A 55942-nucleotide genomic window follows, 5' to 3' on the forward strand; every position below is an offset into this window, starting at 1 on the left:
CGGCCGCGGAGGCGACGGCATGAGCGACGAGAGCAACGGCGTGAGCCAGGAGACGGACGACGACATCACCGTCGTCCATGTCATGCGCCACGGCGAGGTCGCCAACCCGGACGGCATCCTCTACGGCCGTCTGCCCGGCTACCACCTCTCCGAGCTGGGCCGGCGCATGGCGGACCGGGTCGCCGAGCACCTCGCGGATCGTGATGTGACCCACGTCGTCGCCTCCCCGCTGGAGCGGGCGCGGGAGACGGCCGAGCCGATCGCCAAGGCGCACGGCCTCGACCTCGCCACCGACGAGCGGCTCATCGAGGCCGACAACATCTTCCAGGGGAAGACGTTCGGCGTCGGGGACGGGGCGCTGCGCAAGCCCGGCAACTGGAAGCACCTGGTCAACCCGCTGAAGCCGTCCTGGGGCGAGCCGTACGTCGACCAGGTCGTCCGCATGATGAGCGCGCTGAGCACGGCGAAGGACCGGGCCCGGGGGCACGAGGCGGTCGTGGTCAGCCATCAGCTGCCGATCTGGATCGTGCGGTCGTACGTGGAGCGGCGGCGGCTGTGGCACGACCCGCGCAAGCGGCAGTGCACGCTCGCCTCGCTGACGACCTTCACGTTCCGGGGCGACCGGATCGTCTCCGTCGGCTACACCGAGCCGGCCCGCGATCTCGTCCCGGCGCATCTCCTGGCGGGTGCCAAGCCGGTGAAGGGGAAGGACAAGGCCTTCGGCGCGTAAGCCCTTTCTGTTCGCTTCTGACTCTCCCGTTACGGAATCTGCAAGATTCTGAGGAACCTCCCCGTTCATCACCTCCTCTGACTGGGTGACCGCCAGAGAACGTTGATGAACGGGGATGCCATGCGCCCTTACTCCCGCAGGGGAATGCTCGGAATCGGCGCGGGTGCCGCGGCCGCCGTCTCGCTCGCCGGATGCGGCGGCCTCACGGGGTCAGATGGGTCGAGTCACGCCGACGGTTCCGGAGATTCCGCGCAAGGCGGCTCCAAGCCCAAGCCGAAGCCCACCGCCCGCCCCCTCGGCGACGGCTCCACCGCCTACACCGGCAAGCAGCCCCACCAGCCCGGCAAGCCCGAGCCGCTGGAGCCCGGCCAGGCCCCGCCGCAGTTCGTCGTGTTCTCCTGGGACGGCGCCGGCGAGGTCGGCAACGGGCTCTTCCCGCGCTTCCTGGACCTGGCCAAGGAGCACGGCGCGAGCATGACCTTCTTCCTGTCCGGGCTGTATCTCCTGCCCGAGTCGAAGAAGCGCCTCTACGACCCGCCGAACAACCCGCGTGGCGCCTCCGACATCGGCTACCTCACCGACGGCCACGTCAAGGACACCCTGAAGAACGTCCGCCGGGCCTGGCTGGAGGGTCACGAGATCGGCACCCACTTCAACGGGCACTTCTGCGGCGAGACCCACGGCTCGGTCAAGAACTGGACGCCGCAGCAGTGGCGCAGCGAGATCGACCAGGCGAAGTCCTTCGTCAAGGAGTGGCGCACCAACACCGGCTGGACCGATCTGCCGTCGCTGCCCTTCGACTACGACAAGGAGCTCGTCGGCGGCCGTACGCCCTGTCTGCTCGGCCAGGACAACCTGCTGCCCACCGCCCGCGAGCTCGGCTGGCGCTACGACGCCTCCTCGCCCGGCGGCCGCCAGGTCTGGCCCGTGAAGCGGCAGGGGATCTGGGACCTGCCCCTGCAGCAGATACCGTTCCCCGGCCGGGGCTTCGAGGTCCTCTCCATGGACTACAACATGCTGGCAAATCAGTCCATAAGCACCACAAAGGCGCCCGCGCACAACTACCCGGGCTGGCGGGAGCAGTCGGCCCAGGCGTACATCCAGGGCTTCCGGCGGGCCTACGAGTCCAATCGCGCGCCCCTCTTCATCGGCAACCACTTCGAGCAGTGGAACGGCGGCATCTACATGGACGCCGTGGAGGAGGCCTTCAAGCACATCGCGCGCGAGAAGGACAAGGGCGCGGATGTGCGCCTCGTCTCCTTCCGGCAGTTCACCGACTGGCTGGACGTGCAGAAGCCCGAGGTGCTCGCGGGGCTCCGTACGCTCGAGGTCGGGCAGCAACCGGCCGGTGGCTGGAAGGGGTTCGTCGAGAAGGACGCGCAGGGGACCGTGGCGCCCTCGCGAAACGCTGCCTGAAATGCGGTTTTCCGCCCGCAAGGGGGGTGCGCGAGAGCCTCGGAACGGGCATGCGAAACTTTTCACATGAGTGCCGCCAGCCGCGCCCCCCTGGGCTCGAACAGCTCGCCCCGCACGACCCGGACCACCCGGTCACCCCGGGTCCGTCGCCGCGCCGCCCTGACCGCCGGTGCCGCCGCGGCCGCCCTGCTCGTCTCCGCGTGCGGCTCGGGCGGCACCTCCGGCGGGGGCGGCAACACCAACTTCGTCACCGGCTCCGACGGCACCGCCACGGTCACCAAGGGCGAGCGCACCCCCGCCCCCGACCTGTCCGGCAAGACCATCGCCGGCAAGACGCTCGACGTCTCCGACTTCAAGGGCAAGGTCGTCGTCCTCAACGTGTGGGGCTCCTGGTGCAACCCCTGCCGCGCCGAGGCCAAGTACTTCGCGAAGGTGTCCAAGGCGTACGAGGACAAGGGCGTGCAGTTCGTCGGCATCAACACCCGCGACACCTCCACCGGCGCCGCCCTCGCCTTCGAGAAGGACTGGGACATCACCTACCCCAGCCTCTACGACCCGACCGGCAAGCTGCTGCTGCGCTTCGACAAGGGCACGCTCAACCCGCAGGCGATCCCCTCCACCCTCGTCCTCGACCGGGACGGGAAGATCGCGGCCCGCTCGCTGTCCGCGCTCAGCGAGGAACGGCTGCTGAAGATGCTCAAGCCCGTCGTCGCGGAGAAGTGACGTGAGCGCAGCGATGCTCGCCGCCGCCACCGACCCCAACCAGACCGTCCTCAACGGCGCTCTGCTGGCGGCCCTCCCGCTCGCCCTGCTCGGCGGACTGGTCTCCTTCTTCTCGCCGTGCGTCCTGCCCCTGGTCCCCGGCTACCTCTCCTACGTCACCGGCGTCAGCGGCACCGACCTGGCCGAGGCCCGGCGCGGCCGGATGGTCGCCGGAGCCTCGCTGTTCGTGCTGGGCTTCACCGCCGTGTTCGTCTCCACCGGGGCCTTCTTCGGATTCTTCGGGCAGACGCTCCAGGAGCACAAGGACGTCCTGTCCAAGGTGCTCGGCGTGCTCATGATCCTCCTGGGTGTCTTCTTCATGGGCCTCATGCCCTGGCTCACCCAGCGAGAGTTCCGCTTCCACCGCAAGCCGGTGGCCGGGCTGATCGGCGCTCCCCTGCTCGGAGCGCTGTTCGGGATCGGCTGGACCCCGTGCATCGGCCCCACCCTCGCCTCCGTGCTGGTCCTCTCCTCCGACCAGGGCAGCGCCGGACGCGGCGCCCTCCTGACCGTCGCGTACTGTCTGGGGCTGGGCGTGCCGTTCGTGCTCGCCGCGGTCGCCTTCCGCAAGGCCCTCGGAGCCTTCGGCTGGATCAAGCGCCACTACGTCTGGGTGATGCGGGTCGGCGGCACCATGATGATCGTGACCGGTCTGCTGCTGCTGACCGGCGCGTGGGACCGCATCGTGCAGGAGATGCAGGTCTGGTCCGACGGCTTCACTGTGGGGATCTGATCGATGAGCAAGACCACCGCCCCCGACCCGGCCCCGCCCGCCGGTGAGGACCAGGACCTGGGCGCCGCCGGCTCCCAGCTGTCCACCGCCCCCAGGGAAGACCTGCCCAACCTGCCCGCCCTCGGCGTCATCGGCTGGGCCCGCTGGTTCTGGCGCCAGCTGACCTCCATGCGGGTCGCCCTGCTGCTGCTCCTGCTGCTCTCCCTCGGCGCGATCCCCGGCTCGCTCATCCCGCAGTCCGGCCAGGACGAGACGAAGGTCGCCGACTTCCGCGAGAAGCACGAGACGCTCGGCGAGATCTACGACAAGCTCGGCCTGTTCCACGTCTACGGCTCGGTGTGGTTCTCCGCGATCTACATCCTGCTGTTCATCTCCCTCATCGGCTGCATCGTGCCCCGCACCTGGCAGTTCGTGGGCCAGCTGCGCGGCCGCCCGCCGGGCGCGCCCAAGCGGCTGAACCGGCTGCCCGCCCACACCACCTGGCGCACCACGGCCGAACCCGAGCAGGTCCACCAGGCCGCCCTGGCCCTGCTGAAGAAGCGCCGCTTCCGCGCCCACCTCGCCGGTGACGCCGTCGCCGCCGAGAAGGGCTACGTGCGCGAACTGGGCAACCTCGTCTTCCACATCGCCCTCATCGTGATGCTGGTCGCCTTCGCCTGGGGCCAGCTCTACAAGTCCGAGGGCAACAAGCTGGTCGTCGAGGGCGCCGGCTTCTCCAACACGCTCACGCAGTACGACGACTTCAAGTCCGGCAACCTCTTCTCGTCGGACGACCTGGTGCCGTTCAGCTTCAACCTGAAGAAGTTCACCGGCACCTACGAGCGCACCGGCCCCAACAAGGGCACCCCGCGTATCTACAAGGCCGACCTCACCTACAGCGCGGGCCCCTACGGCAAGGACCGGAACACCACCGTCGAGGTGAACCACCCCCTGGAGATCGGCGACTCCAAGGTCTACCTCGTCAGCCACGGCTACGCCCCCGTCATCACCGTCCGGGACGCCCAGGGCAAGGTCGTCTACGACGACGCCGTGCCGCTGCTGCCGCTGGACGCCGACGTCACCTCCTCCGGAGTCGTCAAGGTCCTCGACGGCTACCGCAACGCCCAGGGCAAGAAGGAACAGCTCGGCTTCAACGCGTTCCTCGTGCCGACCTACGGCGGCCACGCCAGCGGCACGATGCTGTCGCAGTTCCCCGCGCTGGACTCTCCGCTGCTCGCGCTGTCCGCCTACCACGGCGACCTCGGGGCCGACTCGGGCATCCCGCAGAGCGTGTACCAGATGGACAAGACCAACATGAAGGAGTTCAAGGACTCCAAGGGCAAGCTGTTCAAGAGGCTGCTGCGGCCCGGCGACTCCATGACGCTCCCGAACGGCGCCGGTTCGGTCACCTTCGGCAAGACCGTCAAGGAGTGGGCCGGCTTCCAGGTCGTCCAGGAGCCCGGCGGCGGCTGGGCCCTCACCGGGGCGATCGCCGCGATCGGCGGCCTCGCGGCCTCCCTGTTCATCCAGCGCCGCCGTGTCTGGGTGCGCGCGGTCCGAGGCGCCGACGGCGTCACCGTCGTCGAGATGGCCGGCCTCGGCCGCAGCGAGTCCGCCAAGGTCCCGGAGGAACTGGGCGAACTCGCCGGGATCCTCTACGACCGGGCCCCGGGCGCGCCCGACCCCGACGACCCCGCAGATTCCCCCGTACCTGCCGAAGGGGCTGAGAAATGACTCTCGCCGCCGCAACCGATCTGGCCGCCGCCGCCAACGAGAACCTCGCGAGCATCAGCAATGTGCTGATCTACTCGTCGATGGCCGTCTACACCCTGGCCTTCTTCGCGCACATCGCCGAATGGCTCTTCGGCAGCCGCAGCAAGGTGGCCCGCACCGCCGCCGCGCTCACCGGGCAGGGCGAGAAGAAGGCGGCCCCGGCCGTCACCGTGAACAAGGCCGGCGGCACCGCCGTCCTGGAGCGGCCGAAGGTCACCGTGCGGGCCGCGTCGGGCCAGCGGGACGTGCCGGACGGGCCGGGCGCCGCGGGCGGGGACGAGCAGGGCGACCTGTACGGCCGGATCGCCGTCTCCCTCACCGTGCTCGCGTTCCTGATCGAGTTCGGCGGTGTCCTCACCCGCGCCCTGTCGGTGGAGCGGGCGCCGTGGGGCAACATGTACGAGTTCAACATCACGTTCTCCACGGTCGCCGTCGGTGTGTACCTCGGGCTGCTCGCCCTGAAGAAGAACGTCGGATGGCTCGGCCTGCCCCTGATCACCACGGTCCTGCTCGACCTGGGTCTCGCCGTCACGGTGCTGTACACGGCCAGCGACCAGCTGGTCCCGGCCCTCCACTCGTACTGGCTGTACATCCACGTCTCGACCGCGATCTTCTGCGGCGCGGTCTTCTACGTCGGCGCGATGGCGACGATCCTGTACCTCTTCAAGGACTCCTACGAGAACAAGCTCGCGACCGGCGGCACGCCCGGCACCTTCGCGACCTCGGTCCTGGAGCGGCTGCCGTCCTCCGCCTCGCTCGACAAGTTCGCCTACCGCGTCAACGCCGCCGTCTTCCCGCTGTGGACGTTCACGATCATCGCGGGCGCGATCTGGGCCGGCGACGCCTGGGGCCGCTACTGGGGCTGGGACCCCAAGGAGACCTGGTCCTTCATCACCTGGGTCGCCTACGCCTGCTACCTGCACGCCCGCGCCACCGCCGGCTGGAAGGGCCGCAAGGCCGCCTACCTGGCCCTCCTCGCCTTCGGCTGCTGGCTGTTCAACTACTACGGCGTGAACATCTTCGTCTCCGGCAAGCACTCCTACGCGGGCGTGTAGGCCCGGGCGACGCACGAAGGCCGGTCTCCGCGACTCCACGTCACGGGAACCGGCCTTCGCCGTCTCCGGACACCTCTCCTAGGACCGGCCGACGGTGCTCGTGACGATGTCCCGCAACCGCTCCGCGTACAGCCGCAGGTTCTTGTGGGCGATGTCCGTGTCGGGGTAGCGGCTGGCGAACCACAGGCCCTCGTGGAGCCGGGTGATCCAGGCGCAGACCTGGTCGCCGTAGGACACCCGGAGCAGGCCGTACGCGTTCTGGTCCGTCCAGTCGGCGGAGCCGGGGATGGCGCGGGTGTCCACGAAGGAGACGATCGAGTACAGGTCGGGGGAGGTGGGGCGGAAGTCGGCGCCGAGCAGGTGCAGGACCCGGGCGAGGGGGATGCGGGCCAGCCGTCGGTTGGCCTGGAGAGCGGCGCGTACGGTGCGCAGGGCGCTCGGGAAGTCGGGTGCCTCGGACATGGGGATCTCGATCGGGGCGCCGCCCACGTACCAGCCGACCGACTGCGACCACTGGGACTTCACCCGGGTGTGGAACGGCACGACCGTGCGGTAGACCGGCTCGCCGCCGATCTCGTGCACGATCAGGGCGCTGGCCGCGAGAACCCCGACCAGGCTCCCGCCGTACGGGCGGCAGTACGCCTCGAACGCGGCGGCGGCGTCCGCGTCCACCAGCATCTCGCGCATGAACTTCTGCGTGGGCAGCCCGCCCTCGGGATCCAGGCCGAGGTCGATCGGGAAGCTCGGCAGCCGTCCGTCGCAGCGCTGGATGAACTCCCGCCAGCGGGCGACGGTGTCGTGGTCCGCGTCGATGCGGTCGGCGTCCGCGCGCTCGGCCTCGCAGAAGTCGACGTAGCTGCCCACCGGTTCCGGCTCCGGTGCCGCCGCCACCTCACCGCCCGCGCGGGCCGCCTCGTACAGCTCGTGGATCTCGGCGGGGATGCGGTGGATGGAGTAGGCGTCGACGTTGCTGTGGTCGAACGCCATGTAGACGCTGGTGGAGTCGTCCCGGACGACCGCCGTGTAGATGAGGTTGGGCCAGCGCAGGGCGTCCGCGGTGGTGTCGAAGCGGTCCTGGAGGTGCTGGGCGAGGGCCGCCGGGTCGGTGAAGTCGCCGGCCTCCTCGCGGTGCAGGGACACCGAGGAGGCGTCGAGCGTGAAGCGGCGGATGGAGTCGCCGGGACCGCCCGCCCAGCGGAAGCCGCTGCGCAGGGTCTCGTGCCGCAGGGTCCAGCCGCGCAGCGCCTCGCCCAGCGCGTCCAGGTCGGCCCGCCCCGGGATGTCGAACGCCGCGCCCAGCCAGGTCGGCACGAACAGCCCGTCCTCGCGCACGGACCGCGCCGTCCGGAGGTGCGACTCCTGGATGTACGCCGGCGGCCTGGAGTCCTCCGGCAGCGCCTTCGCCGTCGCGACGGTCGCAGGACTGAGTGTCCATTCGACGAGTCGCCCAGGTCGCACCTCGCAACGCTGGATGTCAGTCATTCGCACAGGGCGTCTCCGTTCGCAGGTGGGATAGACCCGACCAAAGGAATGCCGAACGGGCCCTCGGCGACACCGGCTTTCGCCACATTTCAATGGAACGGATGGCATCTCGAACGGCGATGCGAGCCCTGAACGGTGCGTTCAGTTGACGCCGATGTCCTCGTTCCACAGCGCCGGGTTGACGGCGATGAAGTCCCGCATCAGACCGGCGCACTCCGCGTCGTCCAACAGCACGATCTCCACACCGTGTTCGGAGAGCCAGTCGTGGCCGCCGTGGAAGGTGGCCGCCTCGCCGATCACCACCCGGGAGATGCCGAACTGCCGGACCAGGCCGGAGCAGTACCAGCAGGGGGACAGGGTCGTCACCATCGTCGTGCCCCGGTAGGAGCGCTGCCGCCCGGCCGCGCGGAAGGCGGCCGTCTCCGCGTGCAGGCTGGGGTCGCCGTCCTGCACGCGCCGGTTGCGGCCCCGGCCCAGCAGGGTGCCGTCGGCGCCGTAGAGGGCGGCGCCGATCGGGATACCGCCCTCGGCGAGCCCGGCGCGGGCCTCCTCGACGGCGGTGGCGAGCCATGCGCGCGCCTGTGCCTGGCCCAAGACGTCGTTCGTGACCTCGTTCATGACCTCATCCATGACCTGAACAGGACGCTCTGTAACCTGGCCCGATCATTGCCGCGCGGGCGGCAGTTGAGTCCCCGGGTGTGGAGGAACGGTCATGGGCGCTGCGCCGGTTCTGGAGGAACTGCGGGAGGTCTGCCAGCCGCACGCGAAGCTGGCGAGCCGCAACGGCGAGCACTGGGCGGGCCGGCTCTACATGCGGCGGATCTCCCTGCACACGACCCGGCAGCTGGTACGCACGCCCGTCACCCCGGACCAGCTCACCTGGACCATGGTGGTGTGCGGTGTCGCCTCCGGCGCCGCGCTGATGATCCCGGGCCTGACGGGTGCGGTCCTGGCCGTCGTCCTGATGCAGCTCTTCCTCCTCTTCGACTGCGTGGACGGCGAAGTGGCCCGCTGGAAGGGGCAGAACAGCGCGGCCGGCATCTACGTCGACCGGCTCGGCGCCTATCTCGCGGACGCGGCGCTCATGGCGGGAGCGGGCTACCGGGCGGCCGAGTCGGGCGTCGGCGGCTGGCTGTCGATCGGCATCACCACCGCCCTCGGCGTCGTCCTCCTCAAGGCCTCCACCGACCTCGTGGACGTCGCCCGGGCCCGGCGCGGGCTGATGGTCGTCGACGACGAGGCGACCCGCCCCCGCTCGCAGGGCGTGGCCACGGTCCGCCGGGTCGCCGCCGCCTTCAAGATCCACCGTGTGACCAACGGCATCGAGGCGTCCCTGGTCCTGCTCGTCGCGGCCGTCGCCGACCTGGTGACCGGCGGCATCGAGCCGACCCGCTGGGCGCTGGGCGCGCTGGCCGTCATCACCTGGCTGATGGTCCCGGCCCACCTGCTGTCGATCCTGTCGTCGTCCCGGCTCCGGTGAGCCGGTCGAGGTAGGAGTGGAGGGCCCCGGAGCCCTCGATCATGGCCCTGGTCCGAGCGGTCAGGGCCTCCCCACGCGCCGCGACGGCCGCGCGCAGCGCCTCACTGCTGCCCTCCCTTCGCAGCCCCTCCAGCACCGGCCGGATCTGGTCGAACAGATAGTGACTGCGGCGCAGGGTGTGCACGAGCCGGGCGTCACGCACATCGGCCGGTGCGTAGACCCGGTACCCCGTGCCGCGCTCGCGCCGGGGTGCGAGCAGCCCGGCCGCCTCCCACACCCGTAGCGCGGACGTCCGTACGCCCAGCAGCGCGGCCACCTCCCCGATGCGGAGCCCGCCGGACCGGGGGAGGGGCGCGGGAGGCCCGGCCGCCAGCAGCTCCAGGGCCTCGCTCGCCGCCCGCAGGGAGACGCGCTCCTCGTGCAGGGCGGCATGCGCCGCGTCGACCAGCGCGAGCCCGCCCGCGACATCACCCTCGTGCAGGGTCCGCATGATCCGCGTCGCCGCGACCGGCCCGTACCCGCGCATCAGGGTCCGGTACGCCAGCAGCGCACCGCGGTGCACCTCGGTGAAGGCGCGGTAGCCGGACGCGGTCCGGTCGGCCGGCGGGAGCACCCCGGCGTCCTCGTAGTTGCGGATCTGCTGCGTCGAGACACCGGCCGACCGGGCGAGGTCGACGGGCCGCAGGCGGCGTGCGTTCGTCATCGATTTGAAGGTTACGGCAGCAGCCATCACGCCGTATCGCGCAAAAGTCTCAACACCGCATTTCAATGGAAGACTTGAAGGAATGGACTCCTTCATCCGCGTGACCGGCGCCCGGCTCCACAACCTCAGGAACGTCTCCCTCTCCCTCCCGAAGAACAAGCTGGTCGTCCTGACCGGCCTGTCCGGCTCCGGCAAGTCCACCCTCGCCTTCGACACCCTCCACCGGGAGGGCCAGCGGCAGTACATGGAGTCGCTGGGCATGGTCACCGGCCTCGTCAGCAAGCCCGCCGTCGACTCGATCACCGGCCTGTCCCCGTCCATCAGCGTCGACCAGCACCTCACCAACCGCAGCCCGCGCTCCACGGTCGGCACGGTCACCGAGGTGTACACGTATCTGCGGCTGCTGTGGTCGCGCGTCGGCGTACGGCCGTGCCCCGGCTGCGGGAAGGACATCCCGCCGTCGTACGCCGAGAGCGCCGAGAGCGACGATGACGCCGAGGCCGGGCAGGCACCCTGCCCGCACTGCGGCACACTCGTGCCCGAGCTGGTGATGGGCTCCTTCTCCTTCAACAAACCCGCGGGCGCGTGCCCGGCCTGCACCGGCCTCGGCGAGGTGATCCGGCCCGATGTACGGCGCCTGGTCGACGGCGGGAAGTCGGTCGCCCAGGGCGCGGTGAACGGCTGGAACGCGAAGTACACCGACTGGAGCCTCCCCGTGCTGCGGGCCGCCGCCGCCCACTACGGCTTCACCTTCGACGCGCACGCACCCGTCGACGAACTGGGCGACATCCCGAGGGCCCTTCTGCTCCACGGCGTCGAAAGCCCCGAGTTCCGACGGCACTTCCCGGACACCGATCCACCGGCGACCGTGTCGGGAGGCCGCTTCGAAGGGGTCGCCACCGCGCTGCTGCGCCGCTACAACGAGCGTGCCGACGACCCCGAGTACCGCGAACGAGCCGAAAAACAGGGCCTGTCGAAACAGCCCTGCGGGGAATGCGCCGGAACCCGGCTGCGACCGGAGAGCCGGGCGGTGACCGTCCACGGACACACCATCGTCGAGGCCGCCCGGCTTCCCCTGACCGACCTCGACACCTGGCTGGCCGGGCTGCGGGAGCGGTCGGACGGGGACGAGTGGCTCCTCGTCCAACCGGTCGTCGCCGACCTGGAGGAGCGGGTGCGTCGCCTGGTGGACGTCGGAGTCGGCTACCTCACCCTCGGCCAGGCCACGCCCAGCCTCTCCGCCGGAGAGACCCAGCGGCTACGGCTGGCCGCCCTGCTCGGCTCCGGCCTGACCGGTGTCCTCTACGTCCTCGACGAGCCGACGATCGGACTGCACCCGTCCGACACCGAACGACTGGTCCGTGTCCTGCGCCGGCTGCGCGACCTGGGCAACACGGTGCTGGTCATCGAACACGACCTGGACGTGCTGCGGGCGGCGGACCACGTCGTGGACGTCGGCCCGGGGGCGGGACGCGACGGCGGCCGGATCGTCGCCGAGGGCACGCCGGAGGAGGTCGCAGGGGCGGAGGGATCACCGACCGGGGCGTATCTGTCGGGCCGGGTGGCAGCGCCGGTGTCCCGCGAGCGGGGTGGTGGCGATGGTGAGGCGGCCCTGGTCATCCGGGGTGCCCGCGCCCACAACCTCAAGGACCTGACCGTACGGATCCCACTCGGCCGGCTGGTCACGGTCACCGGCCCGTCCGGGTCGGGCAAGTCCACGCTGCTGCTCGACATCCTGGACCGGGCCGCCCGCCGCCGCTTCCACGGGGCGGGGGAGCAGCCTGGCGAGCACGACGGCATCGACGGCTGGGAACACCTGGGCAAGATCGTCACGGTCGACCAGGAGCCGGTCAGCCGCCTGCCGAGGTCCAACGCGGCGACGTACTCCGAGGTCTTCACCCCCATAAGGGAGGTGTTCGCCGCCCGGTCGATGGGGGCGCTCACACCAGGACACTTCTCCTTCAACACCGCCGGTGGCCGATGCGAGCGCTGTGAGGGGGCCGGGGTGCTGTCGGTGCACATGCACTTCCTGCCCGCCGTGGAGGTACGGTGCCGCGCGTGCCGGGGGCGGCGGTTCCGGCCCGAGGTGCTCGGGGTCCGGTACGAGGGGCACGACATCGCCGAGGTGCTGGAGGCGACGGTGGACGAGGCGCTCGGGGTGTTCCAGGACGTTCCCGCCGTGGCCGGCCGGTTGCGCCGCATGGCGGATGTCGGGCTGGGCTACCTCCCGCTGGGCCAGCCCGCGCCCACCCTGTCCGGGGGTGAGGCCCAACGCCTGAAACTGGCGAAGGAGTTGGGGCGCAGGTCCGCCGGCCGTACGCTCTACGTCCTCGACGAGCCGACAACGGGTTTGCACGCGGCGGACACCGCTCGTCTCCTCGGTGTGCTGCAGCGACTGGTGGACGCGGGCCACTCGGTCATCACCATCGAGCACAACGTCGATGTGATGCGGGCGTCCGACTGGCTGATCGACCTGGGGCCGGAGGGCGGGGCCGGAGGAGGCCGGGTGGTAGCGGAGGGGACTCCCCGGGAGGTGGCAGTGGCAGGGGCGTCGAGGACGGGCGGGTTTCTGCCCGGGTGACTTGGGGGGAACTCTCGGGCCGCCCGCTTCTTTGCAGTGTCGTGCCTCCACGGCCTGCGTCAAGGGCGCTTCGCGTCGCCTTCGGCGATGACCCTTCGGGTCACCCTTGACCCAGGCCGTTCCAGCACGGGAGAGAAGCGAGCGAGCGGCCCGGAAACGCGGGTGGCCGAGCGGCGTCTGCGATCTTCGCCCCGTTGCATCGCCACCCGGCGTTGACGGGCGCACCCGCGCCTCGCCTGCACGCCGGGTTTGCTTAGCGGCGACCGCCCGGTGGGGTGGGTGGGGGGAGTGGGGAGGGGCCGTCGGTGGGCGGACCGGGACCGGTTACGGAGGGCGCGTTATTGCTGCTTTGGGAGCGGATGGGCCAAGAGGGAGGGGGAAGTTGCTGGCCGAGGAGGGGGCGGCTGGCCCGACCGCTCCACTCACCACCTTCAGCCCCCACCCATCCACCCACCGATGGCTTCCCCCCTCCCTCCCCACCACCGTTCGCCGCTAAGCGGCCCGGCGTGCAGGCGAGGCGCGAGCGCGCTGCCCTCTCGCCAGTGGTCAGGTAGCTGGCCGAAGGGGCGGCGGGCCTGGCCACCCGCGTTTCGGGCCGCTCGCTCGCTTCTCTCCCGTGCTGGAGCGAGGTGAGTCAAGGGTGGCCCGGAGGGCCATCGCCGAAGGCGACGCGGAGCGCCCTTTACTCGGCTCGTGGAGGCACGACACTGACAAGAAGCGGGCGGCCCCGACAGTTGCTCTCGGTCGGCCTTGTCAGCCGTGCCGTTCCAGTACCGCGTAATCCGCGAAGCTGCGGCGGTAGCGCAGGTGCCTGGTCTCCTGGGTGTGCCTGCGCTGCCACTCCTCGACCTCGCCGGGGGCCGAGCAGGGCCCTGAACTCGCCCCGCAGTCCGTCTCCTCCCCGGAGACGCAGTGCGCCTGGTACTCGGGCAGGGCGGAGTCGTCCTGGACGATCGTGTACGGGACGTACCGGAAGAGCCTGCGCCCTGTCGATTCCCCGCCGTGCTCCCTGCCCTGGTGCTGGCGCAGCAGTACGTTCGCGTCCGTCACTGCACTTCCGTCGAACGCCGCCCGGGCCTTGTCCCGCTGGGCGGCGAGTTCCTCGCAGGTCGTGCAGCCGGGCACCGGGACGGGGGGTCGGGTCGGGTCGAAGGTGATGCCCTCCCTGGAACGGTCGTTGGCAGCCCGGACGCCCGCGCTGATCCGTTCCTCCGGGGTGGCCGGCCTGATCCGATCCAGGTCGGCCTGCCATTCCCGGCCGCCGCCGACCGGGCGCAGCATCACGTACGGCCCGGTCTTGTCCTGGTACTCGCCGACCTTGTGCGTGTGGGGGTCGTAGACGAGCGATCCCGGTTCCATTTCGTGCTCCTCCGTAACTCTGGGTGTATCGAGCGTTGCGCAGGGGAATGGGCCGGATCAATGTTTCGGGCGTGCGGGTGGTGCACTGTCACGGAGGGGGAGCCGTGAGTCGACGGAATGGCAGCGCGGGGTCGGGGGTGAGCACGGCGGCGGTGTTCGGGGAGGTGCTCAAGCATTTCCGCGAGGCGGCGTTGCTCACGCAGGAGGGGTTGGCGGGGCGAATCCCCTGCGACCGTTCGCATGTGGCTCGGGTGGAGGCGGGGACGAGGGTTCCGACGGACGGTTTCGCCAAGAGCTGTGATGAACTTCTGGCTACGGGTGGGGTGTTGATGCGGTTGTGGGGCCGGATCGACTGGTACCCGCAGGTGGAGCATCCCGATTGGTTCCGGCGGCGGGCCGAGATGGATGAGGTGGCTGTGGCGTTGCGGGAGTACCAGGAGCGGGTGATCCCAGGTCTGTTGCAGACAGCGGACTACGCACGGTCGCTGTTCTCCCGCCTTGTGAGCGGCACAGAGCTGGAAGAACGAGTTCGAGCCCGACTGAGTCGGCAGCAACGCTTCCTCGCGAAGGGCGGCCCGCTCTACCTCGTGGTCCTCGACGAAAGCTGCCTGGGCAACGTGGTCGGCAGTCCCGCCCTCATGAGGGAGCAGTGCGCGCACCTGCTCAGCGTCGGGCGACTGCCCAACGTCCGCATCCAAGTCGCCCCTGCCGGTCGCCTTGGTCTGGCCCGGCCAAGCGGTTCCATGTCGCTGATCAAGTTGCCCGACGGGCACGAGTGGGTCTACTCGGAGTCGCTGGATCGCGGACATTTCAGCGACGATCCGGCCCTCTTCGCACTCCATAGCCAGACCTATGATGTGCTCAGGGCGGACGCCCCCTCAGCTCCTGAGTCCGCCGCTCTGATTAGCGACGCGATGGAGAGGTACGAGCATGAACAGGGCCGAACTCAGCGCGGCGACGTGGATCAAGAGCACCTACAGCGACGCCAACGGCGGCAACTGCATAGAAATAGCCCCCGGTTTCCCCGAAACCGTCCCCGTCCGCGACAGCAAGAACCCTGACGGACCGGTCCTGGTCGTCACCCGGTCCGCCTGGTCCGCGTTCCTCTCGGCCGTCCGCTGACCTACTGCCCGCTCAGCATCTGCAGGACCCGGTTCGCGGCCTCCGCCACCGGCTGCCCCACGGCCCCGACGGCCGCGGCGATCGCGGCGACAGCCATCAGCGCACGGTGTCGCTCCTGCGGCGGCGCAGCGTCCGCGGCCAGCACCGGCAGGGACTCGTCGATGAGCTGTGCGCTGGGCTGCGGGAGCTGTTCACGCAGCTCCCGTACCCCCTGGAGGAGTTCGGCGAGGGCCAGCCGCAGGGCGGGGTCCACGTCGCCGGTGGCCCCGTTCTTCACGATGCCCGTGTTGCCGCTGCCGCCGTGCATGCTGACGTTGTCGCCGTAGTAGTAGTTGTTGCCGCTCATGCCGCGATCCCCACGTTCCCGTTGCCGCCGTACATGTTGACGTTGTCGCCGAAGTAGTAGTTCGTGGGCGAGCTGATCGTGAGCCGCTCGACCGTCACCTGGAACTCGGTGTCGGGGTTCTCCAGCGCGCCGGCGACGTAGCCCACGAGCCGGTCGAGGTGCTGCGGGTCCCGGCTGGTCACCATCGCGGTGGACGGGCCGGCCGTCTCGACGGCGAGGACGTAGTGCGACTGCGCCGTGAGGACGGAGAGCATGTCCACGACGAAGTAGAGCAGCGCTCCGCCCGAACCGAGCCAGACGAACGTGAGAAGTCCGCTGCCGGTGGACTCGCTGGCGAGGAACGTCACGCTGCCGATGATCGTGAGGCCGAGCGCCACGGCCAGGGTGATCGCGGTGCGGGCCAGGAAGCGGACGACCGCCTCCTTGCGCTTCGGATGGAGGGTGAACGTGTACACCCGGGCGATGTTCTGGAGGGGGTAGGCCGCTCCGCCGACCCATAACAGGCGCTTGCTGACGCGTAGTTCGACGTCAGTCATGGTCCGGGGCGGAGTGGCGGGCGGGGGCGGGACGTCCCACTGCCCCGGTGGCTGCTGTGTCTCCATGGAGTCCTTCTGAAGGCCGGTGAGCACGCGGTGACTGCCGTCACCGTGTGAACACCATTGACGACCATGCGTTTCCGGAGATCAAGCCGTTTCACACAAGCCCCGCAGCCTCGACGGGAACGTCGGCGGCCGCTTCAGGGCTCGTCGCGCTTGGGGTCGTCCGGGTCGACGCCCCTGTCCTGGTTCTTGTCCTCGTCGAGGGACTTCAGGAAGTCGGGGTTGTCGTCCGGCGCGACCCACTGCCGGGAGCGGCCGCCCCGGGCGCCGGACCAGCCCTCCGCGGCCGGGCGGCGCTTCTTGCCGGCGATCAGCCAGGAGATCGAACCGACGAGCGGGAAGACCAGCACGAGGAGGGCCCAAAGCGGCTTGGGCATGTGACGGATGTCGTCGTCCTTCGTGCTGATGCAGTCGATGAACGCGTACACGCTCAGCGCCAGCGGCACGAGGAACATAAGTACCCGGAGCATGCGGCCTCTCAGCGAAAGCGGGTGGGCGGTTCAGGGCCAGGGTAGCCGCTCGGGGATACTGGACCGCATGGCTTACGACGATCTTCGCTCCCTGCTCAGGGCGCTGGAGCGCGAGGGCGACCTCAAGCGCATCAAGGCCGAGGTGGACCCGTATCTGGAGATCGGGGAGATCGTCGACCGGGTGCAGAAGGCCGGCGGCCCCGCGCTGCTCTTCGAGAACGTGCGCGGGTCGGGCATGCCGCTCGCGATGAACGTGTTCGGCACGGACCGGCGGCTGCTGAAGGCGCTGGAGCTGAAGTCGTACGGCGAGATCTCCGAGCGGATCGGCGGGCTGCTGAAGCCCGAGCTGCCGCACGGGTTCGTCGGCGTGCGCGAGGCCTTCGGGAAGCTCGGCTCGATGACCCACGTCCCGCCGAAGAAGGTCAAGGACGGACCGGTGCAGGAAGTCGTCCTGACCGGGGACGATGTCGACCTCGACCAGCTCCCGGCGCTGTTCACCTGGCCGAAGGACGGCGGCTCCTTCTTCAACCTGGGGCTCACCCACACCAAGGACCCGGAGAGCGGTGTCCGCAATCTCGGGCTGTATCGCCTGCAGCGCCACGACAAGCGCACCATCGGCATGCACTGGCAGATCCACAAGGACAGCCGCAACCACTACCAGGTGGCGGCGAGGAGGGGTGAGCGGCTGCCCGTCGCGATCGCCTTCGGGTGTCCGCCCGCCGTGACGTACGCGTCCACGGCCCCGCTGCCCGGGGACATCGACGAGTACCTGTTCGCCGGGTTCCTCGCGGGCAAGCGGATCGAGATGGTCGACTGCAAGACCGTGCCGCTGCAGGTGCCGGCGCAGGCGGAGGTCGTCATCGAGGGCTGGCTCGAGCCGGGCGAGATGCTGCCCGAGGGCCCCTTCGGAGACCACACCGGCTTCTACACGCCGCAGGAGCCCTTCCCCGCGCTGAAGATCGACTGCGTGACGATGCGGAAGCGGCCGCTGCTCCAGTCGATCGTGGTGGGTCGCCCTCCGACGGAGGACGGGCCGCTGGGCCGTGCGACGGAACGCTTCTTCCTGCCGCTGCTGAAGATCATCATCCCGGACATCGTGGACTACCACCTGCCGGAGGCGGGCGGCTTCCACAACTGCGCGATCGTCTCGATCGACAAGAAGTACCCGAAGCACGCGCAGAAGGTCATGCACGCGATCTGGGGCGCGCACATGATGTCGCTGACCAAGCTGATCGTGGTCGTCGACTCCGACTGCGACGTCCACGATCTGCACGAGGTCGCCTGGCGGGCCCTCGGCAACACGGACTACGCCCGGGATCTGAGCATCGTCGAAGGGCCCGTCGACCACCTCGACCACGCCTCCTACCAGCAGTTCTGGGGCGGCAAGGCAGGTATCGACGCGACGAAGAAGTGGCCCGAGGAGGGCTACACCCGCGACGGCGGCTGGCCCGACATGGTGGAGTCCGACCCGGAGACGGCGGCGAAGGTCGACCGTCGCTGGAAGGAGTACGGCCTGTGAGCTCCGCATCCGCCGCGATCCCGCAGCCGGGCCGTACGAAGGCGTTCCTGCGCCTGGTGATGATCGAGCACTCGGTCTTCGCGCTGCCCTTCGCCTACATCGCCGCGCTCTCCGCGATGTTCCAGGTGGACCGGAACATCCACTGGGGCCGGCTGCTGCTGGTCACCGTCTGCATGGTGGGGCTGCGTACCTTCGCCATGGCGGTCAACCGGATCATCGACCGGGAGATCGACGCCCGTAACCCGCGGACGGCGAAGCGGGAACTGGTGACCGGCGCGATGTCGGTACGCCACGCCTGGACCGGGGCGCTCATCGCCCTGGTCGTCTTCCTCGGCGCGGCGGCCCTGCTCAACCCTCTGTGCCTGGCCCTGGCCCCCATCGCGGTGATCCCGATGGTGGTCTACCCCTATGGCAAGCGGTTCACGAACTTCCCCCAGGCCATCCTCGGCCTCGCCCAGGCCATGGGCCCGGTCGGCGGCTGGCTCGCCATCACCGGCACCTGGTCCTGGGACGCGGTCATCCTCGGCCTCGCCGTCGGCATCTGGATCGGCGGCTTCGACCTGATCTACGCCTGCCAGGACGTCGAGACCGACCGCGAGATCGGCGTCATGTCCGTCCCGGCCCGCTTCGGCATCCCGGCGGCGGTCTGGGGCGCACGGGTCTGCCACGCCCTGACGACGGCCCTCTTCGTCTGGTACGCCCTCGCCACCGACGCCGGCGCCTTCTTCTGGCTGGGCCTGCTGATCGTCGCCGGCGCGTTCCTGTACGAACACTCGATCGTCCGCCCGCACGACCTCTCCCGCGTGAACAGGGCGTTCTTCAGCGTCAACGGCTTCATCGGCATTGCCCTGTTCGTGTGCGCGCTGCTGGATCTGCTGGTGCGCGGCCTCACCGTATGAGCTCGGGCGGTGCGGCAGGGCGGCGGCGGAACGCGAACGCCGCCGCCACGCCCGCCAGCAGCCCGAGCAGGTGACCCTGCCAGCTCACGCCCGACTGGGTCGGGGCGAGGCCGGTCAGGATGGAGCCGCCCCAGATCGCGGCGATCAGGATGCCGGTCAGGATGCCCAGGGGGCGGCGCTCCAGGAAGCCCGTGACCAGGAGGAAGCCGAAGAGGCCGAAGATCAGGCCGGAGGCTCCCGCGGTGTTGGTGTCCGGCGGGGATATGAGCCAGACGCCCAGGCCGTCGACCAGGATGATCAGGGCGCAGACCAGCAGGAAACGGCGTAGCCCGCTGAGCGCGGCGAGGAAGCCCAGGACCAGCAGCGGGATCGTGTTGGCCGCCAGATGGGCGAAGCCGAAGTGGATGAACGCCGAGGGGACGACGTCGATCAACTCGGACGGCTCGCGCGGGGTGACGCCGAAGCCGTCCAGCGCGTGGCCCGTCGCCACATCCACCACTTCCAGCACCCACAGCAGCGCCACCCAGACCAGCATCAGCTTGCCCGCGGCCATCACCCGATCGCCGCGAGACCGCCCGGCGTCCACACCCGACATGGCGACCCCCAGTGCTCGCTCATCTCCTTCATGCAACGGCCCACACCCCTGCACCGGTTCCCACCCTGTGACGCCCGATAGGCTCGGTGTTGTGAACCCAGTCAAGCCAGGCGAGACGCCGCGTACGCCTTGGATCGTAGGGGTGTCCGGGGCCTCCGGCACTCCGTATGCCGCTGCCGTGCTGCGGGCTCTCCTCGCGGCCGGTGAGAGTGTCGATCTCGTGGTGTCGCGGGCCTCGCGGCTCACCCTGCTGGATGAGACCGGGATCTCCTTCAGGGACGCCCACTGGCAGGACGACCTGCGGGAATGGCTGTCCCGGGGTGCCGACGGCAAGCCCGACACCTTCGCCGTCGACCTCGACGCCGTACGGCACTGGAGCGCCGGCGACCTGGCCGCCGGGCCCTCCTCGGGGTCGTACCCCACCAAGGGCATGCTCATCGTGCCCGCCTCGACGGCGAGCGTGGCCGGGGTCGCGCTCGGGCTGTCGAAGGACCTGCTGCAGCGGGCGGCGAGCGTGACCCTGAAGGAGGGCCGCCCCCTGGTCGTGGCCGTACGCGAGACCCCGCTGAACGGCCAGACCCTGCGGCACCTGGTCACCCTCGACGACGCGGGCGCGAGCGTCGTACCGGCCTCACCCGCCTTCTACGCGGGCGCGACGCACATCCAGGACCTGGTGGACTTCGTCGCCGGACGCGTCCTCGACGCGGCGGGCGTGCCGCACCGGCTCTACCGCCGTTGGCAAGGTGAGCTCGGCGGCGGATCACACCGCGCCGACTCCCAGTGAGCACGACCCCGAAACCGCACGACCCCGAAACCTCATCGGACCACAGACAACTTCAGCGGAAGGCTTCGATCGCAATGGACGCGGTGGACAGGCAGCTCATCCAGTCCCTGAGGGAGAACGGCCGGGCCTCCTACGCGGAGCTGGGACGCCTCGTCGGACTGTCGGGACCCAGTGTCACCGACCGCATCAACCGGCTGGAGGCGGCCGGTGTCATCACCGGCTACCGGGCCACCGTCGACGCCGCCTCGCTCGGCCTCGGCGTCACCGCCCTCATCGGCATCTCGCTCTCCGACGCCACCGACCACGAGGACGTGGCGCAGCGGCTGAAGGACCTCTCCGAGATCGAGGACTGCTGGTTCATCGCGGGCGACGACTCGTACATGCTCAAGGTGCGGGCGGCCGACGTCGACGGTCTGGAGAAGATGATCCGCCGGCTCAGCGGCATCGAGGGCGTCTCCCGGACGCGTACGACCATCGTGCTCTCCACCAAGTGGGAGAACAGGGTCGGGGAGCTGCCCGAAGAGGAGTAGGGGAGTAGTCGTACGGTTGGGTCGTCTTCGTAGAAAGGTGTGGGCATGGATCTCGGGCTCAAGCGCGAGCTGGAGGAGAAGGTCAGGGCGGGCGTCCGGCTGACCCGTGAGGACGGCATCGCGCTGTACGAGTCGGACGACCTGGCCTGGCTCGGCGGCCTCGCGCACGAGGTGCGCACCCGCAAGAACGGCGACGTCGTGCACTTCAACGTCAACCGTCACCTCAACATGACCAACGTGTGCACGGCCTCCTGCGCGTACTGCTCCTTCCAGCGCAAGCCGGGGGAGAAGGACGCGTACACGATGCGCATCGAGGAGGCCGTCAAGCTCGCCAAGGCGATGGAGTCGGAGAACCTCACCGAGCTGCACATCGTCAACGGCCTGCACCCGAACCTGCCGTGGCGCTACTACCCGCGCTCGCTGCGGGAGCTGAAGGCGGCCCTGCCGCACGTCTCGCTGAAGGCCTTCACGGCCACCGAGATCCACCACTTCGAGACCATCTCGGGGATGAGCGCCTCCGAGATCCTGGACGAGCTGATCGACGCCGGTCTGGAGTCGCTGACCGGCGGCGGCGCCGAGATCTTCGACTGGGAGGTCCGGCAGCACATCGTCGACCACCGCACCCACTGGGAGGACTGGTCGCGCATCCACCGGCTCGCCCACGAGAAGGGTCTGAAGACCCCGGCCACCATGCTCTACGGCCACATCGAGGAACCCCGGCATCGTGTGGATCATGTGCTGCGGCTGCGTGAGCTGCAGGACGAGACCGGCGGCTTCCAGGTCTTCATCCCGCTGCGCTACCAGCACGACTTCGTCGACCTGAAGGACGGGAAGGTCCGCAACCGTCTTCAGGCGCGGACGCAGATGGCGACGGGGGCCGAGGCGCTGAAGACCTTCGCCGTGTCGCGGCTGCTGTTCGACAACGTGCCGCACGTCAAGGTCTTCTGGGTGATGCACGGGGTGCAGACCGCGCAGTTGGCGTTGCAGCACGGTGCCGACGACATGGACGGGTCCGTCGTCGAGTACAAGATCACGCATGACGCGGACAACTTCGGCACGCCGAACAAGCTGACGCGTGAGGACCTGCTCGACCTGATCCGGGACGCCGGTTTCCGTCCCGTGGAGCGCAACACGCGGTACGAGATCATCCGTGAGTACGAGGGGGCCGACCCGGAGCGCCGGGAGTCGCCTCAGCCGATGCGGGTCTGACTCGTTTCGGGGCGTGCGGGCGCGTTGGCGTAATAGCTACAATCCCCGCATGCCCCTTACCTTCACGCTCGACCCCGCCGTCACGCCCGAGCTGCGTGACGGCATTCTCGATCTGTGGGCCGACGTCTCCAACGCCGGGGGAGCCGTCGGGTTCGTGCCGCCCGTGACGCGGGAGGACATCCGGCCCTCGCTGCTGAAGCACTTCGCGTCGATGGCGGAGGGCAAGGTCAGGCTGCTCGTCGGGCACGACGAGGAGGGGCGGGTCGCGGCGACCGCGTTCCTGACCCTCAACACGCACCACCTGATGACGCACTGGTTGTGGCTGTACACGGTGATGGTGCATCCGCGCCACCAGGGGAAGGGGTACGGCCGTGACCTGCTGGGCGCGGCGGCGGACGGGGCCCGGGGTATCGAGGGCATCGAGGCGATACGGCTGACCTGCCGGGGCGGGCTCGGTCTTGAGCGGTTCTACGAGTCCTGCGGCTACAAGGAGGTCGGCCGGATCCCGGGCGCCATCCGGGTGGCGCCGGGCGACGACCGGGACGACGTGATCATGCTCCTGCCGCTGAACTGACCGTTCCTAGTCAGTGAGCAGGAGTGAGTGTTGTACCCATTCCTGGTCGCTGCGGACATCCCGAACGGTTGTGGATGTCCTGGTCGCCCGCGTACTCGCCGCGTCCGGCGGCACGGATCGTGTCCGTGGTCCGGGAATGCGGGGGCGGGGTCCCTCACGCCCGAGGGTGTCCGGTCGGGCCTGGACGGTCCGATGCCCGTGCACATCGCTCTGGTGTGCACGGGGCGGTGTCGTCCGTCGCCGGATCGGATGCCCTTGGGCGCGCCTTCCGATCGCGATGCTCGCGGCATCGTGTCGGCTGGTCTTACGGGAGGGGGTGGACAGTGGTTTCTGCCAGTGCTGGGCGCCCCACTTCGAGGTGTAGGCCGGGTCGACGGCGATGATGCTGATGCCGGTCTGGTCGGCCATCGAGGTCAGCCGGACACGCAGTTTGCCGGTGGGCATGCCCGAGACGAGCTGCCGGAAACGGCGTCGGCGGCCGTGCTTCTCTCTGGTCTTCTCAGCCTGGAAGTCGAGATCCTCGACCGCGATGGCTGTGACACCGCAGGACTTCGCCCAGTTCAGCAGCCCCGACAGGGCGTGCCGCACCTGGGCGTCACGATGGTTGGTGCTACCGGACAGGTCGTAGCCGAAGCGGCGGGGCCGGCCGACCGGGTTGCCGTGGGTATCGAGGCGCCATGCGGCCAGGTGGTCGGCGTTGGTGTCGACACCGATCACGCCGTGGGCGAGGGCGGCTTCGATCGGCACGGTCTGGGAGGGTGGGATCTGCCAGGAGGCCGTCACGTACCAGCGCCCGCGCTGCACGTCGTGGTGGATGCGGTAGGCCACCGCCCGGTTGGCCTCGACACGGTCGGCCCACTCCTGTCCCCGGTGAGGGAAGCGCACCTGCGCGGCGAGTACGTACCGGCCGTGCCGGGCGTTGGCCAGAGAGGCGAGCGGCGCCGGGAGCCTGATCGACACCTCGCCGTCGGGCGTGATGCGGATCGTCTCGTTCCCGAACCTCTTGCCGGACTCCCTGTCAGCGGCGAGAAACCAGCGCCCGGCCTCCCAGCGGTGGCGCCACTGGGCCTCGGTGAGGCGCGCCGCGTCGAGGTGGTGGCGGGTGGCGAGCAGGCGCTTGCCGCCCCGCGCCACGTGTACGACGCCGTTGTCACGGTCGGCGCGGACCGTGTTCAGCCGGTCTTCGAGGACATGCAGGCGCCGCGTCTTGCTGAACCATTCGCGGGCGCAGCGGTAGCCGCCCGGAGCGTGTTTGGTGCCCTTCTCTCCGACCGGGAGCGACAGGCGGTGCCTGATCGTGGCGATACCGGTCTCGAGTAACTGCACATGCGCTGCCTGCCCGCGCCGGGTCAGCGCCCACTGGTCATGGGTGGCCTTCGTGATCGACCCGGCCCACCGTGAGGACGACAGGGCTGTCAGCTCCCGCTTGCGCGCCGCCCAGGTGTCGGCGGAGTGTCCAAGCCCGTCGGCGCAGCGGGCCTTGAGGTCCTTTGACGCGAGCGATCCCAGGTGAGCGCCCACCAGCCTGAGCACCTTCTCGTCCTCGGCCGTGAGGTGCTTGAGGCGGTCACGCACCGCCACACCGGACGGGCCGAGCGCGACGAACGGGGCGGCCACGTCCCGCAGTCCACCCACCGCCACCATCTTCCCCTCCCAGGCCCGAAGACATCCCGCCGTCACACCCAACGACCACCACCGGGAAGGGTCACTTATTCGAAGCAAGAACTCCCGTTCCCGACGCGAGACCCCTCGTAAGCAGCCGAACCCTCACTCGTGCGCACCAAGGACTCACTCAAGCGCTGTCACCCGACAGCAGCTCACACCCCCCCTGAAAGATCGGCCGCCCGGCGTGCTTCACTGAACCTGGCCCTTTTTGGAATCGGAAGAGTGGATTGAGATGCTCCGCTACACACTGATGCGCCTCGGAATCTTCGTGGGCTGCCTCGTGGTCGTCTGGGGCCTCGTCTACTCCGGCCTCGCCCCGCGCGGCCTCGGCGACAGCAACGGCCTGTGGATCGTGACGCTCGCCCTGCTGCTCTCCGCGCCGATCAGCTTCGTCGTGCTGCGCAAGGAGCGGGACCGCGCCTCCGTGCAGATCGTGCACCGGGTCGACCGTATGAAGGCCAACATGGAGGCCAGTCGCAGCCAGGAGGACTCGGCCGACGACACGAGCCGGGCGCAGGGCCAGGCCTCGTAAGCTTCCTCACACTCGCGCGCAGCGCCCCGTTTCCGTACATGCTCGGAAACGGGGCGCTTTGCCTTGTATGGGTGCCTGCGCGTTTCTGCCTGTCAAAGCGAGGCTTTGGGGTCCTCAAAGTTCAGGTGTTAAGGTGTCGCTGTTATGAACTCAGCAGTCGTGCCTCTTCAGCCCCGGAGCGTCATGCCCCGGAGGCTCGCACTTGTCGCGCGACTGCACGTGGATCTCTGTCGGTGCGCGTCCGCTAACTGTCGTCTCTGACGTAACGCCAACCCCCGTCGTCTCCCACGTCAGCTCCCCCCAACGCGTCCCCCCAACGGAGTCAGTCCGTGTCCTCATACACGAAATCCTTCAAGGTGCCCTTCTGGGCTCAGATCATCGTCGGCCTCGTCCTGGGCGTGCTGCTCGGCTGGCTCGCCCGCGACCAGGACCTGTCCTGGCTGACCACGACCCTGGAGAAGGTCGGCGACACGTTCATCGGCCTGCTGAAGCTCGCCGTCGCGCCGCTCGTCTTCTTCGCGATCCTCGTCTCGATCACCAACCTGCGGAAGGTCAACAACGCGGCCCGCCTGGCCTCGCGCACCCTTCTGTGGTTCATGGTCACCTCGCTGATCGCGGTGAGCATCGGCCTGGTCATCGGCCTGGTCACCAACCCGGGCGCCGGTACCGGCCTCACGCCCAAGGACGGCGCGAAGCCCGACGAGACCGGCTCGTGGATCGACTTCCTGACCGGCATCGTGCCGACCGACGTGATCACGCCGTTCACCGAGCTGAACGTCCTGCAGATCGTCTTCATGGCCGCCGTCGCCGGTATCGCCGCGCTCCAGCTCGGCGAGAAGGCCCAGCCGATCCTCAATCTGAGCGAGTCCGTCCTGGAACTGCTCCAGAAGGCGCTGTGGTGGGTCATCCGGCTCGCCCCGATCGGCACGGTCGGCCTCATCGGCCACGCCATCGCCACGTACGGCTGGGACCTGATCGGCAAGTACGCGACGTTCACCGTCGACATCTACGTCGGCTGCGCGATCGTGCTGTTCGGCGTCTACCCGGCGCTGCTCGCGACCGTCGCCAAGGCCAACCCGATCCAGTTCTTCAAGGGCGCCTGGCCCGCGATCCAGCTGGCCTTCGTCTCCCGCTCCTCCGTGGGCACCATGCCGCTGACGCAGAAGGTCACCGAGCGGCTCGGCGTGCCGAAGGAGTACGCGTCGTTCGCGGTGCCGTTCGGCGCCACGACCAAGATGGACGGCTGCGCCGCGATCTACCCCGCGATCGCCGCGATCTTCGTCGCCCAGATCTTCGACATCCAGCTGGGTGTCGGCGACTACCTGCTGATCGCGTTCGTCTCGGTGGTCGGCTCCGCCGCCACGGCCGGACTGACCGGCGCGACGGTCATGCTGACCCTGACCCTCTCCACCCTCGGCCTGCCGATGGAGGGTGTCGGTCTGCTCCTCGCGATCGACCCGATCCTCGACATGATCCGCACCGCGACCAACGTCGCCGGCCAGGCCCTCATCCCGGTCCTGGTCTCCGCCCGGGAGAACCTGCTCGACCGCGAGGCCTACGCCACGGCGGACGGCTCCTCCCTGGACGACCCGTGGGACGAGCCGCGGGACGCGGAGCGCGAGCAGGTGCCCGCCGCGGTGTGACGGACTGACGTCCCCCCTGGCCGGTCCGCTTCGGTTCACGACCGAGGGCAGGCCGGGGGGACCGTACGCTAAGCCGTATGGGTGCCGTGAAGACCAAGCGGATGCCGCGTGCGGTCCGCGAACAGCAGATGCTGGACGCCGCCGTGCGGATCTTCGGCCAACGCGGCTACATGGCCGCGTCGATGGACGAGATAGCCGAACTCGCGGGCGTGTCCAAGCCGTTGGTCTATCTGTACCTGAAATCCAAGGAAGACCTCTTCACCGCCTGCATCCGCCGCGAGGCCAAGGCACTCGTCGAGGCGGTGCGGGCCGGGGTCCGGCCCGATCTGCCCTCCGACCGGCAACTCTGGGAAGGGCTCGGGGCGTTCTTCGCGCACACCGCGCGCAACCCCGACGCCTGGTCGGTCCTGCACCTCCAGGCCCGCACGCACGGCGAGCCGTTCGCCGCCGAGGTCACCGCGATGCGCGAGGAGATCGTCGCGTTCGTGACGCAGCTCATCCTCACCGGTGCCCGTGAGGCCCACCACGACCCCGACCTCCCGGAACGCGAGGTCGCCGGCCTCGCCGAGGCCTTGGTCGGCGCCGCCGAGTCCCTCGCCGCCTGGGCCAACGCCACCCCGGGCGTCACGGCCCGCCAGGCCGCGGCCACGATGATGAACTTCGCGTGGGCGGGCCTGGGCGACCTCATGGCGGGGCAGCCCTGGGCACCTCCGGAGGAGGAGCAGAAGGGCACTCAGGCCGGGTAGACATCCCCCGCCACATGCACCCGCTCGTCCCCGTCCCGCAGTTCGAAGCGGCCGTTCTCCGCCGCGTACGTCACCGTCCCCGGCAGCAGGACCGGTGCCTTGAACGCCGCGCGCACCTGGCAGGTGTCCGGTGTGCCGTGGGCGGCGAGGCAGCGGGCGACGGTCCACATGCCGTGGGCGAGGGCGCGGGGGAAGCCGAAGAGGCGGGCGGTGAGGGGGTGGAGGTGGATCGGGTTGCGGTCCCCGGAGGCGGCGGCGTAGCGGCGCCCGATGTCCTCGGCGAGCCGCCACTCGGTGACGGCGGGCAGGGGCTTGCGGACCTCCTCCGTAGGCCCGGGAGCCTCGGCGGGCCGTCGCGTGCGGTGCCGGGCGAGGTAGGTGCTGCTCGACTCCCAGACGACGTCCCCGCCTTCGCGCACCTCGGTGACGACCGTGGCCTCCGTGCCGCGCCGGTGCGGTGCCAGTCCGTCGACCCGCACGGCGAGTTCGTACGCGCCGGTGGCCGGCATCCCCCGGTGCCGGGTGACGTTGACCGACGTGTGGACCAGGCCCAGCAGCGGCAGCGGGAAGTCCCGGCCGCTCATCAGCCGCATGGCCAAGGGGAATCCGAGCACATGCGGATACATCAGCGGCAGCGCGTCCTCCCCGGTCGGGAACCCGCAGACCCGCTCGTACGCCGCCAGCCGGGCGAGGTCGACCCGCAGGCCGGGCAGGACGAGCCGGGTGCGGGGGAACTCCGCGTCGGGGGCGGGCCGTTTGAAGGGGGAGAGCAGGGCGCCGCGGGCCAGGAGCGGGGCCAGGGAAGGTGGCCCGGTGAGGACGAGAGCGGGGGCTTCGGTCATCACGCCCCCAGCAGGCTCTGGCCGCAGACGCGCACGACCTGGCCGTTGACCGCGCCCGAGCCCGGATGCGCGAGCCAGGCCGTGGTCTCGGCGACATCGACCGGAAGACCGCCCTGGGCGAGGGAGTTCATGCGGCGGCCCGCCTCACGGATGAACAGCGGGACGGCGGCCGTCATCTTCGTCTCGATGAAACCCGGCGCGACCGCGTTGACCGTCACCCCGTGCTCCGCGAGCGCGCGCGGCGCGAGGGAGCGGACCAGGCCGACGATGCCTGCCTTGCTCGCCCCGTAGTTGGTCTGTCCCGCGTTGCCGGCGAGGCCCGCGATCGAGGCGGTCGCCACGATCCGGCCGCCCGGCCGCAGCGCCCCGGCCTTCAGCAGCGCGTCCGTCGTGCGCAGCACGCTCGCCAGGTTCACCTCCAGCACCGGGATCCAGCGCTCGGCCGGCATGTTCACCAGCCGCCGGTCACGGGTGATGCCCGCGTTGTGGATCAGCAGGTCGAGGCCGTCAGGCAGCGCCTCGGCGATCCGCGCGCCCGCGTCGGCGGCCGTGATGTCGAGGAGCAGGGCACTGCCGCCGAGCCGGTCGGCGACGCGCCGGGCGTCCTGTTCGGCCCCGGGCACATCGAGGACGACGACCCGGGCGCCGTCCCGGGCGAGCGTCTCGGCGACCGCCTCACCGATCCCGCGCGCGGCACCGGTGACCAGGGCGGTCCGGCCGGTCAGGGGGCGGTCCCGGTCGACAGGGACCTCAGGCTCCTCGCCGGCCCCCACCTCGATCACCTGCCCGCTGACATACGCCGACTTGGGCGACAGCAGGAAACGGAGCGTGGACTCCGCGGCGGACGCGTCCGTGAGCCGGACCAGGTTCACCGTCCTGCCCCGGCCGATCTCCTTGCCGAGGGAGCGTGTGAAGCCCTCCAGGGCCTGCTGGGCGGCGGCCTGGTGATGGTCGGCGGGGTCGAGCGGCGCGCCGAGCAGGACCACGCGCCCGCTCGGGGTGACCGACCGTACGACAGGATGCAGCGCCGCGTGCACCTCGGCCAGCCCCTCGACGTCCCGCACCCCGCTCGCGTCCAGGACGACGGCGGCCGCCCGGTCGGAGCCGGCCGGGGCGATGCCCGTACGGGCGAGGACCGGCGCGAGGTCGAGACCGGACCGGCCGGCGGTGAGGTGACGCAGGCCGCCGTCCAGGGCCGGGCGCTCGGCGGACCAGCGGGTCAGCGCCGCGGGCTGGGGCAGGCCGAGGCGGCGGGTGAGGAGACGGCCGGGCGCGGTACCGGTGAAGCGCAGATAGCGGTCGGCCATTCCAACTCCCAGCTGCCGGAGGATACTCGCTCTTCCTTACTCTGGAGTAAGGTTACCGGAGGTAATGCTACGTCACGGGCGAGGAGCAGGTCGAGATGAGCCCCCAGCAACTGTCGCCGTCGGTACGGCGCGTGGCGATCGTCGGCGGAGCGCGCATCCCGTTCGCCCGCTCGGACGGCCCCTACGCCACCGCCTCGAACCAGCAGATGCTCACCGCCGCCCTCGACGGCCTCGTCGAGCGGTACGGCCTCCAGGAACCCGGCGCGGTGGGCGAGTTCGTCGCCGGAGCCGTCCTCAAGCACAGCCGCGACTTCAACCTCGCCCGCGAGACCGTCCTCGGCTCGGCACTGCACCCGCGCACCCCGGCCTACGACATCCAGCAGGCCTGCGGCACCGGACTCCAGGCCGTCATCGCCGCCGCCAACAAGATCGCCCTCGGCCAGACGGAGTCGGCGGTCGCGGGCGGCGCCGACACGGCCAGCGACGCGCCCCTCGGCGTCAACGACCGCCTGCGCCGCATCCTGCTGGAGGCCCGGCGGGCGAAAACGGCGGGCGCCCGCCTCAAGGCCCTGGCGAAGGTGCGCCCCTCCCATCTCGTCCCCGACATCCCGCGCAACGCCGAGCCCCGCACCGGCCTGTCCATGGGCGAACACGCCGCCGTCACCGCCCGGGCCTGGGGCATCGGCCGCGCGGCACAGGACGAACTGGCCGCGGCGAGCCATCAAAGGCTGGCGGCGGCGTACGAACGCGGCTTCTTCCAGGACCTGGTGATCCCCTTCCGGGGCCTCGCCCGCGACCAGAACCTGCGCCCCGGCTCGACCGTGGAGAAACTGGCCGCCCTGAAGCCGGTGTTCGGCCTGGACCACCCCGACCCGACCATGACGGCGGGGAACTCGACCCCGCTGACGGACGGCGCGGCGACCGTCCTGCTGGCGAGCGAGGAGTGGGCCCGGGAGCGCGGGCTGACACCGCTGGCGTATCTGACCGCGTACGAGACGGCCGCCGTGGACTTCGTGGACGGCGATGTGGCGGGCGGCGAGGACGGCCTGCTCATGGCACCGGCGTACGCGGTCCCACGCATGCTGGAGCGGGCCGGGCTGGATCTGGCCGATTTCGAACTGATCGAGATCCACGAGGCGTTCGCCTCCCAGGTGCTGGCGACCCTCGCCGCCTGGGAGAAGCGGGGTCTCGGCACCGTCGACCGCGACCGGCTGAACGTCGCCGGCTCGTCCCTCGCCACCGGGCACCCCTTCGCCGCCACCGGCGCCCGGATCGTGGCCACGCTGGCCAAGCTCCTCGCCGAACGGGACGCGCCCGCACGCGGACTGATCTCGGTGTGCGCGGCGGGCGGGCAGGGGGTGACGGCGATTCTGGAGCGGGCGTGAAGGCAGGGGACGTACCAAAACTGAAGGTCCCTCACGTAATCCCCGAGATTGCACAGGCCCGGCTCCGGACCATCCCCGAACCCGCACAAACCCGCCACGTGAGGGCCGTACGATCCCGTTCCTACCGGCAGTAACCCCTTTCTGCGGGTTCAGCCGGTTGAGCGCCTCGGCGTGCGAGGCACGTACGTCCATGCAGCAAGCAGTTCACCGCTGCACGCCCCAGGAGCCGCCCGTGTCCACTGCGTATCCCTCCTCCGCCTACGGCGACGACGTGTACGGACGGCCGGTCCTGGTCGAACCCGAGACACGGCGGCTGGACGGGGTGGTGCGGGAGGCAGCCGTACCGCCGCTGGCGCCGCCGTGGACGCACGGGTCGCTCGCCGACCTGCCGTTCGACAACGCGAGGGCGGAGCCGGATGCCGTGGCGCTCAGCCGCAGGGACGCCGAGGGGCGCTGGAGCGACGTCACGGCCGCCGAGTTCGCCGCCCAGGTGCTCGCCGTGGCGAAGGGGCTGATCGCCGAGGGCCTGATGCCGGGCGACCGGGTCGCGGTGATGGCCCGCACGATCTACGAGTGGACGGTCCTGGACTTCGCGGCCTGGTCGGCCGGGCTGGTCACCGTCCCCGTCTACCCCACCTCCTCCGTCTTCCAGGCCCGCTGGATCCTCCAGGACTCGGGCGCGGTCGCCCTGCTCACCGAGACCGCCGGACAGGCCGCCGCCCTCGGTCCGGAGCGCGAACGCCTGCCGGACCTCCAGCACCTGTGGATCGTCGAGAAGGGCCACGTGGACCGGCTCGCGGAAGCCGGGGCGCACCTCTCCGACCAGGAGGTGGAGGTGCGGCGCGGCATGCTGGGCCCCGACACGCTCGCCACCCTCGTCTACACCTCGGGCACCACCGGCCGCCCCAAGGGCTGCGCCCTCACCCACGGCAACTTCTTCGCCGAGGTCGACAACGCCATCGAGCTCCTCTACCCCGTCTTCAAGACGAAGACCAGCGAGGAGGCCTCGGTCCTGCTGTTCCTGCCGATGTCCCACGTCTTCGGGCGCATGGTCGCGATCGCCTGCATCCGCGCCCGGGTACGGCTGGGCCACGCGCCGAGCATCAAGGCGGACCACCTGCTGCCGGACCTGGCGAGCTTCCGGCCGACCTGTCTGCTGGCCATCCCGTACATGCTGGAGAAGGTCTTCAACTCGGCCCGCGCCAAGGCCGAGGCGGCCGGCCGGGTGACCTCCTTCGACCGCGCGGTGTCGGTGGCGCAGCGCTACGGCGAGGCGGTGGAGGACCGGCAGACGGGCACCGGCCCTGGCCCCTCCCGAGCCCTGAAGACCGCCCGGGTCTTCTACGACCCCCTGGTCTTCCGCCGCATCCGCAACGCCATGGGCGGCCGGGTCCGCTACGCGATCTGCGGTGGCTCACCGCTCGGCCGCCGCCTCGCCGCGTTCTACGCCGGAGCCGGCATCGAGATCTTCGAGGGCTACGGCCTGACCGAGACCACCGGCGCCTCGACCGTCACCCCGCCCCTCAAGCCCCGCCTGGGCACGGTCGGCTGGCCGCTGCCCGGCACCCGCGTCCGGATCGCCGCCGACGGCGAGATCCTCCTCGCCGGCGACCATGTGCTGCGCGGCTACTGGGACCCCCAGGCCGGCGGCGTCGTCCCCGCCGCCCCCGACGGCTGGCTCGCCACCGGCGACCTCGGCGAACTGGACGACGAGGGCTACCTCACGATCACCGGCCGCAAGAAGGAACTGCTGATCACCGCGGGCGGCAAGAGCGTCGCCCCGGCCCCGCTGGAGAACTGGCTGCGCTCCCACCCGCTGATCTCCCAGTGCCTCGTCCTGGGCGACGGCCGCCCCTTCGTCTCGGCCCTGATCACCCTCGACCCGGACGGCATCACCCACTGGCGCCACATGAACGGCAAACACCCCGTACCGGCCAAACTGCTCGTCGACGACGAGGATCTGCGCGCCGTCCTCCAACGCGCCGTCGACGAGGCCAACAAGATGGTCTCCCGCCCCGAATCCATCCGCGCCTTCGCCATCCTCCCCGAGGACTTCACCGAGGAAGCGGGCCATCTGACCCCCTCGATGAAGCTCCGCCGCCAGGCGGTACTGCGCGCGTTCACCGAGGAGGTCGAGGGGCTGTACGCCCGCTGAGGCGGCCGGGTGTGAGGCGGCCTTTGCGATGTCTTCACACGATTTTCTTGACGCCGCACGCCGTCTCCCCTTGGCTTTCGAGCAATCCCGTCGCGATGCTCCCCCCACGGAAGGCACCACCAGTGAAAGCGCGTAACACCCGTCGGACCGCTGTGCGCCCTGCCGCCATAGCCCTGGCGGTCTCCGTATCGGCCCTGTCCCTCACCGCGTGCGGCGACGACGGGAGTGACGACACCGCCGTGCAGAAGGGCAACGACATCACCGTGGGCCTGCTGCTGCCCGACCGGGACACGGCACGCTTCGAGAGGTTCGACTACCCCCTGATCAGGGACGAGGTCGCGTCCCTCACGGAGAACAAGGGCAAGGTGCGGTACGCCAACGCTGAGGCGAGCGTGTCCAGACAGAGTGAGCAGTTCCAGAAGATGATCGACGACAAGGTCGACGTCATCCTGGTGGACGCGCTGAACTCCAAGACGATCGCCACGGACGTGAAGAAGGCCAAGGACGCCGGCATCCCGGTCATCGCCTACGACCGGCTCGCCGAGGGCCCGATCGACGCCTACGTCTCCCACGACAACGAACTCGTCGGGCAGGTGCAGGCCCGCGCCATCATGGGCGAACTCGGCGAGAAGTCCCAGAACGACAAGGTCGTCATGATGAACGGCGACCCCGGCGACCCGAACACGGCCCGGTTCAAGGACGGCGCGCTGAGCGAGCTCCAGGGCCAGGTGGACATCGTCGAGCAGTACGACACCAAGGAGTGGAAGCCCTCCATCGCCAAGGCGAACATGGAGAAGGCGATCCGGACCGTCGGGCTGAACAACATCGCGGCCGTCTACTCGGCCAACGACGGCATGGCGGGCGCCGTCATCGAGGCACTGGAGGAGGCGGGCGCCACCAAGATGCCGCCGGTGACCGGGCAGGACGCCAACCTGGACGCGGTGCAGCGGGTCGTGTCGGGGGAGCAGTACATGACCGTGTACAAGTCCTTCCTGCTGGAGGCGACGAACGCCGCGAAGATCGCGGTGGCCAAGGTCCAGGGCCGTCAGATCGAGTTCGCCGCGCTGACCCGGGAGACGGTCGACAGCCCCACGGCGAAGAACGTCCCCGCGATGCTGGTGCCCGTGGTCGCCCTCACCAAGGACAACATCAAGGAGACCGTGATCACGGACGGCGTCTACACCGTGAAGGACATCTGCACCCCGAAGCTGGAGGCGGACTGCGCGGCCATCGGCCTCGAGTAGTCAGGTCCGGCTCTTGACGTCCATGTCTGTCTCTTGACTTCGCGGGGTGCCCGCGCGACATTCCCCACCCCCGTCTGTCGCGCTGGAGCCGTCATGACCACTGACACGAACTCCGCACCACCCGCTGGTTCCCCTTCCCGGGCGCCTTCCCGAAGACGCGTACTGGCCGGTGCCGCGGGTGCCGGGCTCGCGGTCGCCGCCGGAGTGCAGCAGGGCGCCCACGCCGCCGACTTACCCCCGCTCGGCACGTACGACGTCGTCGTCGTCGGCTCCGGCGCGGCCGGGATGACCGCCGCGCTGACCGCCGCCGGGCAGGGGCTGAGCTGCGTCGTCCTGGAGAAGGCCCCGACCTTCGGCGGCTCGGCCGCCCGCTCCGGCGCCGGGATCTGGATCCCCAACAATCCGGTCCTCCTGGCGGCCGGCGTCCCGGACACCCCCGCGAAGGCCGCCGCCTACCTCGCCGCCGTCGTCGGCCCCGACATCCCCGCCGACCGGCAGCGCGCCTTCCTCGCCCACGGCCCGGCCATGATCTCCTCCGTCATGGCCCACAGCCCCCTGCGCTTCCGCTGGATGGAGGGCTACAGCGACTACTACCCGGAGCTGCCCGGCGGTCTGCCGAACGGCCGCTCCATCGAGCCCGACCAGCTGGACGGCCGGATCCTGGGCCCCGAGCTGGCCCGGCTGAACCCGCCGTACATGGGCGTGCCCGCCGGGATGGTCGTCTTCAGTGCCGACTACAAGTGGGTCACCCTGGCCGCGGTGAACGCCAAGGGAGCGGCCGTGGCGGCCCAGTGCCTGGCCCGGGGTACGGCGGCGGCGCTGCGCGGCGAGAAGCCCCTGACCATGGGCCAGTCGCTGGCGGCCGGGCTGCGTGCGGGACTGCGGTCGGCCGGGGTGCCGGTGTGGCTGAACACGCCCCTGACCGACCTGCACGTAGAGAACGGCAAGGTCACCGGAGCGGTCGTCACCCGCGACGGCACCCCCGGCCTGGTCCGCGCCCGCCGGGGCGTGATCGTCGGCTCCGGCGGCTTCGAGCACAACGCGGCGATGCGCGCACGCTTCCAGCGCCAGCCCATCGGCACGGACTGGACCGTCGGCGCCAAGGAGAACACCGGCGACGGCATCCTGGCGGGGGAGCGGCTCGGGGCCGCCCTCGACCTGATGGACGACGCCTGGTGGGGCCCGGCGATCCCGGTCCCGGGCCAGCCGTACTTCTGCCTCGCCGAACGCACCCTCCCCGGCGGTCTCCTGGTCGACGGGTCCGGCCGGCGCTTCGTCAACGAGGCCGCCCCCTACAGCGACGTCGTCCACACCATGTACGACGCACGCGAGGCCATCCCGGCCTGGCTGATCACCGACCAGAACTACCGCAACCGCTACCTCTTCAAGGACGTCCTGCCGGCCCTGCCCCTCCCCGACGCCTGGTACGACTCGGGCGCCGCCCACAAGGCCTGGAGCCTGGACGCCCTCGCGGCCTCGATCGGCGTCCCGGCGGCGGCCCTGCGCACGACCGTCGACCGCTTCAACTCCCAGGCACGGCGGGGTGAGGACCCCGACTTCCACCGCGGCGACAGCGCCTACGACCACTACTACACGGACCCGTCCGTCCTCCCGAACTCCTGCCTGGCCCCCCTGTGGCTGCCCCCGTACCACGCCTTCCGCATCGTCCCCGGCGACCTCGGCACCAAGGGCGGCCTGCTGACGGACGCCCGGGCCCGGGTCCTGCGGGAGGACGGCTCGGTCATCCCGGGCCTCTACGCCGCCGGCAACGCGAGCGCGGCGGTGATGGGCCGCAGCTACGCGGGCGCGGGGTCGACCATCGGCCCGGCGATGACGTTCGGGTACATCGCGGCGAGGGACATCGCGGGCGTGCTCTAGACGGTGGGCTCCGGCGGCTTGCTGGCCACGAGGCACGCCTGGGGAACCGGCTCGCCGAGTTCCTCGTCGGCCTCGCGTACGGTCCGGGAGCGCAGGGCGAATCCGGCGGCTTCGAGCAGGGGGATCATCTGCTCCGGCCGGCGCCGCCGGAAGTCCAGCGCCACCTTGTGTCCGAAGGCCTCCTCGTAACGGCGGCGGGGCTCGTCCCCGGCCTGGAAGCCGAGCAGCAGATGCCCGCCGGGCCGCAGGACGCGGTGGAACTCGGCGAAGACGTCCGGCAGGTGGTCCAGGGGGGTGTGGATGGTCGAGTACCAGGACACGACCCCGTCGAGCGAGCCGTCGGGCAGGTCCAGCTCCAGCATCGAACCCTGCTCGAACCGCAGGCCGGGGTTCTCGCGGCGGGCGATCGCGAGCATCGACTCCGACAGATCGAGGCCGGACATCGACAGCCCCCGGCCCGCCAGAAACGCCGTCACCCGCCCGGGCCCACACCCCAGATCCGCGACCTCGCCCCCCACCCCCACCAACTCCGCGAAACCGACCAGCAGCCCCCGGTCCAGGGGCGTGGTCCCGTGCAGACCGGGGAAGTGGACGGCGTATTCCTCGGCCACGGTGTCGTAAAAGGTACGGGTCTCGCTCACGAAGTCGGCGTCGGTCATGGCCCGAGACCCTACTGCGAGGGCTCGTGGGCCTGCCCGGGGTTTGCCTGTCGGTCCCTTCGGCCTGGCGCATACGCGCCGGCCTTGGCGTGTTTGCGCAGGGCGGTGAGGCTTGCTTGTCTGTCGGCCCTCTGGCCTCGGCGTGAGTGCCCGGGGCCGCGCGGATCGCCTGGCCGTTGGATCCGCTGGTCTCTGCGTGTCTGGTCGCCCCGGCGGGGCGCGCACGCCTGTTCGCCCCCGGCGGCCCGTCCCTCTGGCCCCTGCTCAGGGCCCGTGCGGCCCGCCTGTCTGCTTGCGCGTTCCGGCCTTGCCGGGACTGCTCGGGCCCTGGCCCCTCGCCCCCAGGCTCCCCCCGGGGCCATGCGTCTAGCTGGTCGGTTCGTCTCCCCGGCCTTCGGCCTGGTCCGCGGCTGCCCTCGCCGCTCCGGCCCCCGCCCCCGCTCCGATCGCCGTGCCCAGGCCCAGGCCCAGCGCGAGCCCCAGCCCGATGTTGTCGAAGACGGTCATGCCGAGGGCCAGCCCGAGGGCCGCGCCGAGCGACAGGCCGAGTGACAGGCCGGTCGCCAGATGGTTGGGTGCGGGAGTTCCGCTTTCTTCCTGATTGCCGTTCTCTTCATGTCCCTGCATCAGGACATCTTCTCCCGGCCGCTGCCCGAGCCGGCCGGACCCCCGGGCCGGCCCCACCCCAGCGGAGCGTCCCGCAGAATTCGCCGGAAATTCATCGACCTCTCCGGGAAGGGCAGAACCGGAAGAGGACGGGAAAAGGCAGGAGCCCCGACGCCTGACGGCGCGGGGCTCCTTGGGTACTACTGATCAGACCGGCGTGACGTTCTCAGCCTGCGGACCCTTCGGGCCCTGCGTGACGTCGAAAGACACCTGCTGGTTCTCCTCGAGGGAGCGGAAGCCGCTCGCGTTGATCGCGGAGTAGTGGACGAAGACGTCGGGGCCGCCGCCCTCCTGGGCGATGAAACCAAAGCCCTTTTCGGCGTTGAACCACTTCACGGTTCCGGTAGCCATAAGCCCTCCTTGGGCCCAAAAGGGTTGCCCTGCTCCAGAACCAGCAAGTGTGAAGATGAATTCTGCACAACTGCATACGTCTGAGAATGACGAGAGCCCGCGGTCACATGCTCCGCAGGCTCTGTACTGCAAGGGAAACCAAACTGCAACTTGCGATGAGCCTAGCACGCAGGCCCCGGAATGCAATAGGGGTCAAGATCACGTCACCCGAATGTTTGAACATCCCGCCGCCGACTGGCTCAGAGGGCCTCCGCGGCCGGTCACGAACCCACGGCGGGGCCGGACGCCGGCCACTGGGCCGAGAGGGCTAGCCTCACGATGTGGACAATCCTCGCACCCGGCCGCGCGTCGGCCACATCCAGTTCCTGAACTGCCTGCCCCTCTACTGGGGGCTCGCCAGAACGGGCACGCTCCTCGACTTCGAGCTGACGAAGGACACCCCGGAGAAGCTCAGCGAGAAGCTGGTGCAGGGCGAACTCGACATCGCCCCGATCACCCTGGTCGAGTTCCTCAAGCACGCGGACCAACTGGTCGCCTTCCCCGACATCGCCGTCGGCTGCGACGGCCCGGTGATGTCGTGCGTGATCGTCTCGCAGGTCCCCCTGGACCGGCTGGACGGCGCCCGCGTCGCCCTCGGCTCGACCTCCCGCACCTCCGTCCGCCTCGCCCAGCTGCTCCTCGGCGAGCGCTACGGCGTACGGCCGGACTACTACACGTGCCCGCCCGACCTGAGTCTGATGATGCAGGAGGCCGACGCCGCCGTCCTCATCGGCGACGCGGCGCTGCGCGCGAACATGCTCGACGGGCCGCGCTTCGGCCTGGACGTGCACGACCTGGGCGCGCTGTGGAAGGAGTGGACGGGCCTGCCGTTCGTCTTCGCGGTCTGGGCGGCGCGCCGCGACTACCTGGAGCGTGAGCCGGTCCTCACGCGCAAGGTGCACGAGGCCTTCCTCGCCTCCCGCAACCTCTCCCTGGAGGAGGTCGGCAAGGTCGCCGAGCAGGCCGCCCGCTGGGAGGACTTCGACGAGGAGACCCTCGCCCAGTACTTCACGACGCTCGACTTCCGCTTCGGCGGCCCGCAGCTGGAGGCGGTCGCCGAGTTCGCCCGGCGCGTCGGCCCGACGACCGGGTTCCCGGCGGACGTGAAGGTGGACCTGCTGCAGCCGTGAGCGGGCGCTCCTCGCGCACTACCCTGCTGGGAGTGCAGGCGGACGGGGGCCCACCCGGGCTTCCGGACGCCTACGGGGGAGGGGTGACGCCATGCGGCCGCTCGAAGTCGACGAACCCACGGTCGTGGGGCCCTACCGGCTGCTCGGCCGGCTGGGCTCCGGCGGGATGGGCCGGGTCTATCTGGGCCGCAGCGCCGGAGGCCGTACGGTCGCCGTGAAGATCGTGCATCCGCACTTCGCGCTGGACGAGGAGTTCCGGGCGCGCTTCCGGCGCGAGGTCGAGGCCGCGCGCCGGGTGGGCGGCGCGTGGACGGCGCCGGTGCTGGACGCGGACCCGCAGGCTCGGGTGCCGTGGGTGGCGACGGCGTACGCGGCGGGCCCGTCGCTGTCCGCCGCGGTGGCGGACTTCGGCCCCTTGCCGGCCCACACCGTACGCGTCCTGGGAGCGGGACTGGCCGAGGCGCTGGCGGCGGTGCACGAGCTGGGCCTGGTGCACCGGGACGTGAAGCCGTCGAACGTCCTGCTCACGCTCGACGGCCCCCTGCTGATCGACTTCGGGATCGCCCGGGCCACGGACGGTACGGCGTCCCTGACCTCCACGGGCGTCTCGATCGGCTCGCCCGGCTACATGTCGCCCGAGCAGATCCTCGGCAAGGGCGTCACGGGCGCGGCCGACGTCTTCTCGCTGGGCGCGGTCCTGGCGTACGCGGCGACCGGCGAACCGCCCTTCCCCGGGGACTCCTCGGCGGCCCTGCTCTACAAGGTCGTCCACGAGGAGCCGGAACTCGGCCTGCTGGACGGGGAACTGCGGTCCCTGACGGCCGCCTGCCTGACGAAGGACCCGGGCGCACGACCCGCCCCGGCGGACCTGGCCCGACGACTGGCTCCCGAGGGAGCGGCCCGGCTGGTGACGGGCGGGTGGCTGCCGGGGCCGATGGTGGAGCAGGTGAGCCGGAGCGCCGTACAGCTGCTGAACCTGGAGGCGGCGGCGGGGCCGGGAGGCGGGGGGCTTTCGGGGCCGGTGGGGTTCAGCAGTCCCTCCGTGCAGGTGGGGGAGAGGGAGACAGGGGAGTCGGCTGAAGCGGTCGGGACGGCTGGGACTGCCGGGGCTGTCGAGCCCGGGGTGTTCGGGCCGCCGCCGGTCATGCCCACGCCTGCCGTGGCGCCGCCGTTCCCCGCCGTACCCGCACCTCGTGACGCCGGCCCGCAGGACATGACCCCGTCGTCCACCGGGCGCCGCCCCGGCAAGGTCACCGTCTCCGTGGCCGCGACGTCCACGCCGGAAGGCGGCGGGCGGGTGCGGAGGCTGAGCTGCTCGGTCGCCCTGGCCGTCGCCGGGGCGATGGCGGCCGTGACGATCGGGTCGGTGTTCGTGTTCGACCTGCTGCCGGGACGGGGCGGCCAGGACGACAGCGGGGGCTCCGACGCCGGCTCCGACGCCGGCGCGCCGCCGTCGGCGAGCGACGCCGCCCCGGGCACGGCGGTGCCCGCCGCCTATCTCGGCACCTGGGAGGGCCAGGGGACATCCCTGGACGGCAACCTGCCCCTCGGCACGTTCCGGATCACGGTCGAACGGGCCGCCGTCGGCCAGGAGCTGGGCCGGCTCCGCCAGACCGACCAGATCGGCGGCGTCTGTATCGACGTACTGACCCTGAAGCAGGTGACGAAGAAGGAGCTCGTCGCGACGTCCGTGGGCGCGAAGACCAACCACAGCGGCTGCAACCCGGCCGCCACGACCGTCCGTCTCAGCCCGGTGGGCGACGATCTCCGGTACCGGTCGGAGAGCGAGGAGTCGGGCCGGCCTCAGGCTCGGATGTCGAAGGTGCGTTAGGGGCCGCCCTGCGGCCGAGCCCGACCAGCAGGGGGATCAGCAGCGCGGCCGCGGCGAGGGTGGCGACCAGGCCGACGGCCCACAACCAGGGGTAGTGCACATGCACCCAGCAGGGGCCGCCCTCGCCGTAGCAGTCGGAGTCCCAGTCGCGGCGCCGCTTGGGCCGTACGGTCGTGAAGATCACCCCGACGACCAGGTACCCCGCGGCCAGCCCGGGCAGGGACGCGGCCACCCAGGCCAGCGAGCGCGCCTTGCTCCTCTTCCAGTTCATCCGCGTCAGCGGCGCCGCCCAGGCCAGGAGGACCAGCGGCACCAGGGCCCCGACCGTGGCGGCGAACGCGTAGCCACCGCCGGGCCACGCGGGAGCGACATCGCCCCAGAGCCCATGGCCCCAGTACATGTCGAAGAAGACCAGCGGCATCAGCAGGACGACGAAGCCGGGGAGCACCACGCAGGCCCAGAGACAGCCCCAGCCCCGCTTCACCGGCCGGTCGGCGTCGGGCCGGTGCTCGTACCGCAGCGCCGACCCCGCCGCCTTCCTCCGCTTGGGCTTCGCCGACCCCCCGCTCAACGCCTCACCCCGGGACGACGACGGTCCGCAGCTCCCCGTCCCCGAGGTGCAGCATGCCCTTGCCCGGGGCGACCTGGCCGCCGACCATGCTGCGGTTCAGGCGTACGCCGATGAGGTCGCCGCTGGAGGACTCCTGCGGGGAGAGCAGGATGCCCCGGCGGGCCTTCTTCGCGTCGACCTGCCAGCCGGAGAAGCCGCTGCACACGTCCTCCTCGTCACCGGCGATGACCATCGCGAGGCCGCGCTCGGCGCCGCGGGAGACCAGCTTCTTCATCTGGCTCTCGGCGTCGCAGTCCTCCAGGATCTCGCCGTCGTCGATGAGAACCGCGATCGGCTCCTCCAGCGACGACTGGTCGATGAGTTCCTCGAACTCGTCCTCGTCGATGTCGTCACCGGTGAAGACCTTCAGTACGCCTTCCGCGCCGTCGAGTTGGCGGAGGGGAGACTGACGCGGGGCCGCGATCACCAGGCGTGTGCCCTGCGCCAGGAAGGACTGCGCGAAGTTCCACAGCACCGTCGAACGGCCCGACTTGGCCGGACCCGCGACGACGAACGCAGGCACGCCCTCCGCCAGATCCGGACCGAAGCCGACGATCTCGTCGCCGCCGATACCGACCAGGCCCCACAGGCGCGAGCGGGACGCGTCCGGGTCGCGCATCTCCCAGGCCTCCGGGAAGGAGATGCGGCTGGGCAGGCTGTCCACACGGAACGGGCGGCGCGAGCGCGGCACGTCGGCGTCGCGGGCAGCGGCAGCCTCGCCGATCGCCGCCAGCGCGGCCGCCTGCCCCTGACCGGTCGTGTCCTCGGAGAGCAGCGCGAACTGCGTCTCCGTACCGAACTCGTTGCGGAAGGCACGCCCCGGCGGGATCTCCTCGGGCACCTTGCGGGCCGGAATGCCGAGCGAGGAGAAGTCGCTGCGGTCGGCCAGCCGCAGGCCGTACTTGTCCTCGGTGAGGGTCGCGATACGGCCGACGAGCAGGGTCCGGTCACCGGTCAGGACCAGGTGGATGCCGACGCTCGCGCCCTCGCGCATCATCGTCTGCAGCTCGTCCGTGAGCGAGCCGTGGTCGATCTCGCCGAGCGTGGGCACCCAGCCCTCCCAGCGGTCCAGCAGCACGACGATGTGCGGCAGCCGCTCGTCGTCGGCGACCGAGGACCGCTGCTCACCGATGTCCGCGAAGCCCTTGTCCGCCAGCAGGTCCTGGCGGCGGCCCATCTCGCCCTTGAGCCGGTTGACCAGCCGTACGACCCGCTCGGTCTGGTTACGGCCGACGACCGCGCCGCAGTGCGGCAGCCGCGTCAGGGCGTTGAGCGCGCCGTTGCCGCAGTCGATGCCGTAGAGGTGCACGTCGGCGATCGAGTGCGTCCGGGCGATCGAGCCCGCGAGGGTGCGCAGCACCTGGGAACGGCCGCTGCGCGGGGCACCGCCGATCATCAGATGGCCGAAGGAGGAGAAGTCCACGGCGACCGGGCGCCGCGCCTGGCTGGCGGGCAGGTCCTCGATGCCGTACGGGGCCGGCGGCAGCTTGCCGGGGCCGCCCGCGAACGCGGGGAGTTCGACGTCGTCCAGCAGCAGCGTCTCGTCGAGCGCGGGCAGCCACGGGCTGTGCTGCGGCGGGATGCCGAGCGAGGTGTTGGCGTCGCGGATCGTGTCGACGAGGACCTTGAGGTCGGTGATCTCCTCTTCCTCACGGGCCTCCGCCTTGGGCTTGACCAGCGCCGCCCGGCCCAGGTCCTCCCAGGTCAGCGGGCCCACCCAGGGCATGAGCACGGCCGGGTCGGCCGCACCGGGCCGGCGGCCACCCACGCGCCCGGACTGGAAGGGGACCAGCGAGGCGTGGCCGAGCCGGGCGTAGGCGCGGCCCGGGGTGTTCTTGGAGATGTGCCCGGCCTCGGGCGAGTCGATGACGTCGGACGACTCACCGCCGTCCGTCACGCGCAGCGCGATACGGAGGTTGGTGTTGGCGCGGATCTCGGGCGACACGACACCGGACGGCCGCTGCGTGGCCAGCAGCAGATGGATACCGAGCGAACGGCCTCGCTGGGCGATGTTCACGAGCCCGGTCACGAAGTCCGGCAGGTCACGCACCATGGACGCGAACTCGTCGATGACGATGAGCAGCCGGGGCACCGGCTGGTGCGACGGATCCCGGCGCACCAGGTCCTGGTAGTCCTCGATGTCCTTGGTGTCGGCCGAGGCCAGGATGTGCTCGCGCCGGTGCAGCTCGGCACCCAGCGACTCCAGGGCGCGCTCCACCAAGTGGGCGTCGAGGTCGGTCACCATGCCTACGGTGTGCGGCAGATGCACACAGTCCTTGAAGGCCGCGCCACCCTTGTAGTCGACCAGCACGAAGGTCATGTTCTCGGGCGTGTTCGCCACCGCCAGCGCCGCCACGATGGTCTGCAGCAGCTCCGACTTACCGGAACCCGTCGTACCGGCGATGAGACCGTGCGGACCGTCCTTGCGGATGTCGATCCCGAACGCCCCGTCGTACGACTCACCGATGACGGCCAGCGTCGACTGCCCGCCCATCCGCCACCGCGCCGTGATCGCGTCACTCGTCGGCGGCTCCAGCTGCAGCACGTCCAGCAGCCGGCTCGAACCCGGCAGCGCCGAGTCCTCGGTCTCCCCGCTGATGTCCCGCAGCGCCGACAGCGACCGGGCCAGCCGCAGACACCAGGCCGCGGAGACGAAGTCGGGCCGTACGTCCTTCAGTCGCTCCGCACCGGCCTCCTCCACGCGCAGCCTCAACTGCTCGGTGCGGTGGGCCTGTTCGGGCTGCTGGGCGGTGTTGTGCCAGGCCTGGAAGGAGGGGAAGCCACCGGCGGCCTGCTGCGTCTGCTGCTGCTGGACCTGCTGGGCGGGCTCGTACTCCTGGGCCTTCGGCTCGGCGACGACGTACGCCTGGCACTCGCCGGGCAGGAACCGCTCCTCGGCGTCCAGACAGATGGCGAACATGGACACGGCGGGTCCCTCGCGCAGCAACCGCACCACGCCGGGAAGGGACCTGAGCCTGCGCGACCCGTCCCACACCACGACGATGTCGGGATCGCCGAAGGACGACGCACCCTGCGACTTGTTCTCCTCCGCGGCCTTCTTGCGCGCGTCGAGGATCTGCGTCAGCTCGCCGATACGGGCACCCACGGTCTCGGCGTCGGTCCCGATGAGCGCGTTGACGTCCTGGCCGCCGGACGGCCGGGAGTGCGGCAGCCAGCGCGTCCAGTCCCAGGACTCCTGCGCGGCGTTCTCGCTCAGCACGTAGAACTGCACGTCCATCGGGCTGTGCAGCGCCGCGGTCTGCGCCACGGCCCACCGCCCGAGAGCACGGGCGGAGTCCCCGGGCCCTGCCATGCCGATGACCCCGAGATTGCGCAGGTGCAGCGCGACCGGGGCGTCCTCGATCTTCCAGGTCACCTGCCGGCGGTGGTCGTCCTGCTCGGGGTCGTCGAGCACCACCTCGGAGGGCAGCTGCCCGGTCCCGAACCGGACGAGGAGATGGTCACGGTCGGTACGCCGCCGCTCCCAGAGCCGGGTCCGGGGCCCGGTCCCGAGGGCCAGCACGGTCGCCGGGTCGGGCAGGGCGTGGCGCCGGTCGGTCCGCTCGGCGACGAGCGCGTCCTGCGCGTCCTTCTCGATCCGCTCCTTCTGCTCCTCGTACTCCTCGACCTGCTTGGCATGGGACTTACGCCCGTGCTTCTTGTCGTTGTAGTAGTTCGCGAAGAGCAGGATCGGCGCCAGGCCGGCCATGATCAGGTAGTACCAGCGCTGGAAGATCATCACCGACACGACGGCACCGACCAGCGGCGTCAGCGCCATCAGCCAGGGCAGCGGCCGGGCCTCGTAGTCGCGGGGCGGCGACGGCAGCCGGAAGCTGGTCTGCCGCTCGGGCGGACGCAGCCGTGGAGGACGGTTGTAGTCGAGGCCGACGCCGTCGTCCGACCACTTGAGGGCGGCGTTCGGGGGCGTGTACCGGGTGAGTTCGAGAAGGGTGTTCCCGAGCGCGATCTGCCCCCCGAGGGGCCACTCGCCGGGCCCGTCCTTCTTCTTCTCGTCGCCGTCGTCCTTCTGCTTCTGCTTCTTCTTCTCGCCCTTCTTGCCGCCGGGCTCCTTCGTGTCGCTCTCGGCGAAGGACTTCCCGTCGAGGGTGACGTGCTCCTTGTCCATGTGCACGGCGACCTGGCAGGTGCCGTCGGTGGCGACGGAGAGGGTGAGGGCCCGGGCGTCGACCTCGGGATCGTCGATACGGACGTACGAGGCGGCCCCGCTGCCGATGTCGTAGCGCCCGACCCCGAGCCGGTGCACGAACCCGGCGGCGGGCCCGCCGACGACCCGCAGCTCGACGAGCCCGGTGGGCTCACCCGGCAGACACCCGGACGGGTCCTGGAGGCTGACGACGGCGCCCTCACGCAGGGGCGAGCCGACGACGGTGGCGTGCGGATCGACGGGGTATCCGTCCACGTACACGAGGGGCGCGTTGTTGGCCGGCGCGTGCCGGTGCTGCCCGAGCGGGATGACCTGAGCCCCGCCGTGCCCCACCTGCTTGGCCAGCTCCTGGGCGATGTCCCCCACGGTGGACTCAGGATCGGCATCGAGCACGACGTCGGCGGTGCCACCGCCGTACGGGTCGACGACGGTCAGAGTCAGGCGCACGACTAGTCCTCCCCGTGCCACTGGGCCGGTGTGGCCGCTGTGGTCTCTGTCGCTGCGTCCGCGTCCGCCGCCTGTTCGCTTCAGTCACGCGGGTCACAGTCGTAAGGGACGATATCCGTTCGGTACGACAGCGAGGCAATGGGGAGGCCCCGAGACGTTCCCGATGGCAACGTCGTACACGACTTCATGACGTCTCGTTCACAAGCCGGGGATGTGGCATCCCAGGCCCCACCCGTAAGCTGCAGACGCAAGAGCGGACGATCACACCGGTTGCCACGTGCGATCAGTAACTCGGCCTGCGGGTCGATGAGTCCGCAAACAGGGAGCCACGGGGGTTGGCCCTGCGGCGTTGTGAAAGGGAGCGGCTTCATGGCCAAGGACCTTGATGTCACTTATCAGGACATGCGGGATGCTGCCAAGCATGTCGTGAAGGAGAAGGAAAAGCTCCAGGAGAAGCTCGAGGGCCTCCGCAAGTACATCAACAACCTCGTGCAGGGCGGCTACGTCACGAAGAGCTCGTCGAAGGCGTTCGACGAGAACTTCGACGAGTTCGTGCGCGGCACGAAGGACACGCTGGACGGTCTCGACGGCATGGGTGACTACCTGACCATGGCCGCGGACAAGTTCGAGCAGATTGATGACGAGCTGGCGAAGCAGGCTCGGAGCAAGTAGGGCCAGGTGTTTGCCCGGCACCGGCGGCGAGGCCGCCGGTGCCGGGCGGGCGTTCGGTCGACGGGGTGTGTCAGCTCTGGGGGAGAGGCTGCCGGAGCACGTGCATGTGCAGATCGCTGCGGAGCTCTTCCGTGTCGACGCGCAGCCAGGATCCGTCACGGAAGCGTATGAGCAGAATCCTCGTCTCGAACTCGCCGGAGAAGGGGTCGACGAGGGTGGCCTCGGAGGCGGGAACGCGGGCGACGACCTGCAGACGCTTCTCCCGCCCCACGCTGACACGCTTCGGCGGAGCCGCCAGGACGATTCCCTCCTCCGTCGCGAACAGCATGCGCTCGTGGTGGGTGGAGTGGCTGTACCAACGCAGCAGGAATTGCCCGGCGTCACCGTGCCAGTCCCCGTCGAAGACCTGGTCGAGGCCTTGCCGGGTGACGGCGGCGTCCCGGCGCTTGTCGTCCGCCTTCTTGGCGCGCCGCCGCTCCTTCTCTTCCTTCGTGTCGAGGGCTCGCTTGACGGCCTCCTCCGCCTCGGCCAGAAGACTCAACAGCACGATGAGAGGCACGAACGGCGCACCGAGCACCACACCGATCATGCCCAGCGGGGGCCGCATGGCAGGGCGGAGACGGGGGTTGCCCGCGGTCTGCAGGACGTCCGCGGGGGGCTGCGGGATCTTGCCGATCCAGCACCAGTCGGCGGCTTTGGGGTGGATGCCGAGACGGTCCATCGCCGCGCGCTGCTTGCCCCTGGGTGTCACGTCAAGACTCTCCTCGCTGACGCGGAAGTTGATGGGTGTTTCGAGAGGGTAGCTCGTACGGGGAGGCGCTATTCATGAGGCCAATAGAGGCGGACCTCGCTGCCATCAGCCAGTACTCACGCGATCTGGCCAGTATTCATGGCAGTTCGAGCCGAGCGGTAACCCTGCGGACGAGTAGTGCCAGGCAGCGGGTCATGAGGGGTCCGTCGTTGGGGGAGGGGGCAGTAGAGCGTGAGTGGACAACAGGTGCGGAGACCAGCCGAAGAGGCAGGAGCCAACCGTCGGTTCGAGACCCGAGACGGCTTGGGGATCGCTGGGGTGATTCTCTGTCTGGTGGTCGGCATGGGAGTAATCCTGCTGGTCATGGGCCTGTGGAAGCGGTTCGCGCGTGAGACGGTACCGACGCTGGTGGACCTGCCCGGCGGTTCCTGGACGGTCGGTGCCGTCCTGGGCGTGATCACCGTCCTCGGAGCAACCGGAGCGCTGCGGTGTACGGCCGGAGCCTCGGGCCGGACGCGCCGGGCGCGTGTCCTGCATGCCGCGGGCACGGCGGTCTGCTGCGCGGCCGCGTTCGGGCCGCTCTTCTATCTGCTGAGCGGGCTGCCCGGCAAGAACTGCCGTTCGGAGAGCTGTGCCTACATCCCCGGTACCGGCAGCGCGTTCCTGGGCTACGCCCTCAGCGCCGGCCTGGTGGGCTGGCTCGTCCACCGCTGGTTCAGCGCACGCGCCGAGGAAGAAGCGGCTCGGGAGCGGGAACGGGTGCGGAGGCTTCGGAAGAAGGGGAAGGGGAAGAGCCGGGCGGGGCGTCTGCGGTAGCACGACCGCGAAGCCCGGCTTGACTACCTGGGCGCAGTCCGAGAAGCGGGCGGTGCGACGGCCCTCGCCGTACGCACCGCCCACAATTCGCAGGTGATGCTAGGCAGTCGTCACAGGCACGCCTACGTCGGCCAGCGCCGCTGTGATGGCCTTGGCATCGGGCGACCGGAATTCGATCGCCTCTCCCGAGCGAAGCAGCACGTCGACCGAGGGCGGGAGCCACGCCACACCACTGCCCACAAGGACTGCACCCTGTACTTCGGCGAGCGGCAGGTCCAGGGCAGCCCCGTCCGTCCCGCGAGCCAGCAGGGCATCCCGGTCGACGGCAAGCGCCCCGGTGCGCGAAGGGCCGAGGTCCCAAGGAGAGGAGACCGACCCGGCGGACTGGCCGTCCGGCTCCCCGAGCCCGTAGCGCACCGCGTGCACCACCGCTCCGCCCGTGAAGGCCGAGGCGAGGGAACTCGCAGCGGAATCGAGTTCGGCCTGCTCGCGGCGGCGCCTGCGCACGACCATGGGCACCCCCAACACGATGACCAGCAACGCCAGCAGGCCTGCTACGGCCAGACCGGAGGCCTCTTGTGGGCGTGCGACGACGAAGACCACGGTGACAATGGCAGCGGGGCTGAAGAGAGCCGCGTAGAGCAGTGCGGGATGAATTCGCGTGCCCGAGAGGTAGGTCTTCGGCGACTCGGCCGATGCCCCTTGTGCCAGCTGTGCGCGGTGCAGTTCTCTCCTGCGAGCTCGGGCACGGATCACTCGTTCCCGTTCGGCCCAGCCATACCGAGCCGCATACTTCCTGATCGTGCTCCAGGCGAAGAGCCCCGCGACGATCAGGCAGGGCAGCAGCCCGAGGACGGAGGGGTCGGACATTCCGGCGAGGGCCACGATCACCAAGATGAGCGCAAGGCCAAGCACCAGCGCCGAGTAGAAGAAGCGACCGTGTGGATACCCCTCCGTGCCGTAGTCGGTGGGGAACTCCGAGTCATACCCACGGTCTACCGCCGCCCACTGCCGAAGCAACTCAAGGCGCCGGGCCGACCGCTTGCGCAGTGCACGGAGGACGAGCAGCGCAGGAACGGTGACGATGGCCAGCAGCACAACACCCAGCACGACCGTCACCGCGACGTCGGTCGTGTCGCTCGACTCGGAGTCCGCGGCATCGATCACCATTGCGGGGACCAGTCCGGCGACAAGTGTCACGACGCCCGCGCACAGGAGGAAAACAAGGGCCCGGCCGCGCGAGAGGTCTTCGCGGACCAGCATGCCGAGCGCCTTCGCCTGGTCCTGCAAGCGGGAGCCCCGATCCGGCCAACTGTCCGGTGCGCCGGGGGGCTCAGGCAGCGGCGCCGCCCGGAAGAGCGAGGTGCGGGCCGGGGAGTGACCGTTGGTGGTGTTCGTCGTCATGTCCGTTCCTGTGTCGTTCGCTCATTCACTCGACGTTCGAGAGACGAAGACCGAGTGGCCGGCGATGACCGCGACCAGGCCGGCCAGCTCCCGAACCTGGTCGGGGTCCAGGCAGGTTCCGATGACCAGGAGACCTCTACCACCGTCAGGCGGGCAGGAGAGCACTCCGGCGAGACCTGTTCGCATCTCCGTGCCAGGATCGCCTTCCCCGTCGCGCGGGACCAGCACCTGCGGCTGTGAGATGAAGCCGAAGCCCAGCCCCATGTCCGTGGGAAAGCTCTCCACATATGCCATCTTGTCGGCGAAGTGTTGGTCGAACACCTGGGCAAGCAGTTCCCCGAGGTCCACTTCGGCGGGGCGCTCGGGCACGGCGACGACTCCGCCGTAGACCTGCCAGACGGCCTGTGCTCCGGTACTGGGTAGTGGAGCCGTGATCACTCCGTACATCAGTACGCCGTCTGCGAGGAACCGGTCGTGGCAGTAGAGGAGGCCGTTCGTGAACTCCTCCCTGCGCTCTGCCGGGGTGTTCGGATAGGTGAGACGGACGAGTTCGGCGCACCGTGCCCGAGTCGCCTCCCTGTCCGCCCCATCGGCCATGAGGTCGAACCAGTCCGGCGGAACGAAGAATTTCACCTCGCCCGGGGTGATACGTGTGGAGTCCGTGGTGGTGCTCAATTGGTGACCTTCGGCTTTTCTGTCAGAGGACCGAAGTCCCAGGAGAAGATCTTGCCCAGCGTCTCGACGCTGTCACCGCTGCCTTCGGCTGTCATGACGTTTCCGGTCCAGGTGCTGAAGTATTGTCCCGTCCGCCAGGCGAATTCGCTTTGGCTCATCGCGTAGGTACTCGACGCCAACTGGAAGTAGCCCATGGGTAGTTCCTTTGCCGGACCGATCAGTTGAGGCACCATGCGGGTGGGGGCCCCAGATGCTTTTGCTGCCGCGAGAATGCCCTCCCCGAGCTTTGCGCCGGCCTTGCCCAGACCGAAACCGACGGCATCCATGATGACGTCCTTGGTCAGCAGAGCCTTACCGAAGCTGCCGGTCGTACCCACTGCGGACAGGTAATGGGCACCCAGAGCGACTCCCGCGAGGACAAGTGAAGCAGCGCCGAGGAACTGAAGCCCTGGGACAAGTGCGAGCAGTCCGGTGACTGCGCTGAGCAGCCCAGCAATGTCGCCGATGAGGTCCAGCAGCGGTGCTAGCTTTCCCAGGAGCTCGATGGCCTGATCATGCAGCCAGGCCGCAGCATCGCCGATGGCGTCAAGCGCCTTGCTGATACTTTCGCCGAGCTTTTCCCAGAAACCCGGTTCATTCGGGGCGATGTCGATGGCCTTCTGCAACCGCTTGGCGGCGTTGCGGCCTTCTTCCTCGTAGTCGGAGTGTAGTGTCCGAGCGCGTTTGCGAACTTCTTCGACTGGGTCTGTCTCGTCGCCGCTCCCGCTTGCGGGCTTCTTCTTGCTGCCTTCCGCTCCGTCCTTGTCCTTGGACTTGTCCTTTTCGGCTTTGGCTTCTGCGGCTTCTCGCTCGAGGCTGCGAGCCTTCTTCTGTTTCTCCTCCATGTAGTCGGACCAGCCCTGAATGACACGCTTGGCCTTGTCGAACGAGTCGTACGCGTCCTCGACCTTGGGGCGGAAATCGTCATCCAGGAGTTCCCGAAATGCGATGGCAGCCTTTCCTCGCCAGTCTCCGTCTGCAGCACCCTTGAGAACTCGTTTGATTTCACTGAGGGCATCTGCCGTATGCCGGATTGAATCGGAAACCTTGTCCACAGCTGCGTGGTCTCCGGGGCAAGGGATGAAACCAAGTGCAGGAAAGTCGTCAACAGTTGGCGCAGTCACTTCTTCTTGGCCGCCTTTGACAGTTCGTTTGCTAGATCCAAATCGAGCTGATTGAAAGCTTTCTCGATTGTGTCTAGCGTCTTGGCGGCACCCTTGGAGAACTTACGCAACTGCTTGATTCCATATGACCATTCGTCGCCGAATTCTTCCATGCGACGTTCCAGGTCAGACGCTCCCATGGCCTTGGCGTCGATATCCGTCATCGCGCGGATCGGCTTGGCGAAGAGATCGTCGATGTCTCTGAGGTTGTGTCGCACTCGGTTCAGCATCTCGCCATCGATGTACAAGTCGCTCATGGAGTCCCCGTGGAAATGGAATCTGATCTGTCATGGACGGTGGGTATAAGGCCTAGTTGGATCGGCCGGAGGTGATCAATCGCTGTTGTCGTGTGGGATGCGAGGGGATAGACGCAGTAGGAGTGGCGTCACGCACCATCCGTTGGGTGCGACACCATCGGCTACCCCACCGGTCACCCTCAGCGCGACAGCAACGGGCAAAGCAATCGGCTTCAACGTGGGCGCTCCCTGCAACGACGGGCTAGTCGAGAGCACAAACGGTATCTGTGACGTTCCTGTTTTCGCCATAGCGAACTAACCTAAAAATGTAGGCAATTCAGGACATTCATTCACATACATTGCCTGTGCTGTGTCCTGATCGTGCCCAGATGTGTGACACACGTGGGACGTCTTGGGTGCGGTGTTGGTTGCGGTGTCGGTTGGGCGCTTGCAGGCAGACCGGACGGTCGCCACCGCGAGCAGGCGGCGGGCACTTCTGTGACCGGCTCTCTTCTCCGATCCCGGCTTTCTCGACCCGTCAGCTGTCGTGGACAGTCACCATGAGCTGGTCGTCGGTGTCGACCAGTAGCGCGTGGAGTGGAGGCCTTCGCCCAGGCGTTCCGTGATGAACGGGTCCACTCCATGAGGCGGACCAGGCTCTCGGCGCTGGCCTGGACGATCTGACGCAGCGCGGTGTCCCGGTCGCCCTCGCTCTCGGCCATGAGGATGCTGGCCGGGGCGGGCAGCTCGTCAGGTCCGACACGGGGCAGCTTGGCCGCGGCGGTGGCCGTCATGCATTTGGCTGCCGAGTTGGACGTCCAAGCTGCGCGCCCGGTCTCGAGGGGAGCCGCCGAGGTCGGCGGAGTGGGGACGGGGGCGTGCTTGGAAGCGCCGGTAGATCGCATGACTTTCTCCGCGACCTCAAAGCGAACCGTGTCCTGATCGTGCCTCACCGGCGGTGGTGTGCCTGGCCCGCTCGGCCATCGCCCAGCCGTGCTTGTGGCTCAGGCTAGACAGCAGGCCCGGACAGGTCCGCGAACACCTCCCGCGGCTCCGGCCGCGCGAGCGAGTACTCCCAAACTTGCGGTAAGCGATGCTCACCGCTTGAATCCGCCTCAGGCGGTGCCGGTCAATGGGCCGGCCCGGGAAGTCGGAGCGTCCGCGCGAAGTCGTCCATTGCCTCCAGTGCCGCAGCGACTACTTCCGGATCGTCGTGGTGGCCGCGGAGCACGACGTCGGGGAGGCCGGCCGGGGTGTGCCAGTGGTACGACACCGAGGTCATCATGATGGTGCTGTCCGCAGGGTAGGAGCGGGTGACCCGGACGCCGTCCGCGCCCAGATGCGGGGACGCGAAAGCACTGCTGCCGGTGCGTTGCTGCCACTCGGGGATGTCCGGGTGCGGCACGGTGAGCGCGCTGATTCCCTCACAGGAAGCCGCGTCAGGAGCATCACAGTGGATGCGGGTGGCGTGCATCACCAGGGGCATGTAGGTGAGCGGAACGGGGTGGTAGATAAACGCTTCGTCGGCCTGGAGCTTTTCCCGCAGGATGACAAGCGTCTGCTCGTAGAAGTTCTTGTGGAATCGGCGGAGCTTACGGGTGAGTTCGATGTTGTGAACGGCCGCCAAGCCGATCAGGTGCTGGTCCAGCCATTCCTTGAAGGTCCGCCTGTCGATCTGGAGATGAAGATAGCCCCAGAGGCCTGGGTCGGCATCCGTGTCGATGTGGAGCGGGGCACCGAGGTCGGTGCTCCAGAGGGTGCCGTCTGACATGAGCGGTCACTTTCGTCGGGGCGTGGGCAGCGGGGGGAGGAGGTCCTCAGGAGTAGCTCCAGCGGAAGGTGCTCATGACGGCGTCGAACAGTTCCACGAGGGTGTCGTAGAAGGCGGGATCCGAGCCGGGCGCGATCAGGGCGCTGAAGGAGAAGGTGAGGTACTTGTCAGGCGTGCTGTCCGGGATCGGCACGAAGTACTCGACCCGGCGGTGAGCGACGTCGACGCCTTGGGCCGGGTCGGCGGGTACATCTCGCTCCGAGCGCAGGGCCGCGGTGTCGTCGAGCTCCCGCATCTCGGCTCCAAGGGTCTCGGAGGCGAGCGCGACCAGGACCGCTTCTGGGCCGCTGTTGGGCCTGACCCGCGGAATCTCGATCGGCTCGGAGGCCACGATCGAGACGGGCAGTGCGACGCCATGGAGGCGTTCGGTGGGGAGGTAGAGGGTCATTCCTCCCTTGGCGCTGGCCCGGCGGACGACCTTCTTCATCTCCTGGGTGAGCTTCAGCCGGGCCTTCGGAATGTCGTCCTTGGGAAAACCGACGGGTAGTTGTCCGACGGCCTTACGGACGATGCGGTCCATCGCCTCCCGAGTGCCCGTGTGCAGCGGTATCACGTCCCAGCCGGGCGGCGGCACCAGGTTGAAGCCATTCGGGGCCCGGCGGTGCTCAACGGTGGTCATTGCGCCCCCGCGTCACTTCCACGGCATAGGCAACGCCTACGAAGAGCGCCCACGCCGGGGCAGCGATCATGCCCGGCCAGAAGCCGAAGAACAGCGAGGGCAGGAAGAAGCCGCCACCCATGGCCAGATCCCGGGTGAGGTAGGGCGGACGGCCCGCATATCGGGGGTACTTCGCGAACACCCAGACGTAGTGCAGGAGGCAGCCGACGATCCCGGCCTCATAGACGTAGAGCACGTCATTCATCAGGGACTTCGGCACCAGGATCATAATTCCCAGTACCGGCAGGAACAGGGGCATTCCGATGATCAGCGTCAGGCGGAGCCGCCGGTTGGGGCCAGTGCCGAGTCCGGTACGGGCGGCTTCGGCCTCGACAATGCGGTGCGCCGAGTTCAGGTCCATGCTCATTCCTCACCAGTGGGTGTCGGGCGCGGGCTTCAGTGTGTTGTCCTTCCAGTCCGAGTACGCCGCGTTGTACGGCTTCTCGCCGGTTCCGAACTTCTCGTGGGTCAAGCTTGTCAGGTCGCTCTTCCCCAGCGCCTTGTCCATGACGTCCATCCCCATGCCGGTCCAGGCGACACCGAGGCCCGCCTGGTAGGACTTGTATGCCTTGTCCGCGGCGGCCCCCGCGGCCTCCGGGAAGGCAGCCTTGTTCGCCTGCAGCATCTTGGCCATACCGGCCATCTCCTTGTCACCGAGGTGCGCCAGCGTCGACAACGGGCTCACCCTCAGCGGCCCCTTGGCGACCAGGCCGACGTTCTGGGAGATGGACTTGCGCATCGCGTTACGGGCCGCTCCGAGGGCCTGCCGCCCCGGTCCTTGCGGCATCTTGGTCATCATCCGCCCCGTGTCGTCCAGGATGCCCTTGACGCCACTGAGCCCTCGGCTGAGGCCAGCGGTCCGGGCGGCCTGAGCGGCACCCACGGTGGCCTTGGCGCCGCTGGCGAGCTTCGCGGCGGCCCCGAGGCCGCCCACGACGAGCAGCCCACCCACGACGTCGAAGATGACGTCCGTCCAGGTGGCGTCGCCGGATGCCACCAGCAGGAGTCTGAGCCCGATCGTGAGCAACGCGATGCCGAGGACGAGCAGGTTCAAACCGGGAATGGCGAGCGCCAGAAAGCCCGCAATCGTCGCGACCCAGCCGAGAACATCGATGAAAGCCTTGATCAGGTCGGCATTGTCATGGACCCAGCCCTTGACGTTGTCCCACCACGAGTCCTCGATCACGTCCTCGATCTCGTCGCGGATCTTCTTTTCATGGTGGTTGGCGCGGGTGTCCCGGTCTCCGGTGATGTCGTTCAGCCGGTTCCGGTACGACTGGAGGGGGTCGTGGTCGGTGCCGCTGACAGAGGGCCGGGGGGTGTCCTTGTCGGCGGAGTCGGCTTCCTTCTTCTTCTCCGCCTCGATCTCGCCCTGCTTCTCCTTCGCCTGGTGCAGGACCTTGTCGGCGTTCGACTGGAAGTCCTCCAGCTCGTTCGACCACTTGGTCAGATGGCCGTGCACACGCTCGTACCGGCCGGCCACCTCCCGCATGTGCTTCTCCAGCGTGCCGGACTCCTCGCGCAGGCGTTTGACGTACTTGCCCTTGAGGGTGTCCTCGTCGCTGATCGCCTTGAGGTTCTTGGCCTGGTCCCGGAGTTTCTTGGCGACCGAGACCATGTGCTTGACCTCGGCGCGGATCTCCTCCGGGTCACCGGGCACAGGGTCGGAGTCACAGAGCGGCTGCCAGTCGACCGGACGGCG

General features: G+C 69.7%; 53 protein-coding genes (2 of these 53 cut by a window edge). 28 read left to right on the top strand and 25 right to left on the bottom strand.

What is annotated here, in order from left to right; all coding sequences use genetic code 11:
* The 7 genes from hemL to ccsB all read left to right on the top strand — a co-directional run.
* Positions 1 to 23 carry the 3' end of a glutamate-1-semialdehyde 2,1-aminomutase gene (gene hemL / locus ACFT4A_RS08790; protein ID WP_382827249.1) on the top strand. 1294 nt of this gene lie to the left of the window's left edge, so the window shows 23 of its 1317 coding nt (coding positions 1295-1317); its start codon lies beyond the left edge, outside the window; its stop codon occupies positions 21 to 23.
* Positions 20 to 730 (top strand): histidine phosphatase family protein, encoded by a 711-nt coding sequence (locus tag ACFT4A_RS08795; protein ID WP_382827251.1) that lies wholly within the window; start codon positions 20 to 22, stop codon positions 728 to 730. Before hemL ends, ACFT4A_RS08795 begins: the two co-directional genes overlap by 4 nt.
* Before the next feature lie 120 nt (positions 731 to 850).
* On the top strand, positions 851 to 2146 hold the full coding sequence (locus ACFT4A_RS08800; protein WP_382827253.1) for a polysaccharide deacetylase family protein: 1296 nt from the start codon (positions 851 to 853) through the stop codon (positions 2144 to 2146).
* 66 nt (positions 2147 to 2212) lie between these two features.
* The gene (locus ACFT4A_RS08805; protein WP_382827254.1) at positions 2213 to 2869 is read left to right on the top strand and encodes a TlpA family protein disulfide reductase; all 657 of its coding nucleotides are present in this window, start codon (positions 2213 to 2215) and stop codon (positions 2867 to 2869) included.
* 13 nt (positions 2870 to 2882) lie between these two features.
* A complete protein-coding gene (locus tag ACFT4A_RS08810) occupies positions 2883 to 3641 on the top strand; it encodes a cytochrome c biogenesis CcdA family protein (RefSeq protein WP_382827702.1) in 759 nt (252 codons plus the stop codon).
* Between the two features lie 3 nt (positions 3642 to 3644).
* Positions 3645 to 5354 (top strand): cytochrome c biogenesis protein ResB, encoded by a 1710-nt coding sequence (locus ACFT4A_RS08815; protein WP_382827256.1) that lies wholly within the window; start codon positions 3645 to 3647, stop codon positions 5352 to 5354.
* Positions 5351 to 6448, top strand: coding sequence for a c-type cytochrome biogenesis protein CcsB (gene ccsB, locus ACFT4A_RS08820; RefSeq protein WP_382827258.1), 1098 nt, complete (start codon positions 5351 to 5353; stop codon positions 6446 to 6448). Before ACFT4A_RS08815 ends, ccsB begins: the two co-directional genes overlap by 4 nt.
* A 78-nt stretch (positions 6449 to 6526) precedes the next feature.
* Here ccsB and ACFT4A_RS08825 read toward each other — a convergent pair whose 3' ends face one another.
* Together ACFT4A_RS08825 and ACFT4A_RS08830 are read right to left on the bottom strand one after the other, a co-directional pair.
* Positions 6527 to 7936, bottom strand: a complete 1410-nt coding sequence (locus ACFT4A_RS08825) for a condensation domain-containing protein (RefSeq protein WP_382827260.1) — start codon at positions 7934 to 7936, stop codon at positions 6527 to 6529.
* Positions 7937 to 8071: 135 nt separating this feature from the next.
* On the bottom strand, positions 8072 to 8548 hold the full coding sequence (locus ACFT4A_RS08830) for a nucleoside deaminase (protein ID WP_382827262.1): 477 nt from the start codon (positions 8546 to 8548) through the stop codon (positions 8072 to 8074).
* Positions 8549 to 8642: 94 nt separating this feature from the next.
* On the opposite strand from ACFT4A_RS08830, the gene ACFT4A_RS08835 reads away from it, so the two are divergent.
* Positions 8643 to 9410 (top strand): CDP-alcohol phosphatidyltransferase family protein, encoded by a 768-nt coding sequence (locus ACFT4A_RS08835; RefSeq protein WP_382827263.1) that lies wholly within the window; start codon positions 8643 to 8645, stop codon positions 9408 to 9410.
* Here ACFT4A_RS08835 and ACFT4A_RS08840 read toward each other — a convergent pair.
* Positions 9349 to 10113: a MerR family transcriptional regulator gene (locus ACFT4A_RS08840; protein WP_382827265.1), complete on the bottom strand. Its 765-nt coding sequence runs from the start codon at positions 10111 to 10113 to the stop codon at positions 9349 to 9351. The two genes, ACFT4A_RS08835 and ACFT4A_RS08840, sit on opposite strands and share 62 nt — an antisense overlap.
* Before the next feature lie 82 nt (positions 10114 to 10195).
* On the opposite strand from ACFT4A_RS08840, the gene uvrA reads away from it, so the two are divergent.
* Positions 10196 to 12694, top strand: coding sequence for an excinuclease ABC subunit UvrA (gene uvrA, locus ACFT4A_RS08845; RefSeq protein ID WP_382827267.1), 2499 nt, complete (start codon positions 10196 to 10198; stop codon positions 12692 to 12694).
* A 753-nt stretch (positions 12695 to 13447) separates the two neighbouring features.
* Here the strand turns inward: uvrA and ACFT4A_RS08850 are convergent.
* Positions 13448 to 14053 (bottom strand): hypothetical protein, encoded by a 606-nt coding sequence (locus ACFT4A_RS08850; protein WP_382827269.1) that lies wholly within the window; start codon positions 14051 to 14053, stop codon positions 13448 to 13450.
* Positions 14054 to 14157: 104 nt separating this feature from the next.
* On the opposite strand from ACFT4A_RS08850, the gene ACFT4A_RS08855 reads away from it, so the two are divergent.
* Positions 14158 to 15114: a Scr1 family TA system antitoxin-like transcriptional regulator gene (locus tag ACFT4A_RS08855; RefSeq protein WP_382827271.1), complete on the top strand. Its 957-nt coding sequence runs from the start codon at positions 14158 to 14160 to the stop codon at positions 15112 to 15114.
* Positions 15062 to 15175 carry a DUF397 domain-containing protein gene (locus tag ACFT4A_RS08860; RefSeq protein ID WP_365088774.1) on the top strand — a complete coding sequence of 38 codons (114 nt, stop codon included), beginning with the start codon at positions 15062 to 15064 and terminating at the stop codon, positions 15173 to 15175. Before ACFT4A_RS08855 ends, ACFT4A_RS08860 begins: the two co-directional genes overlap by 53 nt.
* A 1-nt stretch (position 15176) precedes the next feature.
* Here the strand turns inward: ACFT4A_RS08860 and ACFT4A_RS08865 are convergent, their stop codons facing one another.
* The 3 genes from ACFT4A_RS08865 to ACFT4A_RS08875 all read right to left on the bottom strand — a co-directional run bounded on the left by ACFT4A_RS08865 (position 15177) and on the right by ACFT4A_RS08875 (position 16590).
* Complete coding sequence (locus ACFT4A_RS08865) at positions 15177 to 15521, bottom strand: hypothetical protein (RefSeq protein WP_382827273.1); 345 nt, start codon at positions 15519 to 15521, stop codon at positions 15177 to 15179.
* Positions 15518 to 16123 (bottom strand): DUF6232 family protein, encoded by a 606-nt coding sequence (locus tag ACFT4A_RS08870; protein ID WP_382827275.1) that lies wholly within the window; start codon positions 16121 to 16123, stop codon positions 15518 to 15520. The genes ACFT4A_RS08865 and ACFT4A_RS08870 overlap by 4 nt, the downstream gene beginning before the upstream one ends.
* 134 nt (positions 16124 to 16257) lie before the next feature.
* A complete protein-coding gene (locus tag ACFT4A_RS08875; RefSeq protein ID WP_382827277.1) occupies positions 16258 to 16590 on the bottom strand; it encodes a PLD nuclease N-terminal domain-containing protein in 333 nt (110 codons plus the stop codon).
* A 67-nt stretch (positions 16591 to 16657) separates the two neighbouring features.
* Here ACFT4A_RS08875 and ACFT4A_RS08880 point away from each other — a divergent pair, with 67 nt between their 5' ends.
* Together ACFT4A_RS08880 and mqnP are read left to right on the top strand one after the other, a co-directional pair.
* Positions 16658 to 18109, top strand: coding sequence for a menaquinone biosynthesis decarboxylase (locus ACFT4A_RS08880; RefSeq protein ID WP_382827279.1), 1452 nt, complete (start codon positions 16658 to 16660; stop codon positions 18107 to 18109).
* A complete protein-coding gene (gene mqnP, locus ACFT4A_RS08885; RefSeq protein ID WP_382827280.1) occupies positions 18106 to 19008 on the top strand; it encodes a menaquinone biosynthesis prenyltransferase MqnP in 903 nt (300 codons plus the stop codon). Before ACFT4A_RS08880 ends, mqnP begins: the two co-directional genes overlap by 4 nt.
* Here mqnP and ACFT4A_RS08890 read toward each other — a convergent pair.
* Positions 18998 to 19603 carry a rhomboid family intramembrane serine protease gene (locus ACFT4A_RS08890; RefSeq protein ID WP_382827282.1) on the bottom strand — a complete coding sequence of 202 codons (606 nt, stop codon included), beginning with the start codon at positions 19601 to 19603 and terminating at the stop codon, positions 18998 to 19000. The two genes, mqnP and ACFT4A_RS08890, sit on opposite strands and share 11 nt — an antisense overlap.
* A gap of 91 nt (positions 19604 to 19694) precedes the next feature.
* On the opposite strand from ACFT4A_RS08890, the gene ACFT4A_RS08895 reads away from it, so the two are divergent.
* From ACFT4A_RS08895 to ACFT4A_RS08910, 4 genes are all read left to right on the top strand, one after another.
* Entirely contained in the window at positions 19695 to 20387 is a 693-nt protein-coding gene (locus tag ACFT4A_RS08895; RefSeq protein ID WP_382827284.1) for a UbiX family flavin prenyltransferase, read from the top strand.
* Between the two features lie 74 nt (positions 20388 to 20461).
* On the top strand, positions 20462 to 20917 hold the full coding sequence (locus ACFT4A_RS08900) for an Lrp/AsnC family transcriptional regulator (RefSeq protein WP_382827285.1): 456 nt from the start codon (positions 20462 to 20464) through the stop codon (positions 20915 to 20917).
* A 45-nt stretch (positions 20918 to 20962) separates the two neighbouring features.
* Complete coding sequence (gene mqnE / locus ACFT4A_RS08905; protein ID WP_382827287.1) at positions 20963 to 22126, top strand: aminofutalosine synthase MqnE; 1164 nt, start codon at positions 20963 to 20965, stop codon at positions 22124 to 22126.
* Between the two features lie 49 nt (positions 22127 to 22175).
* Entirely contained in the window at positions 22176 to 22700 is a 525-nt protein-coding gene (locus tag ACFT4A_RS08910; RefSeq protein WP_382827290.1) for a GNAT family N-acetyltransferase, read from the top strand.
* Between the two features lie 6 nt (positions 22701 to 22706).
* On the opposite strand, the gene ACFT4A_RS08915 is transcribed toward ACFT4A_RS08910, so the two are convergent.
* A complete protein-coding gene (locus ACFT4A_RS08915) occupies positions 22707 to 24335 on the bottom strand; it encodes an IS200/IS605 family accessory protein TnpB-related protein (protein WP_382827706.1) in 1629 nt (542 codons plus the stop codon).
* 262 nt (positions 24336 to 24597) lie between these two features.
* Between ACFT4A_RS08915 and ACFT4A_RS08920 the strand changes: the two genes are divergently transcribed.
* From ACFT4A_RS08920 to ACFT4A_RS08930, 3 genes are all read left to right on the top strand, one after another.
* Positions 24598 to 24897 (top strand): DUF4229 domain-containing protein, encoded by a 300-nt coding sequence (locus ACFT4A_RS08920; protein ID WP_382827292.1) that lies wholly within the window; start codon positions 24598 to 24600, stop codon positions 24895 to 24897.
* Between the two features lie 329 nt (positions 24898 to 25226).
* Positions 25227 to 26540, top strand: coding sequence for a dicarboxylate/amino acid:cation symporter (locus ACFT4A_RS08925; RefSeq protein WP_382827293.1), 1314 nt, complete (start codon positions 25227 to 25229; stop codon positions 26538 to 26540).
* A gap of 77 nt (positions 26541 to 26617) precedes the next feature.
* On the top strand, positions 26618 to 27286 hold the full coding sequence (locus ACFT4A_RS08930) for a TetR/AcrR family transcriptional regulator (RefSeq protein ID WP_382827295.1): 669 nt from the start codon (positions 26618 to 26620) through the stop codon (positions 27284 to 27286).
* On the opposite strand, the gene ACFT4A_RS08935 is transcribed toward ACFT4A_RS08930, so the two are convergent.
* Together ACFT4A_RS08935 and ACFT4A_RS08940 are read right to left on the bottom strand one after the other, a co-directional pair.
* A complete protein-coding gene (locus ACFT4A_RS08935; RefSeq protein ID WP_382827297.1) occupies positions 27274 to 28128 on the bottom strand; it encodes a MaoC family dehydratase in 855 nt (284 codons plus the stop codon). The genes ACFT4A_RS08930 and ACFT4A_RS08935 overlap by 13 nt on opposite strands.
* Entirely contained in the window at positions 28128 to 29435 is a 1308-nt protein-coding gene (locus tag ACFT4A_RS08940; protein ID WP_382827300.1) for a 3-oxoacyl-ACP reductase, read from the bottom strand. The genes ACFT4A_RS08935 and ACFT4A_RS08940 overlap by 1 nt, the downstream gene beginning before the upstream one ends.
* A 95-nt stretch (positions 29436 to 29530) precedes the next feature.
* On the opposite strand from ACFT4A_RS08940, the gene ACFT4A_RS08945 reads away from it, so the two are divergent.
* From ACFT4A_RS08945 to kstD, 4 genes are all read left to right on the top strand, one after another.
* The gene (locus ACFT4A_RS08945) at positions 29531 to 30820 is read left to right on the top strand and encodes an acetyl-CoA C-acetyltransferase (RefSeq protein WP_382827302.1); all 1290 of its coding nucleotides are present in this window, start codon (positions 29531 to 29533) and stop codon (positions 30818 to 30820) included.
* 232 nt (positions 30821 to 31052) lie between these two features.
* Complete coding sequence (locus ACFT4A_RS08950; RefSeq protein WP_382827304.1) at positions 31053 to 32975, top strand: AMP-dependent synthetase/ligase; 1923 nt, start codon at positions 31053 to 31055, stop codon at positions 32973 to 32975.
* 122 nt (positions 32976 to 33097) lie between these two features.
* On the top strand, positions 33098 to 34219 hold the full coding sequence (locus tag ACFT4A_RS08955) for a sugar ABC transporter substrate-binding protein (protein ID WP_382827306.1): 1122 nt from the start codon (positions 33098 to 33100) through the stop codon (positions 34217 to 34219).
* Positions 34220 to 34312: 93 nt separating this feature from the next.
* Positions 34313 to 36097 (top strand): 3-oxosteroid 1-dehydrogenase, encoded by a 1785-nt coding sequence (kstD, locus tag ACFT4A_RS08960; protein ID WP_382827307.1) that lies wholly within the window; start codon positions 34313 to 34315, stop codon positions 36095 to 36097.
* Here kstD and ACFT4A_RS08965 read toward each other — a convergent pair.
* The 3 genes from ACFT4A_RS08965 to ACFT4A_RS08975 form a co-directional block, all read right to left on the bottom strand.
* Positions 36094 to 36756, bottom strand: a complete 663-nt coding sequence (locus ACFT4A_RS08965; RefSeq protein ID WP_382827309.1) for a class I SAM-dependent methyltransferase — start codon at positions 36754 to 36756, stop codon at positions 36094 to 36096. The two genes, kstD and ACFT4A_RS08965, sit on opposite strands and share 4 nt — an antisense overlap.
* 366 nt (positions 36757 to 37122) lie before the next feature.
* The gene (locus ACFT4A_RS08970) at positions 37123 to 37383 is read right to left on the bottom strand and encodes a hypothetical protein (protein WP_382827311.1); all 261 of its coding nucleotides are present in this window, start codon (positions 37381 to 37383) and stop codon (positions 37123 to 37125) included.
* Positions 37384 to 37569: 186 nt separating this feature from the next.
* The gene (locus ACFT4A_RS08975; protein WP_003992177.1) at positions 37570 to 37773 is read right to left on the bottom strand and encodes a cold-shock protein; all 204 of its coding nucleotides are present in this window, start codon (positions 37771 to 37773) and stop codon (positions 37570 to 37572) included.
* Between the two features lie 320 nt (positions 37774 to 38093).
* Here ACFT4A_RS08975 and ACFT4A_RS08980 point away from each other — a divergent pair, with 320 nt between their 5' ends.
* Entirely contained in the window at positions 38094 to 38942 is an 849-nt protein-coding gene (locus tag ACFT4A_RS08980) for a menaquinone biosynthetic enzyme MqnA/MqnD family protein (protein WP_376386880.1), read from the top strand.
* A 91-nt stretch (positions 38943 to 39033) separates the two neighbouring features.
* Positions 39034 to 40773, top strand: a complete 1740-nt coding sequence (locus ACFT4A_RS08985) for a serine/threonine-protein kinase (protein WP_382827313.1) — start codon at positions 39034 to 39036, stop codon at positions 40771 to 40773.
* On the opposite strand, the gene ACFT4A_RS08990 is transcribed toward ACFT4A_RS08985, so the two are convergent.
* Positions 40688 to 41344 carry a hypothetical protein gene (locus ACFT4A_RS08990; RefSeq protein ID WP_382827315.1) on the bottom strand — a complete coding sequence of 219 codons (657 nt, stop codon included), beginning with the start codon at positions 41342 to 41344 and terminating at the stop codon, positions 40688 to 40690. The two genes, ACFT4A_RS08985 and ACFT4A_RS08990, sit on opposite strands and share 86 nt — an antisense overlap.
* 4 nt (positions 41345 to 41348) lie before the next feature.
* Positions 41349 to 45995 carry an FtsK/SpoIIIE domain-containing protein gene (locus ACFT4A_RS08995; protein ID WP_382827317.1) on the bottom strand — a complete coding sequence of 1549 codons (4647 nt, stop codon included), beginning with the start codon at positions 45993 to 45995 and terminating at the stop codon, positions 41349 to 41351.
* 369 nt (positions 45996 to 46364) lie between these two features.
* Between ACFT4A_RS08995 and ACFT4A_RS09000 the strand changes: the two genes are divergently transcribed.
* The gene (locus tag ACFT4A_RS09000; RefSeq protein ID WP_328342166.1) at positions 46365 to 46667 is read left to right on the top strand and encodes a WXG100 family type VII secretion target; all 303 of its coding nucleotides are present in this window, start codon (positions 46365 to 46367) and stop codon (positions 46665 to 46667) included.
* Between the two features lie 70 nt (positions 46668 to 46737).
* Here the strand turns inward: ACFT4A_RS09000 and ACFT4A_RS09005 are convergent, their stop codons facing one another.
* On the bottom strand, positions 46738 to 47418 hold the full coding sequence (locus ACFT4A_RS09005; RefSeq protein ID WP_382827319.1) for a hypothetical protein: 681 nt from the start codon (positions 47416 to 47418) through the stop codon (positions 46738 to 46740).
* Between the two features lie 342 nt (positions 47419 to 47760).
* Between ACFT4A_RS09005 and ACFT4A_RS09010 the strand changes: the two genes are divergently transcribed.
* On the top strand, positions 47761 to 48234 hold the full coding sequence (locus tag ACFT4A_RS09010; protein WP_382827321.1) for a hypothetical protein: 474 nt from the start codon (positions 47761 to 47763) through the stop codon (positions 48232 to 48234).
* 99 nt (positions 48235 to 48333) lie between these two features.
* On the opposite strand, the gene ACFT4A_RS09015 is transcribed toward ACFT4A_RS09010, so the two are convergent.
* From ACFT4A_RS09015 to ACFT4A_RS09050, 8 genes are all read right to left on the bottom strand, one after another.
* Positions 48334 to 49638, bottom strand: coding sequence for a hypothetical protein (locus tag ACFT4A_RS09015; protein ID WP_382827322.1), 1305 nt, complete (start codon positions 49636 to 49638; stop codon positions 48334 to 48336).
* Between the two features lie 21 nt (positions 49639 to 49659).
* On the bottom strand, positions 49660 to 50313 hold the full coding sequence (locus ACFT4A_RS09020; protein ID WP_382827324.1) for a hypothetical protein: 654 nt from the start codon (positions 50311 to 50313) through the stop codon (positions 49660 to 49662).
* Positions 50310 to 51476 carry a WXG100 family type VII secretion target gene (locus tag ACFT4A_RS09025; protein WP_382827326.1) on the bottom strand — a complete coding sequence of 389 codons (1167 nt, stop codon included), beginning with the start codon at positions 51474 to 51476 and terminating at the stop codon, positions 50310 to 50312. Before ACFT4A_RS09025 ends, ACFT4A_RS09020 begins: the two co-directional genes overlap by 4 nt.
* On the bottom strand, positions 51473 to 51772 hold the full coding sequence (locus ACFT4A_RS09030) for a hypothetical protein (protein ID WP_382827328.1): 300 nt from the start codon (positions 51770 to 51772) through the stop codon (positions 51473 to 51475). Before ACFT4A_RS09030 ends, ACFT4A_RS09025 begins: the two co-directional genes overlap by 4 nt.
* A gap of 1108 nt (positions 51773 to 52880) precedes the next feature.
* On the bottom strand, positions 52881 to 53522 hold the full coding sequence (locus ACFT4A_RS09035) for a hypothetical protein (RefSeq protein WP_382827330.1): 642 nt from the start codon (positions 53520 to 53522) through the stop codon (positions 52881 to 52883).
* Positions 53523 to 53568: 46 nt separating this feature from the next.
* Positions 53569 to 54201 (bottom strand): hypothetical protein, encoded by a 633-nt coding sequence (locus ACFT4A_RS09040; RefSeq protein ID WP_382827332.1) that lies wholly within the window; start codon positions 54199 to 54201, stop codon positions 53569 to 53571.
* Positions 54188 to 54601: a hypothetical protein gene (locus ACFT4A_RS09045; RefSeq protein ID WP_382827334.1), complete on the bottom strand. Its 414-nt coding sequence runs from the start codon at positions 54599 to 54601 to the stop codon at positions 54188 to 54190. The genes ACFT4A_RS09040 and ACFT4A_RS09045 overlap by 14 nt, the downstream gene beginning before the upstream one ends.
* Before the next feature lie 9 nt (positions 54602 to 54610).
* Positions 54611 to 55942, bottom strand: the 3' portion of a protein-coding gene (locus ACFT4A_RS09050; RefSeq protein WP_382827336.1) for a hypothetical protein. It continues 18 nt past the right edge of the window; the window shows 1332 of its 1350 coding nt (coding positions 19-1350); its start codon lies beyond the right edge, outside the window; its stop codon occupies positions 54611 to 54613.

Source organism: Streptomyces sp. NPDC057099 (assembly GCF_042671245.1).
GTDB lineage: Bacteria > Actinomycetota > Actinomycetes > Streptomycetales > Streptomycetaceae > Streptomyces > Streptomyces purpurascens.

Coding starts and splice junctions, on each gene's coding strand:
- ACFT4A_RS08795 (WP_382827251.1), top strand. CDS start 20: ATGAGCGACGAGAGCAACGGCGTGAGCCAGGAGACGGACGACGACATC.
- ACFT4A_RS08800 (WP_382827253.1), top strand. CDS start 851: ATGCGCCCTTACTCCCGCAGGGGAATGCTCGGAATCGGCGCGGGTGCC.
- ACFT4A_RS08805 (WP_382827254.1), top strand. CDS start 2,213: ATGAGTGCCGCCAGCCGCGCCCCCCTGGGCTCGAACAGCTCGCCCCGC.
- ACFT4A_RS08810 (WP_382827702.1), top strand. CDS start 2,883: ATGCTCGCCGCCGCCACCGACCCCAACCAGACCGTCCTCAACGGCGCT.
- ACFT4A_RS08815 (WP_382827256.1), top strand. CDS start 3,645: ATGAGCAAGACCACCGCCCCCGACCCGGCCCCGCCCGCCGGTGAGGAC.
- ccsB (WP_382827258.1), top strand. CDS start 5,351: ATGACTCTCGCCGCCGCAACCGATCTGGCCGCCGCCGCCAACGAGAAC.
- ACFT4A_RS08830 (WP_382827262.1), bottom strand. CDS start 8,548: ATGAACGAGGTCACGAACGACGTCTTGGGCCAGGCACAGGCGCGCGCA.
- ACFT4A_RS08835 (WP_382827263.1), top strand. CDS start 8,643: ATGGGCGCTGCGCCGGTTCTGGAGGAACTGCGGGAGGTCTGCCAGCCG.
- ACFT4A_RS08840 (WP_382827265.1), bottom strand. CDS start 10,113: ATGACGAACGCACGCCGCCTGCGGCCCGTCGACCTCGCCCGGTCGGCC.
- uvrA (WP_382827267.1), top strand. CDS start 10,196: ATGGACTCCTTCATCCGCGTGACCGGCGCCCGGCTCCACAACCTCAGG.
- ACFT4A_RS08850 (WP_382827269.1), bottom strand. CDS start 14,053: ATGGAACCGGGATCGCTCGTCTACGACCCCCACACGCACAAGGTCGGC.
- ACFT4A_RS08865 (WP_382827273.1), bottom strand. CDS start 15,521: ATGAGCGGCAACAACTACTACTACGGCGACAACGTCAGCATGCACGGC.
- ACFT4A_RS08870 (WP_382827275.1), bottom strand. CDS start 16,123: ATGGAGACACAGCAGCCACCGGGGCAGTGGGACGTCCCGCCCCCGCCC.
- ACFT4A_RS08875 (WP_382827277.1), bottom strand. CDS start 16,590: ATGCTCCGGGTACTTATGTTCCTCGTGCCGCTGGCGCTGAGCGTGTAC.
- ACFT4A_RS08880 (WP_382827279.1), top strand. CDS start 16,658: ATGGCTTACGACGATCTTCGCTCCCTGCTCAGGGCGCTGGAGCGCGAG.
- ACFT4A_RS08890 (WP_382827282.1), bottom strand. CDS start 19,603: ATGTCGGGTGTGGACGCCGGGCGGTCTCGCGGCGATCGGGTGATGGCC.
- ACFT4A_RS08900 (WP_382827285.1), top strand. CDS start 20,462: ATGGACGCGGTGGACAGGCAGCTCATCCAGTCCCTGAGGGAGAACGGC.
- mqnE (WP_382827287.1), top strand. CDS start 20,963: ATGGATCTCGGGCTCAAGCGCGAGCTGGAGGAGAAGGTCAGGGCGGGC.
- ACFT4A_RS08910 (WP_382827290.1), top strand. CDS start 22,176: ATGCCCCTTACCTTCACGCTCGACCCCGCCGTCACGCCCGAGCTGCGT.
- ACFT4A_RS08920 (WP_382827292.1), top strand. CDS start 24,598: ATGCTCCGCTACACACTGATGCGCCTCGGAATCTTCGTGGGCTGCCTC.
- ACFT4A_RS08930 (WP_382827295.1), top strand. CDS start 26,618: ATGGGTGCCGTGAAGACCAAGCGGATGCCGCGTGCGGTCCGCGAACAG.
- ACFT4A_RS08935 (WP_382827297.1), bottom strand. CDS start 28,128: ATGACCGAAGCCCCCGCTCTCGTCCTCACCGGGCCACCTTCCCTGGCC.
- ACFT4A_RS08940 (WP_382827300.1), bottom strand. CDS start 29,435: ATGGCCGACCGCTATCTGCGCTTCACCGGTACCGCGCCCGGCCGTCTC.
- ACFT4A_RS08945 (WP_382827302.1), top strand. CDS start 29,531: ATGAGCCCCCAGCAACTGTCGCCGTCGGTACGGCGCGTGGCGATCGTC.
- kstD (WP_382827307.1), top strand. CDS start 34,313: ATGACCACTGACACGAACTCCGCACCACCCGCTGGTTCCCCTTCCCGG.
- ACFT4A_RS08965 (WP_382827309.1), bottom strand. CDS start 36,756: ATGACCGACGCCGACTTCGTGAGCGAGACCCGTACCTTTTACGACACC.
- ACFT4A_RS08970 (WP_382827311.1), bottom strand. CDS start 37,383: ATGCAGGGACATGAAGAGAACGGCAATCAGGAAGAAAGCGGAACTCCC.
- ACFT4A_RS08975 (WP_003992177.1), bottom strand. CDS start 37,773: ATGGCTACCGGAACCGTGAAGTGGTTCAACGCCGAAAAGGGCTTTGGT.
- ACFT4A_RS08985 (WP_382827313.1), top strand. CDS start 39,034: ATGCGGCCGCTCGAAGTCGACGAACCCACGGTCGTGGGGCCCTACCGG.
- ACFT4A_RS09000 (WP_328342166.1), top strand. CDS start 46,365: ATGGCCAAGGACCTTGATGTCACTTATCAGGACATGCGGGATGCTGCC.
- ACFT4A_RS09010 (WP_382827321.1), top strand. CDS start 47,761: ATGGGAGTAATCCTGCTGGTCATGGGCCTGTGGAAGCGGTTCGCGCGT.
- ACFT4A_RS09015 (WP_382827322.1), bottom strand. CDS start 49,638: ATGACGACGAACACCACCAACGGTCACTCCCCGGCCCGCACCTCGCTC.
- ACFT4A_RS09030 (WP_382827328.1), bottom strand. CDS start 51,772: ATGAGCGACTTGTACATCGATGGCGAGATGCTGAACCGAGTGCGACAC.
- ACFT4A_RS09035 (WP_382827330.1), bottom strand. CDS start 53,522: ATGTCAGACGGCACCCTCTGGAGCACCGACCTCGGTGCCCCGCTCCAC.
- ACFT4A_RS09040 (WP_382827332.1), bottom strand. CDS start 54,201: ATGACCACCGTTGAGCACCGCCGGGCCCCGAATGGCTTCAACCTGGTG.
- ACFT4A_RS09045 (WP_382827334.1), bottom strand. CDS start 54,601: ATGGACCTGAACTCGGCGCACCGCATTGTCGAGGCCGAAGCCGCCCGT.